The following is a 47,749-nucleotide window of genomic DNA, read 5'->3' as shown; positions in this document are numbered from 1 at the left end:
TTTCATAGGAGAAAGATCGGCTTTCTGTCAAAGAAATGAAAATTCAAAATTTTAAAAGAGCGATAGCTCAGTTATTTTATTGGAATCTGTCGTTACGGTCAATCCATGAGTTACGTCTCTCCCATTTCAAATCTTGCAACATTGCGGCCTTCACTGCAATGGTGATATTATAAGATTGTCGAGGACCAAATGGAATCCAGTTCGCAGTAAGTTGCCAACAGTGTAAGTCTCTTGTAATATCAAATGAAGTATAAGAGAAAGCACCTTCTTTAAAGTCATAACCCGAACGGAATGCAAATTTCCATTTTGGTGTTAGTGATACATCACCTGAGAAAGTAAACGTTTGTGTTACGGTCGGTTCTGCTTCACCTGTCTTATTATAATTTAGGTTATAGTTTAATGAAAGCGACCAAGGAATATCAAAATCTAGATAGAGATCAGGGTTTCTTTTCATCTGTTCCAGCATCTGACGTTCCATCTCATTTCTTGGCTGTAACTGATCCAACTTTTCTTCTTGTTTCTTCTTTGCTCCTCTTGGTGCTAATCGAGTACCCAATGAAACGGTAAGGTTACTTAAACTTGCCAACTGACCATCTGTATCCCAAAGAAGATGTTTTGATTTATATTGACTAGTTACTACTTCCTTCTTGAGTTCCTCGTCATAGGCTGTAGATACAATTTCGTATTTGTAAGGGTTCCAACGCGATTGTACTGAAACATCTACTTTCTTGAAAAGAGTGGTTCTAAAGCCAGCACTGATGTCAGACCAATTCAATGAATCTCGTTCGAAGTCGTAACCTGATGAAATTTGCAAGTTATTCAAGAGCATCGTTTTCTTTGCCTTTCCGGTTTCTTCGTCCTTTTTACCGGACTTCAATTCCAAGATGTTATTGATGGAGAAACTCAGGTTATTACTCCTACCCGACGAAGGTTTTCCGACTAAACCTCCTTCTGATCTAAACATTTCACGTCCGTTTGTATCCGTAGTAGAAGTTTGAACATTTTGGTAGTAATCAAATCGAGGATCACCAAAATCAGGTCTAAAACTCATCGAGACGTTAGGCTGAATAGTATGACGGATCACTGAACCACCTTTCATGTTATAAAACATAAACATGTTAGTGTTGAATCCTACTGCAGTACTGTACTCTTGATATCTTGTTAATTCGTTTGTTGTATCTACCAATACTGCATTTTCCTCTTCAATAAAAGTATAATCATACTTGAAAGGGTGCCAATATTCTTTGTAGCTGAAACTTGGTGAAAAAGTAAAATACTTTAGCACCTTCATTTGGGTAGAAACCGGTAAATCATGGGTAACACCCCATTTAAGATCATCGGAATAATCTCCAAAGTTGGTCAGTAAATCAGGGTATCTTCCCGATTCATCTGTACCATCTGAAATATCACCGTCATCACCAATCACATCAAAAGGCAATCTTCCTTGTCCTGGCTTGTTGGTTACCGAGCCAGACGCTCTCATATTATAAGTGAAACCAATCTCAGAAATAGCATTTGACTTCTTAAATAAAGATTTAAAAGGTCTTGTACGAGCTACGTTAAAACTTGCCTCTGGAGTGATAGAAGCCTCACCTGTCTGAACGTTTTGTTGATAACGTGTCTGTGCCGTTGTAGACATATTGACATTACCCACCGCAAAGTTATTACTATAACTAATAGATGAGTTCATTGAAGACTGTAAGAAGTCGTTCGGATTCAGAGAGTTATTTCTGTTATAATCTGAATTGGCAATATTAATGTTTGCAGAGAATCTTGAATTCTTTTTACTTTCTTGAGAGTGGGACCATTGAATTTGATAATCATTCCTTACCGTAATCGACCCATCATTTTCTTGGAAAAGGTTATTGACGAATGAGAACCTCGTGTTACCACTAAAGGCATACCTTTTACGATAGTTAGATGATACATTCAAACCCCAACCCCCTAAAGAGTAGGCTGTACCTAAAACAGTCAAGTTAAAGTAATCTGTCAGTGCCAAGAAAACACCACCTTCTCTTAGATAGAAACCTCTATCGGTAGATTCACCATAAGTAGGCATTACAAAACCTGAGGTATTATCTGAAGTAGCAGGGAAAAGTCCAAAGAAAAATCCCAATGGTAAAGGGGATTCATTCAATTCGACCAAGAAAGGCCCTGATACAATACTTTTTTCCGGTACTACTTTTAATTTTTTAGTTCTAAAACCAAAGTGAGGATGTTCCAAACGACATGTTGTGTATACGTTGTCTCCCATATACATCTCCGGTCCAGCAGTTTTTTTCACCACCTGCGAAGTAATGATACCATCACTTTCTTCTGTTACAATACCTTTAATGAGACCTTTTTCAGTTTCATAGTTATAGATCATTTCATTGGCATTGAATGTCTTCTCACCATCTTTAAAGATAGGTTTTTCAACGATCCTTCCAGTGGAATCTGGGATACCTTGTGCTCGAACAATATGGGTTACAAAGTTCATTTGTATATCTCCAGCATTCAGCTTTTGTTCACCAAATTCTACTTCGGCATTACCCACCATATACATGGTTTGGGTACGCATTACGAAATTTGAAGAGTCTGAGGTATAATCAACCGGTGATTCAAAAGCATCTTCCGTGGCGGCAATTGCATCATCTCCCTCCTTTTTCCACAGGTCTAGTGTTTCAATCATGTCCTCTTGAGGAAGATCATAATCACTATAGTTGAAAATCACTTCTTCAAGGTCGTCAAATACACCAGATGTCTTGGCTTCTTCCCAATCATCAGGGTCGGTCGATTTTAAGGCGGCGTCTAACTGATTGATTCGATCAACGATCTCCGGTTCTGCCAAATCTTCACGTACTTGTTGAAGTTCTCTATCTCCTCTAAATAGAACGGAATCCGCAAAAGCTTTCATTGCAATTGCATAATTGGATATAAGTTCATTTTTAGCACCAGCATTTAGCCTATTTAAAGTAACGGCTAATTGTCTAGCTGCCTGCCTACTTTTGGCAGTGTCATTATAAATTCTAAAATACGCTTCTTCTTCTTCCAAGTCGAAAGCATATTTGCTAGCCTTTGCTTCTGATGACATAAACATCATAAAAAATAAAGCTCCGGTTAGACCAAACAATAGGTTTTGCAAAAAATTAAGTATATCTATTTTTTTGAACAAAGTACGAATCATGTATCAGATGACATTATATGAAAGTCATATTTGACAAATTTAAGCTATTATTTCGAGTCTTCATTATCAAAAATGGAAAGAAATATAGAATAAATGATATTCTTTGATAAATTTGAGATGTCATAATTAAGCTGCAAGCTACATTAGAACAAATAAGATTTCAAATCAAATATTATAATTGTGTCCACAATCAAAGTTGAATTTTCACACGAAGTAAAAGTAGGTATTTTCGCAACTATCTCGGCCTTCGTGCTTTACTTCGGTTATAACTTCTTAAAAGGGATCGACATTTTTTCAAACCAAAATACTTTTTATGTCGAATACCCAAGTGCCGCAGACCTTCAAGTCTCTAATAATGTCACCATAAACGGCTACATAGTTGGAAGAGTCTCGAGCATGGAGCTATTACAAAACCAAAATAATATGGTAAGAGTGTCTTTAGATATCAATGAAGACATTAAAGTTTACAAAAATACTGTTGCCGTAATTGCTGACAAAGGTATGTTAGGTGACAAACAAATTATACTAAAAGGTAGTGGAGCTGGTGAACTCGCCACTCCTGAGAGTACAATTGCAGGTGATGTTGAAAATGGTATGGTGGCTTCTATTGTTGAAAAAATGGACCCACTTTTCGCCAACTTAGAGGCAACTCTTGATACAGCCAAGCAGATGATGTCTCAATTTAGAACAGCGGGCGTAACTGCTGATGCTACTTTAGCCTCTGCAAATTCTATTATGAAAAAAGTAGATAATGGAGGTTTGGACAAAACATTAGCCAACTTACAGGTCATGTCAAGCGAATTCGCATCTGCCTCTAAGCAATTAGAACCTATTTTAGTAAAAATGGATCACCTTGCTGATTCTTTAAATGATGCTCCTTTAGCTCAAACAGTAAAAGAGGCACAACAACTTTTAGCTTCAGCCAATAAAACCTTAGAAAACGTTAATAATCCAAACGGTACTGTAGGTGCTTTACTAACAGAAAGAGAACTTCATGATCAATTAGTCAAAACTATGGCTGATTTAGATTCTTTATTCATCGATTTCCAAGCACACCCAAAGAGATATGTACACTTCTCTGTTTTTGGAAAGAAAGACAAAGCACCTAAAGAAAAGAAAAAATAGATATACGTATTTTGTACTAACAAAAAATTAAACGACAATATATAAATGATTACAGGTAGTGAATTAATTACGCTCGTTAGAGACGCGGATTTCTTTAATGAAATGCAAGCACTTAAGAAAGACTTCTTAAAAGTGGACCCTGCATTTATGGACCTAAGTGATGATGATTTTATTTCGATCATCTTGATCACGCCATCCATTGGTATTGCATTAGCCAACGGCAGTGTAAGCCACTATGAGGAAATCACTTTAAGAAGAAAAGCTCGTAAGTTATCAAGAAGAAGTTTCTTCCAAAAGAACGATCCTCTTGCTCCTGCGTTGAAGTACCTTTCTTACAACTTCTCTGAGTGGGAAAATCGTTTCTACAAATTGATCAAAATCACAATGCACTCTTCTTTAAAAGAGAACAATGTTGTTTTGGAAACGCTTAAAAATCCAAGCTCATTAACAGGTGATCTTAAAAGAGATATTCTAAATGCTCCATTTATCTTTGTCAAGTTCATTTCTTTCTTATTTATGGAAGAAGATGATGACTTATTAAATGAGAGAGCAATCACAGAAGTAGAGCTAGAAAAAATCAAAGAAATTGGTACTGCATTAGAAATTGATAATGTGCCAATCTTTAATGCTTTCTGCGAATCATTCGTTGTTAGGTCAGGTTCTGTAATTGACTAAATTAAAGTTCTTGAACTAAAAAAACAGCCTTACTATCCTTCGAAAATGAAGAGTAGTAAGGCTTTTTTGTTATTTATATACATAAAATGAAAAAATTTCGAAATCTGAATATGTATTTCATACGCTATAAATTAATTTTGCAGTATGAGTACAGAAGCCATAGAAATATTAAACAACTACAAACTACGTAGAACAAACGGAAGGATAAGTATTATTGATATCTTCATGAACAGCAATGTTGCTTTGAGTGAAAATATCATTGAAGAGAAATTGATTGGCCTGTGCGATCGTGCGACTATTTACCGTACACTTAAAACATTTATTGATAAAGGAATTATACACCGAGTAATTGATGAGACTTCTATAGTAAAATATGCTATATGTAATACCGACCACTGCACAAGTACTGAACACAATCACGAGCACATACATTTTAAATGTCAAGTTTGTGGCGATACTGAATGCATGGATGACTTACCAATTGTTCCGGTAAAATTACCTGAAGGATATACTGCAAAGGAGACCAACTATTTGATTGTGGGTATTTGCAAAAATTGTAAAGAGTAATACTTAATTTGATTTTTACATTGATTTGCTCCTTTTCATCAACACTTACTTCATTTTTAATTTGTAATAAAATTTTAATCACTGCTTTAAAATAATTTGCTACTTTTTTAATTTCTCATGCAACCCTAGGTATCTTATGCTGTCTTTAAGGTAAACAAAGAAAAAATTATGACAGCGATAATAGAAAGATGCAAAGAGGGCGATAGAAAAGCTCAATTTGAACTCTATCAACAATATTCGAAAGCCATGTACAATATATGTGTTCGCATCATCAATAATCTTGAAGAGGCCGAAGACATACTACAAGAGGCATTTTTAAGTGCTTTTCGGAATCTTGATCAGTTCAAAGGTACTTCTTCATTTGGCTCATGGCTCAAAAGGATTGTAGTCAATCACTCCATTAATCACGTAAAAAAGAGACGTCTTGAACTTGTAGAAATGGAAGAAGGGCGCATTCCGGAGCAAATCGAAAATGATGGAGAACAGGATATTGATTTGATATTGAATATTGATAGAATTCGCGAGGCTATTCAACTCTTACCCGACGGTTATCGTATTGTTTTTTCTTTGTATTTGTTAGAAGGATATGACCATAAGGAAATATCACAAATCTTAAACATCAGTGAGTCTGCTTCCAAATCACAATACAGCAGAGCTAAAAAGAAACTGAAAGAAATTTTAAAAGTATCACTCTAAATTCTCTTAACGATGGATAAAATTGAAAAGTTCATCCTGGAAAACAGAGGAAAGTTAGATGTCTTAACACCCTCTGAAGGATGTGATCAAAGATTTAAAGAAATATTAAACGACAACCTTGAAAGAGAAGTTGTTCGTTCAAGATCCGATATAAAAGACTACCATGAACCTTCTGACGAAGTGTGGACAAGAATTGAAAAGGAGCTTTATGATGAACCTCTTCAAAAACACTTGATCGACGACGTCATTGAAAATTCATCCTTTGATAAGTTTGATGCTCCAAAAGGGCTTTGGGACAAAATTGAAAATGAATTGGATAAGGATGAGGAGGGCCAAAAAACTGCCACAAAGGAAGTAAAATTACAATTCAGTAAACAATGGCTTTCAATCGCTGCAATTTTGATCATTGGTGTCGGTATCGGATGGTTTGGCAACAGCAATTTTAATTCAGGTAAAAATACGATTAATGTTCAACCTCAAAACGAGGAATGGGAACAAGCTGAAGATTATTACATGACGCTTATTTCCAATAAAAAAACGCAAATCACTGCTTTAGATTTTGAAGACGTGAAGCTCTTGGATGATTTTAATGTACAATTAAAACATCTGCAAAAGAACTACAAAGCACTCAAAAAAGAAGCTTCTCAGAGTGCTGAACCAGCGATTGTCAGAAAACAAATGGTGATCAACCTTGAGCTTCAAATCGAGCTACTCAACAAACAAATGGAAATTATTATCAACTCTACTAAACCAAAGAGGAATCATGAAAACAAAAAGCAATATAATATATAGTACATTTTTTATTTTCTTCTTAACGATCTCATTAGGTTTTGCTCAGCACCCTAATTTAAAAGAGAAAATAACAACAGAGACCTTCAATAAAATAGACAAAACGTCTTTGATCAGTATCGAAAATAAGTTTGGAGATATTATTTTAGAAACTTCATCCAGTCAAAAAAATGTAGTGGTAGAAGCAAAAGTTCAAGCTTGGCATAGCTCTGAAAAAAAAGCAATTGAGCTGTTGGATGAGATTAGAATTGTCAACCAATCTTCTGGACATAATGTTAAATTTGAGACCATCGTCCCAAGTTCTACAAACATCAATAATAAGAAAGGGTTTAAAATCATCTATACCATCACTGCCCCTCAAGATATTAATATTGACTTCCACAACAAATATGGTTCAATTACTACTGAGTCTATTGACGGCACATCTGTTCTTGAAGTAGCGTATGGTTCATTGAAGACAAAAGACTTGAATGGCCCTTCAAATGAGATAAAAATCAGTTATGGTAGTGGCGATATTGATTTCATTGAAAAAGGCGAAATTAGATCTAGATACCTTGGCAAATTAAATATTGGACAAGCGAATAAATTAGAGATTGACGACAAATACGGAAATATCACTATCGGTACAGCAGGATCAATCGAAGGAGAAAGTGCTTATTCAAATTTTGAAGTCAATACACTAAGAAATTCTCTTAATTACGAATCTGATTATGGTAGCATAAAAGTCAATGAGGTGGCAAGTTCATTTAAAGAAATCAACGCAGATGCCGCTTATGGATCCATCAAAATTGGTTTTGACGAAGATACTCCTTTCCAATTCAATGCAGAGACTCGATATGGTAGTTTTAAAAACAATGCTGAAGGAGTTGAAATCTACAAATCCATAGAACACAATACTTCATCTGAATACGAAGGTTATAGGATTAGAAAAGATTCAGGCAAAAAAATCTATGTCAAATCGGCTTACGGAAGTATCAAATTCAACTAAAACACTAAAATCAAAAAATATTTTTTTCACAAAGACCTCCTTTTGCACAAAAAGGGGGTCTTTGTTTTAGCAATTACCTAATGCAAATTAAGTGTACTTTTAAAATCAAGAGTGCATTACCTCACTTTTTTCATGCACTTATTTTTGACTAGGTACTTATTCTGTTATTTTTACGCTAAATTTTTATTGGATACAAAAAAATATGAATTGTGCCAAAATTTTAATTCTCCCTAAATCAATAGATTACAAACTTTTTAGAGACAAAGCCATGCTTTCCTTTTTATTTAAGGGTACACAAATCTAGTTTTGCAGTTATGTTAAGAAAGAAGATCATACTAGCTTGTGCAATTTTAGGTACATTTTCCTTCTCTTGTTCTAAGTTTTCGAAAATATCAAAAAGTAGAGACATCAACGAAAAATATGATGCTGCTCTAAATTATTACGATAATAAAGACTTCTATAAAGCTTCTGTTTTATTTGAAGACATTATGGGTGCATTTGTTGGTGCAGCCGAATATGAGAAAATTCAATTTTACTATGCTTATAGTCAATATGAGCAAAAGCAATATTTGATTGCTTCTCATCACTTCAAAAGTTTCTATGAAACGTATAACCGAAGCCCGTTTGCGGAAGAGGCTTTATTCATGAACGGTTACTCTTTATACAAAGATACGCCGGACTACAATTTGGATCAGTCAGGTACTGAAACTGCTATTGAAGAGTTACAGAACTTTATCAACAGATACCCAACAAGTCAATATGCAACTCAATGTAATGACTTGATTGATGAATTAAGAGCAAGGTTAGAATTGAAGGCTTTTGAAATTTCAAAGCAATATTCTCACTTGCGTTATTATAAAGCTGCCGCAATTGCTTATGATAACTTCATGAAAGATTTCCCAGACTCAGATTTCAAACCTGAGGTGATGTATAAGAAAATGGAAGCTGAATACGAATTAGCTAAAATTTCTGTTTTCGACAAACAACAAGAACGTTTTGAAGAGTCATTGAAAACGTACAAGAAGTTTGGTGCTAGATACTCAAATGCAAGTTCTTACGCTGATGCTACTAAGCTTAAAGTAAGCGTAGATAAGGAACTGAAAAAGCACATGCAAAAGAAAGAAGCTTGGGAAAAAGAGAAAGCCAAAATTGAAGCAGAAGCTGCTGCTGGTAAAATTTCTCAAGCAGAAGCCAAGAAATTGGAAGAACAAGGACCGAAAGAGTCTAAGAGAGAAAAGCGAAAGAGATCTAAGAATTTAGAACAAACGCAAGAAGCAGAAAGAGGAGATAAATAAATCAAATCCTTACAGAGAAGCCACCTAAATCAATTGGGTGGCTTTTTTCGTTTGAATTTTTCAGAGAAAAGAGACATATTTAAGTTCATAAACAAACTTTCTCAAGTAGTAATACATTGAACACACAACCGGCGGTTTAAATCGTCCTTCACTTTCCTACTACTTTTGTTGGAATTTTTTTAATCAAGTTATGTTAAAATACACATTAAATTTTTTCTTATTAATTACAACTTCCCTATCATTTTTCAGTTGTGCAAATTCACCATTTGGGAAGAAATCAAACTTAACCAAAGAAGAAAAAATCATCAGCATTGATGGCGAAAATATATCAAAAGAAAACTTTGTCTATCTCTACGAGAAAAACTATATCAATGACAGTACCTATTATTCTCAAGAAAGCGTAGACAACTACCTTGATCTTTTCATCAAGTTCAAACTAAAAGTAGCAGAAGCTGTTGCTTTAGGCTATGATACACTTCCTGATTTCCAATCAGAATACAAGATGTATTTACATCAGCTCGAAGAACCGTACCTGACCGAATCTGTATTTAATGACAGTTTAGTAAAGCAAGCTTACGAAAGACAAAAAATTGAGGTCAATGCCTCCCACCTTTTAATAAAATTAGAAGAAGATGCGTCTCCAGAAGATACTTTGGCAGCTTACAACAAGATTTTATCCATCAAAAAAGAACTTCAAGAAGGAAAGGATTTTGAAGAGTTGGCTTTTCAATATTCTGAAGATCCTTCTGCAAAAAGAAATAAAGGCAACTTAGGTTATTTTACTTCTTTACAAATGGTCTACCCTTTTGAAGAGGCTGCTTTCAATACAGAAATTGATAGTGTTTCTGACCTAATCAAAACACGCTTTGGATACCATCTATTAAAAGTAAATGATAAGAGAGAACGTTTTGGAAATCTCCAAGTTCAACATATCATGATCAACAGTGGTCCAAGAGATACAAAGGAGAAACAGGAAATTGCAAAACAAAAAGTATTTAGCATTTATGACAGCCTACAAAATGGTGGAGATTGGAATGCATTGTGTGCCAATTTCTCAGACGACAAAAGGTCATCACAAAACAATGGTATTCTTCCTCCTGTAAATGAAGTACGCTTCCCTCCTCAGTTCTTAGAAGGTGTGAGTTCTTTGCAGAAAGTTGGAGAAATTGCTCAGCCAGTGAAAACTGATTTTGGATGGCATATTATCCGTTTATACAAAAAAGAACCTGTTGCCCCTTATGAAACAATGTACCCTGGCTTGGTGACAAAAGTAAAAAGAGATAGTAGATCACAAACCAGCAGAAAAGATTTTATTAAGAAACTGAAAAAAGACAATAGCTACACTGTTATTGACGAAAATAAAACACTTGCTTATTCTTTAGTAGACAGTAGTTATTTAACGAATGAGTGGAAAAAATCGGAAGAGATTGACATTAAAACCTTAAAGAAGAAAGTTTTCACACTTAAAGGAAAAGATATTACCGTCAATGATTTCTTAGATTACCTTGTTGAACATGAAAAGACTTCTAAAAATGATGATTTGGAAGAAGTTTTAGAGGATCACTTCAACAAATACTCTGAATTGGTATTGTTGGAAGTAGAAAAAGAAAATCTTCCTGAGAAATACCCAGAGTACAAGCATTTAGCACAAGAATACCAAGACGGTCTTTTATTGTTTAGAGTAATGGAAGATTGTGTATGGAACAAAGCGAGTCAAGATGCCGATGCTTTAGAGGCCTACTATGAGACTAACAAGGAAAACTACATGTGGGACACCAGAGCAGTGATGTCTATTTATAATACAGGAAGTAAGCAGTTAATGGCAGAAACCATTGAGATGTTAGATTCCAATTATTATCAAGTGTATCCTTCTGATGTTTCTACCATCACTTTCAAGAAAAACAGCTCGTACCTCTACAAAAGTAGACTTAGTGATATAAAGAAAAGTGCTGAAGCGTTGAAGCATGATAAATCTCTATTTGTACTCCTTAATGTAGAAGTGAATAAAGGGGAGTACAAATCAATGAAAAGTAAGCGCCTACAAAAAATCGTCAATCAATACGTTGCCAATGGCATTTCAGAAGACAGAATCAAATCTAACTTTGAAGAGGGTGCTGTTGGTGTAGTAGATGTGAAATACTACTCTACAAATACAGCTGATTTTGTACAACAAAAAAACAGCAACAACAACCTTTCAGTATCATTTAAAGAAGGTACTTTTGTCAAAGATGAAATTCCACACATGGATCACCTGAAATTGGAAAAAGGAAGATATACTTTTGAGGAGAACAATAGATTCTTCATTGTTGAAATTAAAGATATCTTAGCTCCAAGTGTAAAATCATTGGACGAGTGTAAAGGGAGCGTTATTGCCAATTATCAAGAATACCTTGAGAAAAACTGGGTAGAAGAGTTACATCACAAGCACAATGTCATGATTGATTCTATACAGTTAAATTCGCTCTATCAAAAAGAACAAAGCATATAATACTCATTCTTTGAATTTAATGTTAACAAACAGTAAATAGATTGCAAGTATATCCCTACGGATAACCTTATTTCTTTGAAGAATGAACTTTCCACTCTAAATTAGAGCTAAATTCAGATTATAAATTAACATCAATTTCAAATTAAAATGGCAGCAGATCTCGAAAGAAAAATTCTTGTGGTGGACGATGAGCCGGATATTGTAGAGATTTTAAGTTACAACTTACAAAAAGAAGGGTACAACGTGAAGACCGCTAACGACGGAAAGCAAGCGGTTGGTGTAGCCAAGGAGTTTCACCCTGAACTGATCATTTTAGATATTATGATGCCAGTGATGGATGGTGTGGAAGCGTGTAGACAGATCAAAGAGAATCCTGAATTAGCAGATGCTCATGTGATCTTCTTAACAGCACGTGCGGAGGAGTATTCAGAAGTAGCTGCATTTGATGTTGGTGCTGACGATTATATCGTGAAACCCGTAAAGCCAAGAGCTTTAATGAAGAGAATTGAGTCGATTTTCAAAAGAAAAAATAAATCTTCTTCTAAGAAAAAAGATGTCATCAATATTGATAAATTCTCTATCGACAAATCAAGCTATACATTATTCATCGACGGTGAAGCGAAAACTCTTCCTAAGAAAGAATTTGAATTGCTTTACTTCTTAGCAGAAAGCCCTAATAAAGTATTCAACAGAGATGACCTTTTGAGAAATATATGGGGTACTGATGTTTATGTATTAGCAAGGACTGTTGACGTTCACATCAGAAGAGTGAGAGAAAAAATTGGAGAAGGGTATATCAAGACTGTAAAAGGTGTTGGTTATAAATTTGAAATCTAGGAAAATCCATTTTCCGTATGATCCTACTCTAAATCAAACTTATAAATCAAAAAACCTCATTACCTTTCGTAGGTCATGAGGTTTTATTTTCCAACATCGTTTTATGTTTTTCAACGCCAGATCAGTTTCGTTATTACTAGCCCTTTGTATTGGAGGTATTACTGGTGCCTTTCTTTCCATTACAACAGGTATTGAACATACAGGTATTTTGGTGGGAATGCTCATTTCATTCTCCTCCTCTTTCCTACTGACCTATTTTGTATTGGAGTTCATCTTCTTTAAGGAGGTAGGCAATATCCATCGACAAATTCATGAGTTAAGAAACAAACAAATCTCTTCTTCTGACGCGTTTAATTTAATGCAGAAAGAAAAAAATCCTATTTCTGGCATTAAGTCACAGATTAAGAATTATGCTGAGATGAAGGAAGAGGAAATTGCTCAGTTGAAGCAAATGGAGGAATACAGAAAGGAATTCCTCGCTAACATTTCACACGAACTAAAAACACCAATTTTTGCTACCCAAGGTTTTATCCTAACCCTCTTAGATGGAGCAGTAGATGATAAAAAGGTAAGAGATCGTTTCCTTAAAAAAGCTGCAAAATCACTCAACTCATTAAACATTTTAGTAGAAGATCTTTTGACTGTTTCCAAGATAGAAGCTGGAGAGATTTCTATGGAATTTGAAGAGTTTGATCTGCAAGTGATGATCGTTGATGTATTAGAACAAGTAGAGCAAAAAGCAGAAAAGAAAAATATTCTTGTTACTTTAGAGGCTCCAAATGATGATCCTATCTATGTTGATGCTGATTACAACCGTCTAAAACAGGTGGTAATCAACTTAGTTGTTAACGGAATTAAGTATAATAACAAAAATGGATTTGTTAAAGTAATTTTGCAGGTCAATGAAGATACGGTTACTGTTCATGTAAAAGACAATGGTATTGGTATTCCAAAAGAAGACCAAAACAGACTCTTTGAAAGGTTCTACCGAGTTGAGAAAAGTAGAACGAAAAAACAAGGTGGATCTGGTTTGGGCTTAGCAATCTGCAAGCACATTTTGGAAAGACATGACACAGTTATCACATTGGAAAGTGAAGAAGAAAAAGGTTCAACTTTTTCATTCGATTTAAAGTTATCCAAAGAAGTAGACAATGAAGATTCCAAATTTTAAGAAGTGGATCATTTTTGAAAATGACAATTATATTTTAGTCAATAAACCTCCTTATATATCATCACTAGAAGATAGAGATAAAACGCTACCTACTGTTTACCAAGAAGCCAAAAAATATGGTGGAGACACTCAGTTGTGTCACCGTTTGGACAAAGAAACTTCAGGTGTAATGGCAATTGCTAAAAACCCTGAGGCTTATAGAAACCTTGCCATTCAGTTTGAAAAAAGAGAAGTAGAGAAAATCTATCACGCAGTGGTTGATGGTGTAGAAAACTTTGAAGGAAACATGATTGACAGAAATATTCTTGTTTCTGGTAGAGGGAATGTAAGAATTGATATTGAAGGCAAACCTTCTCAGACCATTGTTAAAACAGAGGAAATCTATAAATTTCATTCCTTAGTGGCTTGTAAACCACTAACAGGAAGAATGCACCAAATCCGTATACACCTAGCCTATATCGGATCTCCTATTATTTCAGATGAAGTATATGGCGGTGAAAAACCCTATTTATCTGTCATAAAAGGAAGAAAATTCAACTTAAAAAACAACACAGAAGAACAGCCTTTGATGTCTCGTGTAGCACTTCATGCTAGATCTTTAAAGTTTAAAGATGTGGATGGCACTGAAATTTCCATCGAGGCAGAATATCCAAAAGATATGAGAGCTGTTATTACTCAACTTAGAAAATATAAATAATATGATTTCTCCTTATTTTCAAGATCACATGGAAGGCAATGTTTGCTTTGGATGTGGGAAGAAAAATGATGATGGTTTACATATCAAAGGATACTGGGAAGGAGATGAAGCACATTGTATCTGGCAACCTGAAGAAAAATACCACGGATGGGCCAACCTTTTAAGTGGTGGTATTTTGTCGACCATCATAGATTGCCACTGTATGGGAACTGCCATGGCGTATGCTTATAAATCAGAAGGAAGAGCGTTAGATTCGAAACCTTGGTACAGATATGCGACAGGCACCATGAATATTAAATTCTTAAGGCCCACTCCTATTGCTGTTCCTGTAAAACTCATTGCAAGAGTAACGGAACAGAAAGGTAAAAAAGTGGTTATGAAGTGCGAAGCTTGGTCTGGCGACACCCTGACTGCTGAAGCAGATGTCATTGCAATTAGAGTTTACAACAGTGCAGATGCTCAAGGTGAAAATCCTTTTATTGATTAATCAATATCCCCTATTTTAATGCTAAACATCACTCACCCTGAGATTGATAAATATATTGAGGAGGTTTCTACGGATGAAAACCCTATTTTAAAGGAGTTAGATAGAGCCACTCATTTACAAGAAAATATGCCTCACATGGTATCAGGACATCCTCAAGGATTGTTCCTGACCATGTTAGCCAAAAGTATGAATGCCAAAAATGTACTTGAAATAGGCACATTTACAGGCTATGCAGCTATAGCATTGGCACAAGGGATGCCAAAAAATAGTCAACTACATACTATTGAAGTGGATGATGAAAAAGAAAATATCATCCGCGAATATATAGAAAAAGCCAATCTTGATCACATCATTCATCTACATATTGGAAAAGCACTCGAAATCATTCCTTCATTAGACGCCAACTTTGACATTGTGTTTATTGATGCTGATAAAATGAATAATGACGCTTATTACGAGCTTTGTCTCCCCCTAATTAGAGAAGGTGGTTTCTTGCTGATTGACAACGTATTATGGAAAGGAAAAGTCGTTGATGCATCTGCTAATGATAAAATGACAATGGCCATCAAGACTTTTAATGAAAAAGTTGCTTCTGATAAAAGGGTCCAAAGTTTCATTTTACCCCTTCGTGATGGTATTTTAATGGCTCAAAAATTGTAGATTTGTAAGAATATACTTATTTTTTAGTAAGAGTAATACAAAAAAATTATTTTTGCTCTAACGATTAAGTACTAGGATTAAAGAAAATGGGTGCATTAGATTGATTTTATCCTAATCAAAATAGTTTACAACCTACTACTACAAGGTATTCAAACCGAACTAAGGTAGATTAAAACTAATCTTTTCAATCCCTATGATGTTTATCTTATAACTTAAGGTGTAATTAATACCTCATTATGAAGAAAATATATACAGTTGGTTTCCTTTTGAGCGTGGGTGCAATGTTTAGCTCGTTTAATGGAATTACCTCTGAAATTAATACTAACGTTAACCCACAAAATGCCATTTATCAATCCCCGCTTCAGGAAGATAACCCTTATCCAATCATTACGAATGTTCATTCAAAAATAGTTAATGGTGAGGAAATTACTCTTGTTGACGCCAATGGCATCTCTGCTTTTATTGCTGGCAAAAATCAAAACTTGCTTTTAATTGCTACATCACTTAATGTAGATGTAAAAAAGATATACAAATACAATGACATGGACGCCTATGATGACTTGATGGAAGGCCATGTTTATTACCTTAAATCAAAAAAAGGCAAAGCAACTACTGCTACTCATACCACTATTGATGAGAAAAACTTATGGGAAGTTTCTCAAAAATATGGTATCAAGCTAAAAAGCTTAGCCAAGAAAAACAGAATGAAACCTGACGAACCTTTGGCAAGAGGTAGAGTTTTATTCTTACAAAAAACAAGACCTAAATCTGTACCTCCAAAGGTGATTGACATCCCTGAAGAAGTAAAAGAAGAGGTAACTGCAGATTCATCTTTGGTAGAAACAATAGCAGATCCTGCAACGGTCATCTCTATTGTAGCCAATGATAGCGTTCCTGCTTTAAACCCCAATTCTAAAACACATACAGTACAAGATGGTGAAAGTGTTTTCACAATTTCTAGAATGTACAATGTAACAATGTTAGACCTAAAAAATTGGAATAACATTGGTGACGACCTGTCTTTAGAAGAAGGGCAAGTATTGATTGTCGGGAAGGAAGAAGAAAAGGTAATCAAAGAAGAAGTAGTGGCAACTCCTGTAGAAACAAATGTAGCTACAGAACAACCTGCTATTGAAGAAAGTTCTTTTGAAATTATTCCTCCTGCTGATAACACAGCAGTAACAGTCACTCCGGCTGCAGCTGGCAATCAAGCCATCACAGTAGGAGAAGCGATTACTGTTGGTGCTGTAACTGTTGGAGCAGAGCAACCTGCTGTTGAACAGCCAGCTGTAGAACAACCCGCTTTTCAAGAGCCCGCTGCTAGTGAACAACCTACTGCTCCTGAAACCTATGTTGTGCAACAAGGAGAATTTTATTACGGAATTGCTCGTAAATTTGGTGTAACGCCTCAAAATCTTCAAGCTTGGAATAACAACAAAGCTTTAAAACCTGGTGATGAGATTTATGTTTCTAATCCATCAGCCGCTGGACCAGCAGCTTCTTCTGGTGTATATGCCGTAAGAGGTAATACTAATATTGATGCTGAAGGGCCTTATACAGGACAAATTATCGCTCACCCTACTCAAAGAGGTGAAACGGTCAAATCAATTGCTGCAACTTATGGATTGACAGAAAATGATATTTATACTCAGAACCGCGGACGTTTAAATCCTGGAGATCAACCAAAAAATGGTATGATGCTTCAAATTCCAATTGACAAAGCCAACGGTGCTCAAAGTAATTATAATCAAGTGGCAGCTGCGTCTACTCAACCTGCTGCAGAGAACTACAACGTTGCTGCCGCGGAAAAGCCATTGGAAGCTGCGAATGAGACTGTCATCAATACTACGGTAATTGCAGCTCAACCTACTACTACTGCTGCAACTACACCTGCTGTTACCGAAACAGTAGATACAAATGCTACAATGCATACAGTACAAAAAGGAGAAACGTTGTTTGCCATTTCAAGAAAATACAGTGTTTATCATAAAGACTTGATCAAGTGGAACAACTTACCTACAAGTGGGGCCATTAACGAAGGACAAACACTTCGCCTTACTGCTCCTGAAGAAAGCTTTGCTGAAGAGTCATTTACTGAAACGGCAAGCTCCCCAGGGATTGCAGAGTATCACGTAGTAGAAAAAGGTGATACACTGTTCTCTGTTTCTAGAAAATATGGTGTTACTGTTGGTTCAATCAAAGACTTGAACGGCATGACAACAAATGAAATAAAGATTGGTCAACGATTACAAGTAAAATAGAGTCATTAAACCTTTCATTGAATAGCCTTGGTAATGTTTTTTTACCAAGGCTATTTTTTTGTAACCTCTCCTACCCTAGTTCTCCACTTTTAGAATTGACGATAATGTGTAAATTCTTAATTTTTTTATACAAGTCATTCCTTCTTAAATCCAAGACCTTTGTAAGGTAATCAAATACATACGTTTCTATAATTTCAATCTAATTAAGAGATAACCGTTATGATGACCCTTTCAAAAAAACTTAGAAATCTATTTTTATTGCCTATTGTTAATTTGATAATGATAGGTTGTGAGCAACCTATCGATCCAGTGATTGATGATGTACAAAACACAAAATCAATACTGAATCAATATCAATGGTATTTAAACAATTTTGAAATCATTACGAAGAGCGATGATATTGCTCCGCCAATTTTATGGTCTGCACAAACTGATCTACTAAAACAAGGTAACTATGATTTAGAAGATATGGTTTACAACTCAGACGACATGAGATCTACAATCCATGAGTTTACTGTTGATAGAGATATTACAACTACAAATGCAGAATTAGATTTCCTTACAGATAGTATTGGTAGGTATTTTATCATTAATTCAAATAAAATTAGAATTACCAATTCTGCTATAAACCTTAACTATGAGTATAAATATGATGAGAATTTACAACATTTTACTTTGCATGTAAATGAAGAAATTGCTTCTTCTGTAATTCAAAGTGCTAACGACAAGTTACTAAAATATGCAGCGAACGGTACACCCGAAAAAATTGCAGGGTTAATTACCACATTACTTTATCACAATGAAACGATCCAAAGAATTATCAATGATGCCATTGTAGGTTGGATAGCAGGTAAAGGTGAGTTTATTGAGCACCTACCACCCGAAGAAACTGCCGATAAAATTGCAGATGAATTATTCAATTACCTTGAATCATTAGGGTTGGAAGAAAAACTTTCCGAGGCGATCCAAAAAGAGTTGGATAAAATCACAGATATTGATGCTGATGAAGTGACTCAAAAAATCAGTAATGAGATTGTAAGATTAGTTCATAATAGTTTAAGCAAAGAAAAAATCTATGACCTGATTTACCCTGAAATAGATCAGATCGTTGCTGCTCCTGAAGAGAGCTCTGAAAAAATCACTGGAGTTATTATGACACTCATTGGTAGCATCTTATCTGAAGACAATATCAATGCAATTTCAACTAAAATATGGACAGAGTTTACAACTTTGGATCAAGAAACAATTAATGATGTTTCCGATAAAATTACATCACTTTTAGAAGAGCAATGGATCAACGAAAACAGTTTCTACAGTTTATTATTTCCACTTGTTGAAAAAATTGAAGATACATCGATTTTAAAAATGGGAGACCTTGCCAAAGAGGCAACAGGAAAAATTGAGGATATCATTACGCTGATCAATACTACTTTTGATGGTATTGAAATAACTCCAGATTATGATGCAATGGAATCCACTTTGAAAACTGCTTTCATTGCCGCAAAACCAGTGATTTCATTGAATGGAGGTGCAGAAAAGACGACTCAAGAGGTCAGTGCATTGATCATCAATCAATTCTTAAATCATGATTTCATTCAAAATACCATTGCGAGTGGTATTACTTCACTTCAAGAAATTGATCATGAAAAAGCAGTTCCTGTTATCAATTCTTTAATAAGTAAAATTGGCGAGATTGCGTCTCCTGTGGTACATGATTTCATTGCCTCAAAACTGCTTCTCATCATCGAAGATACAGATGCAGAATATCTATCTTTCCAAATTGCAAAAGCTGTAAATGGAGCAATTACAGGAATAATAAGTGAAGAAAATGTTTATCAGTTCCTATATCCTGTTGTAGATGGGTTTGCTAACCTTAATACGAAATTAATTTCTGATAATATTGCCAATATGATCTTTGAATTAGATCTTATCAAAGACAATATTAATCATGAAAAGGTCAGTGGTTTGATCCAAGGTGTATTAGTAGAAATCCAAGAGACGGGGGTTGAAAACATCGTACAAGCATTAATCACACAAATTGCTCAAGGTGACTTATTTAAGGAGGTTATTACCGAAGATAGAGTTTCTCTTATTATTTCGCTTTACCTATACAATTCAGCCTACAAAGACATGAAGGTTGCGAATAATTTCACTTCAGCAACCATCACATTGGAACATAAATAAAGAAAAATAATATTAATAGTTTTTTAGTTTAAGCACACACAGCTTTAGCCTCGGTGGACTCCATCGGGGCTTTTTTTCATATAAAAAATGTTTGAAGTTGACCAGAATATATAAATCAATAAAGATTTCATGTAACTGAAACGATACTCAAACACTGATATTTGTAACATAATCAATCAAGGATAATCCTTTATAATTCATCCTAAGTATTTCAAATATTGCTAATCAAATGAAAAAATTTAATTACAAAATAAGAACAAAATTAAGGTTAATTTTTAGTGTAATCATGTTTGCATTGTTCGTAAGTGTAACCGTTTTTGCACAAGAAAAACAAAATGATGAGGATATCGCTAAGAAATTAGCAAACCCAGTAGCTAGCTTAATTAGTGCTCCATTCCAAAATAATATGGACTTTGGTATTGGAGAACATGATGGTGCGAGACATACCATGAACGTTCAGCCTGTGGTACCAATTAAATTAAGTGATGATATTAACCTTATCACACGTATGGTATTGCCAGTAGTACACCAAGACAATGTTACAGGATATGGAAATTCAGAATCTGGACTTGGTGATATGGTATTGAGTGGATTCTTCAGCCCAGCCAAAACAAAGAACGGATTGATATGGGGTATTGGTCCAGCCTTTTTAGTACCTTCAGCAACAAATAAAATGTTAGGTACTGGTAAATTTGGTTTAGGTCCAACATTCGTTGCTTTGAAACAACAAAATGCATTTACCTATGGTTTCCTTGTGAATCAGATATGGAGTGTAGCCGGTGATGTAGCTAGAGCTGACGTGAATGAGTTCTACTTCCAACCTTTTGCTACTTACAACTGGAAATCAGGTGCAGGTGCTTCTGCAATGATGGAATTAACTCAAAATTGGATGGACAATTCTACCACAATTTGGATCACTCCAAGTATTAGTGGAGTAGCATCATTAGGTAAACAGAAAGTACAGTTATCAGCAGGTCCAAGATTTAATGTCGCTGCCCCTGCGGCTCAAAAAGCAAAATATGGCTTTAGAGCATCGATTACGTTTATCTTCCCAGAATAGTAAATATTTTAATAACATAGTTGCAATACACACATCAAGTACCCTCCTAACAAGAGGGTACTTTTTTTTATTTAACCTCAAACTATCTATTTTGATTTTGATCAGAATGTATAAATCATCAACAATTTTATGTAACTCATTCGGCTCATAAAGCGGGATATTTGTAATGTGATCAATAAGGGAATTATCCTAATTGATTTAATCCAAACATTATTCAATCATCTCTGCTACGAAACATGGAAAAGAAAATTTTACAATTTGGTTTTTTAGTTTTTACACTATTCATACTTTCAAATAATTCATACGGACAAGGTTCTGTATCCAATCTTGCTATTGATGACATCTATCAAAATTATACTGATAGTTTGAAAAGAACAGAATATCCTTGGCATTACCCGATCATGGGATCAAAGCTTAGAAAAATGGGTTTTGACTTACCATTCCCAAATGGTTTAATGATCAACTATGCCTATTCAAAACAGGATCTAATGGTAAGTAACCTTAATGTAGGTTTAAATGCCAACAAGCTATTAAATGTTGATGGTTTTGCACGATTCAATAATGTAACACCACACGTTCAAGCTGTATCAGCAAGATATGATTTCTGGCTACTACCTTTCCTAGACTTGTATGCTATTGGCGGTTATATTAAATCTGATACTGAGGTTGGTTTAGGATTACCTTTCAATGCCAATTTCACTGCAAAAAGTGAAGGTCCATCCGTAGGTTGGGGTACTGTAGTTGCCGGTGGTTTTGGTCCCATTGTACTTTCAGCAGACTTTACGCAGGTATACACTTGGACAGGAAGTACTGATAAAGCTACAAAAACAAATGTAATCAATGCTAGAGTGGGCCATATGTTCCGTTGGAGAAAAAAGCCTTACAGAAACCTTGTTGCCCTTGTGGGTGTTCAATACCTAGGACTTAATAAATCAAGTGGTGGATCTGTAAATATTGAAAAATTAGTGGGTATCACACCAGAAGGAAAACAAAGAGTAAGTCAGAATTTAGATACTTGGTATGGACAATTAAACCCTACAGAACAACAGATTTTAGAGCCTATTTACCAAGGTGCTAGTAATTTATTAAACAGTCCTGATCCTATGACATTATATTATACTTTTGACAAGGCCTTATATTACCCTTGGAGTATGTCATTAGGAATCAATTACCAGCATAACAAAAGATATCAGTTTACTGCATTATACTCATTCCTTGGCAGTAGAAACCAAATTGTTTTTGGATTAAATTATAGATTTGGTTTTAAAGGAAAAAATGTATTGAAAGGAGTTACATTCTAATTCTATACTACATTAAATCTCAACGGGAGGTACTCAAAAGGGTATCTCCTTTTTTATTTTTACACCTCATAATCAGGCTCCTGATTATTAATTAACATTCATTTTTGACATGATGTCAATTTGAAGTGTTTTATCTCTGTAAAAGTCCAAAAATTTCATGTTTGATGAATATATCCAATCGTAAATTTTTGTACCTTTGCCGGACTATAGAAATAGAAAAAATTTAGTAAAATAATATTATATAATTATGCCAGGAACGGAATATTTTGGTGCTGAGGAAAGAAAAGAAGTAAATGACGTATTAGAGTCAGGAATGCTTTTCAGATACAATCACGATGACCAACGTAACGGTCATTGGAAAGCTCGTGAATTTGAGCAATTATTTGAAGAATATACTGGTGCTAAACACGCTCAAGCGGTATCAAGTGGTTCTGCTGCTGTAGCTTGTATGATGGCAGCTGCTGGTATTGGTCACGGTGATGAAGTGATCTGTACTCCTTTTACTTTCATTGCTCCTATTGAAGCAGTATTATTTGCTGGTGGTATTCCTGTATTTGCAGAAGTAGATGAAACGCTAAACTTAAGTGCTGCATCTATTGAGGCTGCAATTACACCAAGAACTAAAGCTGTTTTACTAATTCACATGTGTGGTGCTGCAGCTGATATGGACGGAATTCAGGCTGTTTGTAAAAAGCATAATATCAAACTATTAGAAGATGCTGGACAAGCTTTAGGTGCGTTCTACAAAGGAAAGCACGTAGGTTTATTCGGTGAAGCAGGTGCTGTTTCTTTTGACTTCTTTAAAATCACTACTGCCGGTGAAGGTGGTGTTTGCTTTACAAACGATAAAGATAAATATGAAATCATGGCACAGTTCTCTGACCATGGTCACTCACACGTTGGCGACAACAGAGGTATGGAGCCTCACCCAATGTTAGGATTCAACTACAGATTAGGTGAATTGAATGCAGCAGTAGCTGTAGCTCAAATGCGTAAATTGGAGATGATCCGTGCTAACAACAAGAAAAACAAAGCGATCTTAAAGGAAAGATTAAAGAATGAAGTACCTTTCATTACTTTCCGTTGCCTACCTGACGAAGAAGGTGATTCAGCTACTTTCTTAAACTTCTTTATGGAAACTCCTGAGTTAGCGGAGAAAGCTTCTAAAGAGGTACAAGGTTTAGCGTACTGGTACACTAACATGTATCACTTCATCAATCAGTGGGATCACTTAAAAGACATAAAATCTCCATACAAATTAGCTATTCACGACTACGAACACCGTCAAGATTGGCACAACCTTGAGCTTCCAAAGTCACAAAACATCATTGGTAGATTATTATCAATTGGTATCCGTGCGACTTGGACTGAAGAAGAGATCCATGCATTTGCAGATCAATTAGTAGCTCAATTAAAAAGTGTTGTTGAAGTAGTAGAATAATATATCATGCATAAGAATTTTAAAAACATAGATAAAATTGTTTACGGTAAAGGTGCGTTCAATCAAATTGACGATATTCTTGCTGCTAAACGTGATGAGAACGATAAATTTATGGTTTTCATCGTTGATAAATATTTCGAAGGTAAAGAGCTTGCTGATCGTATTCCTGCTCACGCAGAAGATATGGTTTTCTTTGAAGACATCGATCAATACGAGCCAACTACAGATCAAGTAGATAACCTTCGTGATAAAATTCTTGCAGAGAAAGGTGTTCCTGCTGGTATCATTGGTATTGGTGGCGGTTCTATCATGGACATCGCTAAAGCTTTATCATTGATGGTAACCAACGAAGGCTCTTCTCAATTGTACCAAGGATTAAACTTGGTGAAGAAAGCAGGCGTTTACCACATGGGTGTTCCTACAGTAGCGGGTACAGGTGCTGAATGTTCTATGACAGCAGTATTGACTGGCCCTGTAAAGAAATTAGGTTTGAAATGTGATTGGACTGTATTCAATCAAGCTGTTTTAGACCCTGAGTTATTAAGCACTGTAGATACGAACCAATGGTTCTATACAGGTATGGATTGCTACATCCACTGTATCGAAGCAGAAAGCGGTCTTTACTTTAATGCTTACTCAAAAGCTTATGGTGACCAAGCATTAGCACTTTGCCGTGAGGTATACTTGGGCGATAACGCTGGTCAAAACTTAGAAAATGATGAAAAACTAATGATCGCTTCTTTATTCGGTGGTCTTAGCTTAACATACTCTGAGGTAGGTGCATGTCACGCATTGTCTTATGGTTTATCAAAAATCTTAGGTACTAGACATGGTTATGCTAACTGTTTAGCATTCTATCACTTAGAAGAATTCTATGGTGATGCTGTGAACGAATTCAAGTCAATGATTGAAAAGCACAATGTGGATCTTCCTCAAGGACTTTCGAAAGAATGGTCTGAAGAAACAATTGATGCAATGGCTGAAGTTGCTTACAACCTTCCTCATATGTGGAACCACGCTATCGGTCTTGATTGGAAAGAGAAGTGGACAAAAGAGGATATCAAGAAATTATATAGAAGATTATAATCATCCATAATCTTTCACTTTCAAGGTAAGTCTGTATTTTGTTATAGGCTTACCTTTTTTATTTGTAATTAGGATTTACTGCACTATAAACGTCCATCAATTACCTATAATTTCACTAGGGTAACCAAAATCACCAAAAAAGTCTTAATCTACTATCTATCAATATCATGTAAGTCTATTTTGTAATATTAAAATTTGAAATGCTATTATTTCATTAACTTTCAACTCATTTTTATATTATTTCTGACCTAGTTTTAATAAATTAGAGCTGTATATATGAGAATGCACACTTGTTAAGATGTGACTTTTTTGTTTTTATATCATGTAAGACATGAACTTACATTTTACTTTTCCATCTATATAAACTAAAATGAATAAATACAAACTAGTTTTACTTTTTATCTTATTAGCTCAATTAACGTCTACTTATGCCTCTACCCCCATTAATATTAGTGATAAAACGGAGGTCTATATAGATGAATTGCATCAATATGATATTAATACGATACAAAATAAAGAGTTTAAAAATTTAGGTGAAAAAGTTTTAAACTTCGGAAATAATAAAGCAACTATCTGGATTCGATTTAAGCTTCAAAATAATTTCCATGAGCCTATATTACATTTAAAGACTGCTTTAATTGAGGATGTAAATTTATACACACCTATAGATGAAGCTGTGTATGATTTACAAGAAGATGGGTATACCAAAAACTTTTTTGACAAAGAATATAAAATTCCTAATACCTATTTCAATATCAATAGTGATTTTAATCCAGACCGCTATTTTTATCTAAAAATAGACGCTAATTATCTTCAGTTTTGGTTGTATTATGGATCTTCCAAATCCTATTTACAATATGTATATGACACTAGTATAGCAGATGGTATTTATTATGGATTCATCCTCATCATGCTGATCTATAATCTGTTTGTTTACTTTAGTGTAAAAGACGACACCTACCTCTATTATGTTTTATATGTATTAGCCGTTGGGCTGATGGTTGCACACTTTCAAGGGCATGATGCACACTTATGGGGAAATATACATTTTATTGCGAAACGAGGACCGATGTGGCCTGCCATTGCAGGGTTAGCTTCTGTAGTTTTCGGCTATAAATTCCTTAAAATCAAACAGACCCTGCCAAAGCTTAGAGCTTTGTATTATACAGGGATGGGTGTATTTGGAATTGCTATACTTGCTGTTCTTTTTGGTTTTAATTTGGCTTGTTCCATTCTCAATCAGATCGGTGGGCTTTTTGGGGCCATCATCATGCTGTACTCTTCAATCACATTGATCAATAAAGGAAAAAAGGAAGCTCGTCTTTTCTTAATTGCCTTTAACTGTTATTTGTGTGCTGCTGTAGTATTTGTATTGGCTGGTGCTGATATCATTCCTTATAACAAACTCACGGACTATGCTTGGCAAATTGGCTCTACTTTCGAGATGTTCTTCTTAGCCCTAGCAATTGGTCAAAAAATTAATGAGTTGGAGATGGAGAAAAGTAACCTTATCATCAATCAAAATAAGATACTCGAAGAGAAAGTTACGGAAAGGACTGAGGAACTCAACGCTACAAATGAGGAATTAAGCGTTTTGGTAGAACAAGTTTATCAGCAAAATGAGATGATCAATAAGAAGAATTCTGATTTGGAATCTTCTATTAATTATGCTCAAAGAATTCAGAAATCTATACTACCAACTGACGAAGAACTTAAGGCTAATATTCAGTCCTTCTTCATCTATTACAAGCCTAAAGATGTTGTAAGCGGTGATATTTACTGGTATGAAAAAATGGGTGATCACCATTTCTTTGCAGCGGTAGATTGTACGGGGCATGGTGTACCGGGTGCGTTCGTCTCTATGATGGCAAGTAATTTACTGAGAGAGATTGTGGCAGCCTCAAAATCACCTTCACCTCATGAGATATTAGATCAGTTGGATGAACATGTAAAGAAAAACTTCAACCAAAAAAATAATAACAATAAGGAAGGGATGGATATTTCTCTTTGTATTTGGGATGATACAAAAGAGAATTTATACTACGCCGGAGCTAAAAACCCTCTTGTGATCTTGAGAGAGGACAACAAAATAGAAACAATAAAGGGGGATAAGAAATCTGTTGGAGGAAATATTCACCCACACTACGATGCCATGAGATTTACGTCTCATCATATTCCATTGACGGATGATATTAAAGGATTTTATATTTTCTCTGATGGTATACAAGATCAGTTTGGTGGAGAAAGAGGTAAAAAATTAATGAAAAAAGGCCTTCTTGATATCATACAAAAATACGGTGATCTCAACGTGGAAACACAAGGACAAAAAATTGAAGCTGACATTGAACAATGGAAAGGAAATCAAAAACAGATCGATGATATGTTGCTAATTGGTTTTCTTCCATAATAAATCTATTTTTAAAAGCATGTTCCAATTATTATTTCAAAATTGAGCATGCTTTTTAAATGACTAAACTTCCTTCTCTTAAATAATTATCAATGACAAAGCAAGATTTAAACTGTACTAACTGTGGTCATGAATTTTCACCAGGTGAACATTATTGCCCTTCATGTGGTCAAAGCAGGGCAGATTACAATACCAATTTTCTCACCATCATCAAGGACTATATCAATGAAGCTTTTGGTATTGACTCTAAATTAAAGCACACTTTTATCCCATTTTTTACCAAACCTCAATTTCTCACAGAAGAGTTTCTTAAAGGAAGACGACAAAGCTATGTACATCCCGTCCGATTGTATCTGATTTCAAGTTTATTCTTCCTCTTCATTTTCAACAATGTCATTATTGACAAGCATTCTTTCAGCTTGGACCTTGAAAAGCATTTACCAAAAGATAAAAACGAAAAATTTCTCTCCGTAGATATCGATGAAGGAAATGATAAACCAATTGAGGTAGAAGCCATAGTGGATTCGATAAAAAATGAATATCCAGATCATGAAGAAAACGATGAACTTATTTCTGAAGAGGATGATAAAAGGATTCGAGATATCATCTGGTTTATTCGTGAAACCGAAACTGTAGATGATCAAACCATAGAAGATTCATTGGGTATTACATCTTGGTATCAAGTGAAAATGATTAAGCAGGCTCAATATTTTTATAAAGAAAAAGGAGTTACTTTTTTTCAAACTGTTATAGAAAATATTCCTATTGCAATTATGCTATTAGTTCCTTTGTTTGGGTTGTACTTAAAGCTTTTATACATCCGAAATAAGGAAAACTTATATATCCAACACCTACTTCTATCCGTACATTTGCACGCCTTCTCTCTCTTTATTTTTGGAACCATTATCCTAAGTACATTAATTCCATGGGAAGTAAAGACTTGGATAGGCAATGGTCTATTTTTCTATTGGATGGCAATGGTATTATTAATGTTTAAAAAATTCTATAAGCAAAGTTGGACCAAAACCATTATTAAATTATTTGTTGCTTCTTCTTTTCATAGTATTATGATTTTTTGGGTCATTTTATTTGAAGTTCTAATTAGTTTATTGATTTTTTAGAATGAGAATAAAAACTCTAGAAACAGAATTGCATTGTAAAATACATTTTCGTTTATTTTCAAGCTTTCCTTTTTTCATAGATGAAAAATAAAGCGAATAAAAAAGCATGCTTGTTACTTTATTTAAATTACAAGCATGCTAAAATTGGATAGACGTCTTTATTTTTAGATTTTAGACACTTTCACTTCTTTCTCTAGGTATTTTTCAACCCATTGCTCCCCAACGGCATTCAGATTACCTGTCGTAAGGTCAATTCCTTTCCAACTATCATAAAGAACAAGACCGTTAACTCCCGCTTTAATCGCTGCCTCAATACGAATATCTTTATCTTTAAATTTCTTGTTCATATTGGTTTCTGAATCCCATACTTTCAAGCCTTTAGCCGACTTTAAGAATTTAGACCACTTGTTATGTTCAAACCCAAGGTTATGTGTTGTTGCTACAGAAATGTAATCTTTGATATCTGTTTTGTTTAAGATTTTCGTTCCTGAACCCACTCCCCAAGTACATGGACCTATTAATTGAGCTTCAATATTATTTTCAGCCAATCTTTGATATGTTTCATTAATTTGGCTTGCCGTCCAATATTGTCCTGGCTGCCCATCTTCATTAAAAGGACAAATCCAATCTACTGGATATTCTTTAGAGAACTTCAAGATACGCTCTACTAATAAATCTGTGGCTTGATCATCTCCTAATACTTTTTGACCAGTATTTTTACCCTTATTGATTCTGTTGACAATTCTACGAGCACCTTCCCAAAGTGCAGGATTAGCGAATATCTTAAACCCTCTCGCTTTTGCTTCATGGTATAAATAATCATACATCTTTGGATTAGGATTCACCTCTTCACCAAATATTGTGATACGGACACCATCTACTTGCATCTTTTCAAAACCGTCCAATAAATGATTGACCTGAGTCGTATCCTTTAATTTATTATGGATTTGTGCTTGCTTTACATCAGCAATTACAATTTCCAAATTGCCTTTGTACTTCTCATTCGATGGAGCTTGTACAATATTATTTGTCTTTTTTTTGTTGGCGTTTACACACCCCACCAACATTAGTGCAGACAAAAGTACCGCTGTTATTTGTTTGATCTTCATCTTTTTTAATGTTTGAAAGAAAATAGGCCGCCAAGTCATCTCGGCAACCTATTTTTACACACTTTTCACTAATTACTTGAAAATTACCTTCCTAATTAGGAATTGACTACCCACACCCACTTTGATGAGGTATAAGTTATTTTTATTGAATTGATATGGAATTGTTACTGAACCATTAGATGGAATTTGATGCTCTTCACTCAAGAGTACCTGCCCATCCAAATTATAAAGCACCAATCCTACAAACTGACTCCTTTGAGATTTATCTTTAATGTGAATACCATCATTGGTATAAGTCACCTCTAAATCTTGTGCTAATTCATCCTCAATACTCGTTACATCATCGTTTGTCACGGTGATTGTAACTGTACCTATATTACTTTCTGTTTTTCCATCATTGGCTACATAAGTGAAAGTCACTTCCCCTTCAAAGCCAGCTTCCGGGTAATATTCTACGCTACTTCCCAAAAGATCTAATCGACCTGAAGTCACATTTTTGATTATATGATAGCTCAAATCATCTCCATCTTGATCAGTACCTTTTAGTTCGATAAATGCAGCACTAGAATTTCTCACTTCTACTGTAATATCTTCTACAACAGGTGCGTTATTTTCCTCTTCTTCTTCTCCAGTATTTCTAACCAAAAATGTAATTGTTCCTGTTTCGCTATTTTCAAAACCGTCATTGGCTACAAAAGTCAAATGATCTTCTCCATGGAACCCTTCATTAGGTGTGTAGCTTAAGTTAGGTACATCACCAGTTACTGTTCCGTTAGTAGGTTGATTTACAATACTAAATGTTAGATCATTGCTATCATCATCCGAGCCTGTTAGTACAAAAGAGACGGTCTCCCCTTGATTGAATAAAAACTCTTGATCATTTACAACAGGTTTGTTATTGACAAACGGTGTTACTGTAATAGTAACTGTGGCAGTATTACTGTAATCTTTACCATCAAATGCTTTAAAAGTAAATGTATCAGTACCATCAAATCCGTCATTGGATTGATACGTTAAATTTGGTAGTTCACCCGTCAATGTTCCATTTGTTGGCTGATCAACAAGCTCATATGATAAATCATCTCCATCCTCATCCGTTGCCGTTAATGTTACTTGAAGTGAAGCTGTAGACATTACTTCCAGATTTTGTACAATAGCTACTGGAGCGTTATTTGGAATTGGGTTGACTGTAATGCTTACAGTGGCTACCTCACTATACACTTGCCCATCTGTTACTTTAAAAGTAAAGCTATCATTACCCTCAAATCCTGCATTAGAAACATAAACTAGATCAGGTAAATCTCCTGTCAAAGTCCCATTAGTAGGCTCATCAACCAACTCAAAAGTTAGTTCATCATCCTCAGCGTCAGTTGCTTCTAAAGTAATATTGATGGACTCATCAGAAGTCACTTCCACCTCTTGACTTTTAGCAACTGGAGCAGTATTTGGAATTGCTTCAACAGTGATACTTATAGTGGCTACATTACTATAAGCCACACCATCAAACGCTTTGAAAGTAAAGCTATCATCACCTACAAATCCTACCTCTGACACATAAGTTAGATTTGGTAACTCCCCTGTTAATGTACCGTTGGTCGGTTCGTCCACAATTTCATACGTAACAACATCTCCGTCTGCATCAGTAGCTTCTAATACAACAGATAAATTCTGTTCAGAAGTCACCGATACATCTTGATCAACTGCCACTGGAGCTGTATTAGGAAGGTCACTCACTGCAATATCAACAGTGGCAACATTACTATAATCTGTACCATCAAAAGCTCTAAATGTAAAGGTATCATCACCAACAAAACCTGCATCTGATACATAAGTTAGGTTTGGTAACTCCCCAGTTAATATACCGTTTGATGGCTCAGTCACCAACTCATACGTTAGTGGATCTTCATCAGCATCTGTTGCCTCTAAAGTGATTGCTACACTTTGAGCAGACATTACTTTCACGACTTGACCTTTTGCTTGTGGGGCCGTATTTGGAACAGGGTTTACAGTAATAGTCACTTTCACTGCCTCACTGTACGCAATTCCATCAAAAGCTCTAAATGTAAAACTCTCTTCACCCTCAAAGTCTGCATTAGATACATACTTTAAATCAGGTACATCACCAGTCAAAGTACCATTGGCTACGTCAGTTACAATTTCATACGTTAAGTCATCTCCATCAGCATCTGTTGCCTCTAAAGTGATACTCAACTCATTGCCTGAAATAATATCTAATGTTTGAGATACAGCAACAGGGGCACTATTGCCTTCGTTCATTACGGTGATAGCAATTGTACCTTCATCACTGTCTGTACGACCGTCATTTGCCACATAAGTGAAAGTTTCAATTCCTTGATAGTTTTGATTTGGTGTGTACTTGTAAGCATCACCTACCAATTCAAGTAGTCCATTTTGAGGTTGTGTTTTGATACTTAGTTTAATAATATCATTGTCAGCATCTGTACCTTCCAAACTGAATTGCACCGCCTCTCCTTTTGTAGTTGATAAAGTCACTTCCTGAACTACTGGAGCGACATTACTACGACTATTTGTATTATTTCTGAAATGCTCATTTAACGCTTCTACTTCCGTTTTCTTCGCCGTTAATTCAGCATTTGTTTTCGATTCATCAAAAGCAAAATCTACGGCAGATTGTAATGCCGATTTATAACGGTTTACTATTTCTTGAAGGTACTCTGTATCACCACTTCCAATTACAGCATTCACATATAAATCCTGACCTGTTAGAATTTCAGCGTATAAATCATAAGCATCTGTTGGGACTACAGTACCACGAATACTGACATGATCAAAAGTAAAATATTCTCTTAGTGATGAACCATCTGTTTTACCTGTCCTGTTCAAACCCACCATAAATGAGTAACTATCTTCAAAAACTAAGTTATCTTGGAAAAGTCCACTCATAAAGTCCATTTCATTGACTCCATTTCCATATTTTTCTACTCCTGATAAAACATCAAGCTGATAATAGTCGACTCTTGTTCCTCCCCCATCTCTTGCTTTATCATGATAAATAGAAGCTCTATATGCTCTTGATTTACTGTATTCTCCAGACCCTGCAAATATTAATTCATAATTATGAATCATCGCTTTGTAGCCTTCTGCAACAGTCATATCGTAAATAAAACCAACTTTATTAAAACCTAAGTTATTGTTATTTTTGGCCAATCGCATACTAAATGTTTTATCCTGCTTCCATTGTGACTCTCCTCCTTGTCTTGTCATCTCAGTTGCAGTAATATTTTGGTTGGTAGAAACTGCTGTCATGTCTTTATTATCTAAAGCGTAATCCAATTCAAAAGTTGGGATTGAAAGGCCTTCAACGTATTCTCCCTCAATGATTACTTTGTCAACGTACCAATTGAAAATATCATCCTCATAAACTCCTCCTCCATCTTCTTCAGGAATAGGGTTTCCTCCTACTCTCTCTCCTCGACCAGCCAAATAAACAGAAAGGTACTCTCCATTTTTAACATTGCTGTAATTCTCATGAGGAATGTACTCCGTTTCTTCTAACTCATCAGAAAACAATAGATTTCCTGACGATTGTTCAGGGTCACTATTCGAGATAGCGTTACCGTTCGTTTGAGTTCCAATTCTAAACATGTAAGTATTACCTGTGCCATCTTCTCCAATAGCATTAGGATCTCCAGCGTGATCTGATTTCTGGATCACTCTTACCTTGTTGATTTTAAACTTAGCTCCTTTATTGGTATGGATATCAAAACGGAAAAAAGTATTACTATAATTTGTAGCGTTGTTATTGGTGATTTGAGTTACAGCCATATTATCTGCAATCCCTTGATTTACTAATTTTGATCCACCTACAATTGCTCTTTGAGGATAAATCACATGATCCCCAATTCCAGCAGTAGAAGCACCAAAACCATTTTGAAAGTCGTAAGTAATTGTTACTGCTTCCTGGGCATATCCCCCCAGTGATAGTAGCAACAATACGCTAATAATAATAATTCGATTCATTGTCATACTGATTAATAGTGTTATAAAGGGAGCTTGGGACCTCATGATCATCATTGACCGATATTAGATCCCAAGCTTATGTTTCGTTAGTTGTAAACTAAATTTCCATCAATTTTCACTCAGCCTTTTTGTAAGATTTCAAAACATCTACTTCCAAACTTCCTTCTTCTTCGTTTTTGTCTTGAAACAAAAAGAAGCAAAAAATTCAAGGCTTAGAAGTCAAAAGCTAAATTCCATTTCACTCGCCTAAATGATTTTAAACTCGCTAAAGCTCAAACAACAAAATCATTTTTAACGGCTCACTTTATGAAATTCTTAACGCTTTTCCCTTCAAGGCCAGGGAAGTACTACCAAACGAATTAGGTAGAAAGTCCATTAGCACTAATGTTAAGCGAAAGCGGTATTTGTGTTCTACAAATCATCAGAAATATCCTGATCTCTAAAAATCACAAATAGCCGAAAACCTCGTTTACAATGTATTTAGTTCGATTTCAATAGTTTACCCACAAATACTTCGTCTGCATTTGTGATACTGATAATATATAACCCTTGATTGAGTTGAGAGAGATTTAAATCCAATGCAATTTTATTTTGAAGAGATTGTTGTGTGATCATTCTTCCCATGCTGTCATGAATAGTCAATGTTCCAGTCACAACTTTTGGTAAAGTGATATGAACATTAGTTTGGAAAGGATTAGGGGCAATCTTTAATGAAGACCTGTCAATTTCAACACTTGTTACATCATCTTGGTAGTTCTCATTTTTGTATAAACGAGCATTGGCAATACCTACGTTAAAGCCAAGACCTGAACTTGGAGAAGTTGTGATCTTTAAGGTCTCTACGTCTCTCACATCAATACTAATTTTTTCAATTGGTGTATTTGCTGTAATCGGTGCTGACTCATACAGTAATTCATCATCTCCGAACACTTTAAGGATAGCAGAACCGCCTAAGAAATTATCTTCCAAACCAATCTCTGCTTCAAAATCATCAAAGTAACGCTTCACATTGTACTCTACTTCAGTATAATAGCTTAATGTCACTGCATCATACTGCTCTGAGCCATTGATCATCAAAACAGAATCTTCAGAGAAACCTTGATTCACTTTTACTTCTCCTAAATTCACTCTTGGTTGGATTTCTGATAAATAAGTAAACTCTTCGGTATCGACTACTTCCCACTGATAAATGGCCACTGTATAAGGTGCTACTTTATCAAAAGTGAAAGCGGTAGGATTATCTATTACAACAGGACCTTCAAGACGTATATTATTAGGATTATCAGGTATATTGTCCACATTAATATCATCGGCAAGTGCTACCCATTTTTTCAAGACCACTTTATCATTCATCTCAAATGGTAGCGTTGTGAAATCAAATGTAGTGTTCAATTGTTTTCCGTCTGAAGTATTAGGGATTACCACTGTCGCTATGGTGTTCTCTTCATTGACCGATGCTGTAGGGTAACTATTCCATATCTCAGCATTTCGGTGTGTATATTTTTCACCCTCAAAATCTGCTTTTACAAATTGATCCTGATGTAAATGTGTAAAGATATGATGAGCAAAACCTTTCGCTTTCAAGAAACCTCCAAATCTAGTCTCCACCATCGTTGTACCATCATTCTTAAAGAAAGAGTGCGTTTGAATACCTAAAACTTCGTCTTTATAATTATTCATCATTTGATGCCATAATACAATGGCATGTGGAATAGCAGAGAAGTTTCTTGGCGTTCCGTACTCCGACAAGAATTGCTGTACATGAATATCTGTAAGACTGGTATTGTCATATTTCTCTAGGTATTCTTTGAACTCATCTACTTTTGAATTGTATTTCGCAATTTGTGATAACTCAAAGATATACTCTTGACCTGAAGAAGCTTCTCCCCCTGGATAATAGTGTTTTGCAACGGCATCATATGGTTCATTCTCATCGGCCATGTACTTAAAGAAGTTTTCATGTTCAAATGAACTTACCACTGTAATGGATGGATCTACTGCTTTCATAGCGGCATAATATTCACTAAAGCCTGCATGAGGACCTGAAGTATAATTGACCAATACATCTCCTAAACTTTCTGGAATAGCACCATTTACACCATCACCAAACTTAAAAGTACCGCCTGTTCCGCTTGTGACAACAAAATGCTTGTCTGTCGCTGATGAATTATCAAAGTTTAAAACCTCTGTCCAAACTTCACCATCAATGCTCACTTTGAATTCTTGACTTAAATCTATTGGAGGAAATTTCACTTTAAATTCCTGCTCTGGCGTACCGTCTAGAGTACATTCTTCTGCCACCCAAGTAGTTTGTTTTACTGCTCTTTGATTGGTGAAAGATTCTGTACCACCATAAACATAAAATCGAGCATCTCCAGAACGAATTGTCTCTCCACCACGAACGTCATCACCATTTAATGGATAATTTAAGACAGACAATTCCCAATCACCGTACAACTCGTTACCTACTTCCCAAACATTGATATTGTAAGGTTCGTATTGATCGTTTTTCGCTCTTTCTAAAGCCCAATCTTTTCCTCCGTTTGGATTTGCCCCTACTTCAGCATTCATATATTCCACAAAATCCGCAGCGTCTTGAGGAGTTCCATAGGCAAAAGGAACCACGATTGAACCCTTATTTAAGTAAGTTGTATTCAATAGCTTTCCAAATTCATCTGGCCCAAAATTGTTATTGAATGCTTTACCGTTGCTATGTGCATCAAGGTTATCCACTCTTTCACTCGTAGGACCAATTGCTCTTTTCCAATTATAAAGGTTGGCCATTGTTCCTCCTGGGAATCTGAAAAATGCCGAACCTGTATAATTGGCTAAATCAATGACTCTTGGATCTAAATCTTCTAATGTCGGATTCCATAAACCTTGTCCATCAGCGTTGTAAGTAGAGTTTGCTCCATGCCACTCTGCTTTTCTCTCCATCAACATTGAGCTCCAATCCACTGTTACAGTAACGTCAGTTGGAATAATGATAACTTGGGATTTAAAGTGATCCAAAGCGTCATCCATTTCTGTTGCTGCAGCGTCTAATTCCTCTTGCGAAAGGCTACAATCATCCATTTTTGATTTTACAGTAGCAATATCTGCCTTCAATTGATCGATCGCCTCTTGAGAGTACTGACCTGAACCCTCTTTAATTGCTAAAAAGTTTTCTGCCTCTAAAATACTTTGACTGATTAAATCTTTGTTGAGCTGAGGACCTTCCACCGTTTTGAAGTAGTCAAAAAATGTGATTACACCATTGTTCTTAGAACCTTGAGAATACATTTTGATTGTCGTAATTGGAGAGTCACGTACCACTTCAGGCAATGGTAACTGATCAAATTTCAAGACACCATTTAAATAAATCGCAACTTGGTGATTGGCATTAAATACCATTCTTATATCATACCATGTATCAACAGCATAATCTGCATCTAACAATGAATGCTCTTCTGGGAAATTACTACCACCCGGTACACCTCCATTTTCCAAAATATCCCATCTGATGTCTCTTCTACCATAATCAGGGTATTTTAGACCAATCCAACATTTGTTGTTGGCATCCAAAAAGTCCATTTTGAAAGTATATCCACCACTATTATTGGACTTTACTCTAAAAGAAATTTCAAATTCATTTTGAGAGAATGCCTCATAATTAATGTTGGCTTTTGCATGTCCACCACCTGCAGGTGTTTCCATATGCAACATTCCTTCTTTGAAATAAATATCACCACCATTGACATTTCCAGAAGTATTGATACTGATATAAGAAGGTAGATTATCCATATCTGTTTCTACTTCAAAATCATCATCAATCAATGTTTTACATTCTTGTCCGTATACTTGCGTAAAAGTCAGCAGAAAGAATAGAAAATAAAAAGTAATGTTTTTCATTTGTAGTTGTTATTTAAAAAATTCATTTCATAAATCAGCGATGATTATGAGAGCAATATTAATCTTTAATGTCGCAAGTGTTAAGCCGTAAGGTTCACTTGTGGTTTACATTTGGGGAAATCTCCCGACTTCGAAAGAAATGGTTATTATTCCTTTTGTATTTCGAAGTCAGGAGACTTCGCCAATTATGTGTTCCAAGTGACGCTATCGCTTAACACTTGAAACATGGTCTCTAACTAAACATCGCTGTCTTTTTATAATTAAGTACCTGTTCAAAATTATCTATAGCTTAAATGCATTTGAATTAAACTCAGGTTTCGTTAAAATTTTTCGTCTTAGCTACGGCTAGGACGAAAAATTTTGCCTTACCTGAGATCAATTCATTCTACATTTATAAACTATATTTAATTATGATCAGCTACTTAAAGCTGAGATTTTTCTTCTTTTGATTTTGGAGAGATGTAGAATTGGAAATGATAAGGTTGTGACGGAACTCTATATTCCACCGATGGTCTACCTACCTCATTCCAAGAGTTGTTTCCACCCACTCCCATTTGAATGTGATCTATATTAACAGTCAGGTTGTCCGACTTTTTCAAGTCAATTGTGTGTTTTGCCTCTTCAATATTTTGATCTGAATAAGGATAAACACTAAACTCAAATGGTTGAGCACTTGAGAACTTCACACCACTATTTTCTTTGTTTGTCAAAACAAAATTTCTAGTGGCTGTTCTATTGGCATAAGCTTGAGGCAATGCATAATCTTGTGCAAACTCATTCAATGCCATTGCATAAACGCCCATCATTGCACCCACATTTCTATCAATATAATTTTCCTCAGGTCCTTTACCATACCATTCTATGTTTGATAAAGTGTTGGGCACTTCCATTTGCATTCCAACTTTCACCATATTAGGTAGTGGCGCATGAGGAACATAAGCTGCTTCTACATGTACATTTCCGTCTTTACCCAATGTATAAGTCGTGGTCCAAGAAGCCTTATCTTCAGGCAATTGATATTCTATATTGATGCATAAACCTGCATTAGAATCTTCGATATTCATTGCACTGACTTTTAAATTCTTAGAAGCAGTTTTCCAGTACTTTTTCTTCTTATGTACATTGGATGCTCTCACGTCATTGTCAGTAGCTGGTCTCCAGAAATTTGGAGTTGGCATTTTGCTAATCAGCTCATTATTTTGATAAACAATTTTTTCGATAGTTTGACCTTTTTCATCTAAAACCACTTCAAAATCGTTGTATGAAATCTTGTTGCCCTTCTTACTCCATTCTCCCTGATTTTGAGCAAATGCAGGAGTGAACAATCCTCCTTGTGGAACTAAGTATTGATCTTGTGCTACAACATGACCTTTCTCTGCATATTTACGCTCTTCCTTTAAGGTTGCTTTTAGAGTAACAAAATACTCCTTAGAAAGTTCAAATTTAGAAATTGAGATAGGAAGTTTAACTTTTTGAGATTTTCCTGCTTCAATAATCGGACAATCAAAAGTCCCTTTTTCTACCGATAAACCATTCGCTAAAACTTCATATTCAAAATCATAAATCGATGTATTTTCAAAGAAGTGACGGTTTGAGACAGTCACCTTGAAAGCCTTGAAATCAGCTACTTCAAAATGAATAGGTTGAAAAGCATGCTTGATCTCATACATCGCCGCTTTCGGTTGACCATCAGATGTAATCACACCATTTAAGCAGAAGTTGCTTGCATGGATATCTTCTCCAAAATCACCGCCATAAGCGAAATATTTTTCTCCATTTTCAGCAGTCACCTCAATTCCTTGATCTCTCCAATCCCAAATATATCCTCCTACAAGACGGTCCACACGACGAATTAATGTCCAGTAATCTTCAAAGTTACCCGTACTGTTCCCCATGGAGTGAGCATATTCCGTCAAGATAATAGGACGGTTTGTTGGATCTTTTTCCGCTAATTCTTCTAAACTTTCAAGTAACGGATAGAATCTCCCCAACATATCTAAGTACGAAGGGTCTGTACCATTTGAAACAATTTTGTTTTGATTTAATTTATCCTTGAATTCTTTTGAAGTATAATCCAAATATTCTGGATGTGTTGGATCCCCTTGTCCACCTTCATAATGGATCAAACGTGTAGGGTCAAAATCCTTCGTCCAACTTGCCATTGCAGCATGATTGAAACCTGTACCTGATTCATTACCTAAAGACCAGAATATGATTGACGGATGGTTCTTATCTCTCTCTACCATTCTCACCATACGATCTAAAAAGGCACCCGACCACAAACTATTATTTGTTAAGTCACCTGTAATACCATGAGTTTCTAAATTTGCTTCATCCATTACGTATATACCATACTCGTCACATAAGTCGTAAAACTTAGGATCATTAGGATAATGTGAAGTTCTTACAGAATTGAAATTAAATTGCTTTAATAATTTGATTTCGTGACGCATATCCTCCTCTGTCACCACTTTGCCAGTCAAATGATGGTGATCATGACGGTTCACACCATAGATCAATACAGGTTTTCCATTGACAAGGAAACGGCCTTTCTCATCTGATTCAATTGTTCTGAAACCCACTTTTGAGGTACGAACTTCCACCACCTCATTTTTAGTATTGACCAATTCAATATATAGATCATAAAGATGAGGTTGTTCAGCTGACCATGTTTTTACATTTTCAATGCTTTGGCGTATATGTGCAAACGGCAAGTCGTCTCTTTGAGGTCTCTTCTTTATCACTTTTTTCACGCTTACCTCTGAAGAATTCACCTTCACACCGTTGTCTTTTAACGTTGTTCTGATCTTGTAATCCTTCCACTCCTGTTGAGCGTAAGGGCTGGTCACTTCAAAATGGATTTGTAAATCGCCATTTGTATATTGATCCGTTAAGCCTGCTCTTACAAAGAAATCATTGATCCTCATCTTGTTTTCTTTGATCAATTTCACTTCTCTATGAATACCAGACAATCTCCAGTGGTCTTGATCTTCAAGATAAGCACCATCAGAATATCGATACACTTTTAATGCTACAGTATTTTTTCCCTTTTTGATATAAGGTGTAATATCAAATTCCGAAGGCAAACGATCATCTTGACTGTAGCCCACCATTGTTCCATTAATATTAAGTTCAAAAGCCGAAGTCACACCTCCGAAATGTAGAATTACTTTCTCTTTTGTCCAGTCGTTGCTTAATGTAAATTCCTTTTGATATAGCCCCACTTCTTGTTTGTTGTGAGGAATAAAAGGAGGATTTACCTTACCCCAAGGGTATTTGGTATTGGTATAAATACGCTTCCCATAATCCAACATTTCCCAGTTAGAAGGGACTTCTATTTTATCCCACCCTTTTACGTTTAGATTAGAAATATCAATTTCTTCCGTAAAAGTGCCTACGTATTTAAAGTTCCATTTTCCATTTAAAGAAATAACATTGGATTGGTTGTCTTTAGTTGCTTCTTGAATGTTGTTGTAAGGAATGGATGTCGCTCTACCTTGCAATTTATTATATTGATAAAAAGTAGGGTCTTCCCATTTCAGGTGTTGTGCTGATAGATTAGAAGTCAGTATCACACATACAGCTATCAGTATATTTTTTATAGTTCTCTTCATCGTTAAAAGTTATATTCTTTCATCATACTTTTGACTTTACAATTTTAATCCTAATTGAAAGAAATGAGAGTTGACAAAATATGATAAAGGGGGGTAAGATTTCGTAAAACGCTGTTTTAGACCTATTAAATACAGTTTTAGCTGAATTATGGTCAACTTTCAATCAAACTTTCAACCAGTTTTTATAAGGTCTACTTTCAAGGTTTCTTCTTCTTCATTTTTCCATTGATAAAAAACGAAGCAAAAAATCTAGGCTTTGAAGTCAAAAGCTAAATTCCATTCCTCTCGCCTAATGAAAGGCTAACTCGATCAAAACTTCATCGTTTTGAGATGCTCAAACAGCAAAATCATTTTTAACGGCTCAATACATGAAATTCTTAACGCTTTTCCCTTCAAGGCTGAAGAAAGCACTACCAAACGAATTGGGTAGAAAGTCAACTAGCGCGAATGTTTAGCGTTAGCGACATTCGTGTCTTACAGATCAGCAGAAGTCTCCCGACTTCTTTTATATCACAAGTGTTAAGGCGATAGGTTCCACTTGCGATGATATTTAGCGAAATCTGCTTCACTTTTCGAATTTTTCAACCCCTAAATATGATTACGTACCCCTTTTTAAATTACAAAAACAACCTAATTGTAATTGTTACACTTACTACCAATTTTTGAAATGAAACAAATTATTTTAATCTCTTTCTTTGTTCAACTGCTATTTTGCTCTTGCACAAAAAACCTTATTGATGAGAACAAAAACATCCAACAGGTAAGTAATCAAAGAACTACTTCCTTCACTCATTCCTATACTCAATACAGAGGTAATCTGGTTTGGGTGCTTGCGGATGTCAAACAGGCACAAATCAAAAACAAACTTACTTCGGAAAGTCAAATCGACAATTTGTTAGACGGCTTTGAAAAGATGGGAGTAAATGGCATCCGTATTACCATTTTCGCCGACAATGTAAACCCAAATACTGCTATGTTTGACTACCTCTATACTGAGGCTGTTAAAAGAAACCTTAAAGTATTTGCCAACCCTGCCCTTTGGGAAGGTGCACGCCGTATTGCCAATGGTGTTCTTTATGACGAAAACGGTGGTACAGGTCCGAGTGTTTTAGGAAAAACATGGGCTAAAAATGCGTTAGTGGATCGTATCAAACGTTTTTCTAACCAATACCCTTGTGATTGGATTTCACCCTTTAATGAAGACGGTGCTCCTGGTAAATATTGGTATGCCAATCAAATGGATAATATCTACAGTGAGTTGTATGGAAATGTAAATGGGGCTGAATTGATTGGTCCTTGTACATGGGGTGTCCCTGCCGGTACGGACATTCTAAATCAGACGAATATTAAGCAGTATATCAGTATTGCTACGACGCATAACCTTGGTTTTGATCACAACGCATGGGATGGATTTATTCAAGCTTCTGGCAATTTGCCTACTTGGGATTCGGAAACAAACCTCAACAAAAAGTATGATAACAAAGCTATCCGAATTGATGCTGCTATTGATGCAGGAGTCAATGGATTGGTGTTGTATGATAGTTGGAAAGGTGTGGATTTGTCCAACGGTGAGCTGAACAGTACAGGAGAGTTATTCAGAGAAAAAGTAGTCCCATTTTATTATATCCAAAATTATGGCACCTCTCAAAGACTTAGACCACTAAACGATCAAAATGGAGCCACAATGGTGGTGGATAGTAACACCGCTTCAGATTATTACTGTCAATGGTCTATTGAAAAAGGAAACGAAGGGTATTTCCGATTCAAAAATAGAGCGACAGGAATGTATTTCCGTCCAATAGATAATGATGATTTTTCAGATTTAATTCAGAGGTCTACTTTCAGCGGTGTAGCTCATCATATCGAATGGGAAATTGAGATCGATGCAGATACTCACCTTCTGACAAATCATGGCTCAGGGAAACGCTTCAGAGCCAAAAACAAAGGGAAGGATTATAGTAATTCTTCTTCCATTGACGACATCAAAGTCGAGCAAGCTCCAAAAGCATGGACCGGTGACCAAACAAAATGGACGCTCAATCCCATTAATTAAGAAGCAATTTCTGGTGTTCCATTAGTGAAACACCTTATTATTTAAATCAAGTGTAACGAATGGAGAACTTTCTAAAAAGGGAGTTCTCTTTTTTTTTTAAGGTGGGAACAAAAGCTAATAAATAGGCTATTACTTACCATCATCAACCCACGATTTTAAATCATGGATTAATAATGGAAAGGGATTTACTCTTCAAGTTTTGAGATTCTCTCCAATAATTGTTGAATTAGTTTCTCTTGACTTTCCACTTTATCCAAAGATCTAGTAAGATCTTCAATCTTTTTCTCTTGCTCAATAGTATACAAAGTCAATTCCTCAATTTTCCTTAACAACATCGCTTCCGTCTCCCCAACATTTACTCCATTTTCTTCTACTTCTTTAGCTGAAGGAACATCGGGTAAATGTTTATGTTCTTTTATATGTGCTTCTACTTCTGATAAGGATTTTAATTCGTAATCTTCTTCGAATACGTAGTCGGCCCAGCCAGTGTAGACTTTTACTTCTTCGGCTCTGATTTTTCCTTTTACAGATAATTTAAAATCAGATGTATTAGTTGTACCTATACCTACGTTCCCATTTCCTGAAATCCTCATTCTTTCACTATATGGTTGAGTACCCTCGTAATCTCTTGTATAGAAAAGCATATCCACTCTATTACTCCATGAACTAGTAGATTGGGCAAAAATTCCTACTGATTTTTGATTTGGAGAATGCACATTTCCAGAATGATCTAAAGTTAAAGATAGACCTACCATTCTATTATCATTAGTTTGAGGACTATTGCCTCCTCTAATAACCATAATATTTGCTTTTTCGGCTGTTTGAGCAACTGTACCTGTATAAACATCTAACTTAGACTGTGGTGTCACACCAATTCCGATTGACCCTTTATGACTAATAAGATTACCATTTTTGTAAAACGAAAAACTACTAGATCCATCGAATTGAATACCTAATCTTGAATTATCTGCTCCTCCTGCATTATTTAGATATGTATTTCCATCACTACTAGCAAACAACGAAATTGAATTTCCGATTGAAGTATTTTTTAAGCTAAAAGACCCCTTAACTGTTAAAGTTGAAGTTGGGTTATCAATACCAATTCCTACTCTTCCACTTTTGTAAATAAAATCATTCTTGCCTCCAATCTCTGTCATGATTTTTTCTTGACTATATAAGTTTAAGGAACAAAATATTGATATCACAAATAATATTTTTCTCATCTTTCAATTATGTTTATTAATTCTTTAAAATAATCATTATTTTTCATTGACAAGTTTTTTTATTAATTCAATTTCTTTGTGAAGTTTTTCAAACTTATTTATCTTTTCATTTTGTTTGTCAATTAGTTTTTGTTGCTCAATGATATACAAAGTCAACTCCTCAATTTTCCTCAACAACATCGCTTCCGTCTCCCCAACATTCACTCCATTTTCTTCTACTTCTTTGGCAGACGGAACATCAGGTAAATGTTTATGCTCTTTGATATGAGCTTCTACTTCTGAAAGAGATTTCAAATGATAATCTTCTTCGAAGACGTAATCCGCCCAACCGGTATATACTTTTACTTCCGTTGCTCTTATCTTGCCGTCAACGGATAATTTAAAATCAGAAAGGTTTGTTGTTCCAATACCTACATGTCCTCTGTTATCTAATCTCATTGCCTCTGTTCCATTTAAAATAAATGCTAATGGATTATTTGTGCCTGATGTGGAAATTACCTGTCTTCCTGAAGCACCTTCTCCATAAATATTAATAGTCCTTGTAGCTCTATCTTGTATTGACAACCCTGATGTACTTTTTTCAGATGACTGTTTAAGGAATAATCTTGAAGTTGGTGAAACAGTACCTATTCCAACATTCCCACCTCTAGCATTTAATGATATGTTTGAAGCTGTAGTACCATGATCAACAGATTGAAAGTAACTTACCCTATTTTCTGTATCCACACCAATTTGTAAATCTTGATCATCTCCCCATATCTGTATAGGATGTTCGTAGCTCCATTCAGGACCAGAAGAATCTCCTTCCTTAAGTATATGTAATTTAGCTCTTGGTGTTGAAGTTCCAATCCCCACATTTCCATCACTTGTTCCTGCCATTACATTCGATTGGCCTTTATTACTTGTAAAATTGAAGGTTAGTCTATCACGGGAGTAATTAGCATCTTCAACATAAAATCGGGTGCCTGATCCTGTTGCTTTATTGACGAAACTCCAAATCGTATTTTCATGAGTTCCATTAAAAATGACATCCGAATTTGAACCATTCACTTTAAAGAGTTCCCTCGCATGGCTTTCATCTCCTACACTTAAAGTTCCCTGAAAAGAGGAAGCTTGGCCATTACCTCTGAATGTGGTGGTACCTCCTAAATTAAAGTAGCCATATTTACCACTTTCATTATTTGCTAAGTGTAGTCTAATTACCTGCTCGTTATTTTCCTGAGTTATGATTAATGCTTTATCGTTACTTGTATTTTGATGAATATTCACACTATTAGCATCTACTTCTACTTCTTGAGCAAACAATAGAAAGTTAAGCTGACATAAGAAGATTGTTGTAAAAAAGAGTTTTTTCATTATTATAGTTATCTAAATTATTAATTTTTAAGTTACATATCACCAATCCCATTAAACCCAATTCTGAACACCCATGGGCTGTTTTGGAGGGGATTATCTTCTGTTTCATAGACAAAAGAATAGAGCAGTTGGAAGTTGATGCCAAAGAAATCACCGAACTGAAAGGTGTACCCTGTTCCTGCTCGGAGGGAAGGATACCAATGCCTTTTGTATTCGGGTTGTGTGGGATCGGAGGCGTTCATGCTTTCTACTTCACCATCTATATGTGGATAACCTTTGAAAGGGGTGTATTGGGTAGATAGTCGACCTCCGTAGACCCAAAGGTCTTTGTCTTCTACTCTAGCGTAACGAACAACGGGTGACAAACCGATATTTGTTTTCTTTTTGGCTCCTACAGTTTTATAAAACTTTGGAGCAGCCTCTACACTTGGGTTTTCTCCAGCGGTGACATTGATGCCCCCTCCTACTTTGAGGAATTTGCCAACATCAACAGTCGCTTCAGGAATTTCCAATTGGTCTGTTTCTGGATCTGCAAATGGGATATCTTTTTTGGTGGATAATTGGAATTGCCATGGGTTGCCCTCAACGGGGTCTACCCAACCGGTTTTTCGCATGGCGGAAGCTTCGATGGTGAAGAATTTCCCTACTTGCAGAGAGTATCCTGCTCCTACTAAAATATCACTTTTCCATCTAGGAACTGTTGTCTCTTGAACGCCATCTTGAGAAATATAAATAGAGTCTGCTTCATATAAACCTGAATATTCCACTTGAAAATACGGTAGGTATTTATGAGGCTGAACTCTTGTAAATATTCTTCCTCCAAAAGACCAATTGGTATGCAGGGAATCATACAGCATTGAGATATTGGGACCAATGCCAACACTCCATGCTTCGCTAAGAGGCAGTTGCAATGACGGGGAGTAAGTGACTTTGAGTGGGTCTTGTTGTGAAATGGTAATTGTATTTCCAAAATTCAAAGCTTTTGTCAACAAATTAAAACCTTCACTGAAAGACATATTTTGCATATCTTTGAATTTCTCCAGTATTTTGAGGTTGGGACTTTGGATTTCTCGGTTGGGATCAAAACCATTGAGATTGCTTTTGACCACCTGATCCAAGCCTTTTTTGCCGAAACCTACAGAAATGCCTGCCAATACGCCCCAGTCGTTATGCTGATAGTGGTAGTTGATATCTGAATACAGCGTAATGATTTTATCCTTTTTATTTTTCCAAGCATAACCACCGCCTACACTGATATAATTGGTGTTCGGTTGCCATCCGTGACCTGCATTGAGCATGCCTTTTCTTTGTTCGCCTAGTCTGTATTTTACTTTCCCTTCGGCCAACCAACGGTCTGAAATCCCTAACGATAAGGAATCGGTATTGAGCATCACATTCAATCCCATTGTTGCTTCTGCTTCCCAACGTAAATAGCGATAGCTGACACCTGCGGTGAGATAAGGGGCAATGTTTGGAGCTATTGTTTCCCCCCGATTGAAATCGTGGGCTTTTGATACACCGATTCTACCTCCTACAAAAGGGACCAACTGTGGCATCTTTCCCATCTGCAACAAACTATCTTCCAACTGCTGTTGTTGGAAAAGCTGTTTCTGTTGCTTCAGCTCAGAAAGAGAAGGATAGGTTTGTGCATGTAAAACCCCTAATGTGAAAAATAATAATAGGAAGAGCGTGTACCTCATTTTTTGATGTTTGCTTTATTTAAAGTTGATAGTTGTTTGTCTTGAAGTCAAAAGATAATTTTAATCAAAGGCTAGTGCTTTACTAGTTTCTCCACTTCTGCGATGGATAAACCAGTTCCTTCTGCTACTTCCTCCACACTCAAACCCATTGATAAAAACTTTTTAGCTGTTTCAATTGCTTTAAGATTTGCTCCAATCTCAATCCCTTCTTTTCTACCTTTCTCCTTGCTTGTCTCCAATGTATTGACATAATCACGGAAGCGTTTCAAATCTTCATCATAAAGTTCTTGGTCGGCTTT

Annotated in this window: 30 protein-coding genes and 1 pseudogene; 22 read left to right on the top strand and 9 right to left on the bottom strand. The window is 35.6% G+C overall.

Features of this window, described 5'->3' with window-relative positions; genetic code table 11:
- Nucleotides 1-76 precede the first annotated feature (76 nt).
- Nucleotides 77-3,124 (bottom strand): putative LPS assembly protein LptD, encoded by a 3,048-nt coding sequence (locus IC221_RS24685; protein ID WP_223241479.1) that lies wholly within the window; start codon nt 3,122-3,124, stop codon nt 77-79.
- Nucleotides 3,125-3,346: 222 nt separating this feature from the next.
- Here IC221_RS24685 and IC221_RS24680 point away from each other — a divergent pair, with 222 nt between their 5' ends.
- The 21 genes from IC221_RS24680 to IC221_RS24580 all read left to right on the top strand — a co-directional run bounded on the left by IC221_RS24680 (nt 3,347) and on the right by IC221_RS24580 (nt 28,502).
- Nucleotides 3,347-4,291: an MlaD family protein gene (locus tag IC221_RS24680; RefSeq protein WP_188171506.1), complete on the top strand. Its 945-nt coding sequence runs from the start codon at nt 3,347-3,349 to the stop codon at nt 4,289-4,291.
- A gap of 45 nt (nt 4,292-4,336) precedes the next feature.
- Nucleotides 4,337-4,966 carry a hypothetical protein gene (locus tag IC221_RS24675; protein WP_188171505.1) on the top strand — a complete coding sequence of 210 codons (630 nt, stop codon included), beginning with the start codon at nt 4,337-4,339 and terminating at the stop codon, nt 4,964-4,966.
- Between the two features lie 144 nt (nt 4,967-5,110).
- Nucleotides 5,111-5,533: a Fur family transcriptional regulator gene (locus IC221_RS24670; RefSeq protein ID WP_188171504.1), complete on the top strand. Its 423-nt coding sequence runs from the start codon at nt 5,111-5,113 to the stop codon at nt 5,531-5,533.
- 168 nt (nt 5,534-5,701) lie between these two features.
- Entirely contained in the window at nt 5,702-6,229 is a 528-nt protein-coding gene (locus IC221_RS24665; RefSeq protein WP_044209314.1) for an RNA polymerase sigma factor, read from the top strand.
- A gap of 12 nt (nt 6,230-6,241) precedes the next feature.
- A complete protein-coding gene (locus IC221_RS24660; RefSeq protein WP_188171503.1) occupies nt 6,242-7,021 on the top strand; it encodes a hypothetical protein in 780 nt (259 codons plus the stop codon).
- Nucleotides 6,993-8,006, top strand: a complete 1,014-nt coding sequence (locus IC221_RS24655) for a DUF4097 family beta strand repeat-containing protein (protein ID WP_188171502.1) — start codon at nt 6,993-6,995, stop codon at nt 8,004-8,006. The genes IC221_RS24660 and IC221_RS24655 overlap by 29 nt, the downstream gene beginning before the upstream one ends.
- Nucleotides 8,007-8,320: 314 nt before the next feature.
- Nucleotides 8,321-9,301 (top strand): outer membrane protein assembly factor BamD, encoded by a 981-nt coding sequence (locus tag IC221_RS24650; RefSeq protein WP_188171501.1) that lies wholly within the window; start codon nt 8,321-8,323, stop codon nt 9,299-9,301.
- 190 nt (nt 9,302-9,491) lie between these two features.
- Nucleotides 9,492-11,789 carry a peptidylprolyl isomerase gene (locus IC221_RS24645; protein ID WP_188171500.1) on the top strand — a complete coding sequence of 766 codons (2,298 nt, stop codon included), beginning with the start codon at nt 9,492-9,494 and terminating at the stop codon, nt 11,787-11,789.
- A 147-nt stretch (nt 11,790-11,936) separates the two neighbouring features.
- Nucleotides 11,937-12,626, top strand: coding sequence for a response regulator transcription factor (locus tag IC221_RS24640; protein ID WP_188171499.1), 690 nt, complete (start codon nt 11,937-11,939; stop codon nt 12,624-12,626).
- A gap of 103 nt (nt 12,627-12,729) precedes the next feature.
- Complete coding sequence (locus tag IC221_RS24635) at nt 12,730-13,797, top strand: cell wall metabolism sensor histidine kinase WalK (RefSeq protein WP_188171498.1); 1,068 nt, start codon at nt 12,730-12,732, stop codon at nt 13,795-13,797.
- Complete coding sequence (locus IC221_RS24630; protein ID WP_044209328.1) at nt 13,778-14,494, top strand: RluA family pseudouridine synthase; 717 nt, start codon at nt 13,778-13,780, stop codon at nt 14,492-14,494. Before IC221_RS24635 ends, IC221_RS24630 begins: the two co-directional genes overlap by 20 nt.
- A 1-nt stretch (nt 14,495) precedes the next feature.
- Entirely contained in the window at nt 14,496-14,981 is a 486-nt protein-coding gene (locus tag IC221_RS24625; RefSeq protein WP_188171497.1) for a PaaI family thioesterase, read from the top strand.
- An 18-nt stretch (nt 14,982-14,999) separates the two neighbouring features.
- Complete coding sequence (locus IC221_RS24620; RefSeq protein WP_188171496.1) at nt 15,000-15,641, top strand: O-methyltransferase; 642 nt, start codon at nt 15,000-15,002, stop codon at nt 15,639-15,641.
- A gap of 236 nt (nt 15,642-15,877) precedes the next feature.
- Nucleotides 15,878-17,902 carry a LysM peptidoglycan-binding domain-containing protein gene (locus IC221_RS24615; protein WP_188171495.1) on the top strand — a complete coding sequence of 675 codons (2,025 nt, stop codon included), beginning with the start codon at nt 15,878-15,880 and terminating at the stop codon, nt 17,900-17,902.
- Nucleotides 17,903-18,121: 219 nt separating this feature from the next.
- The gene (locus tag IC221_RS24610) at nt 18,122-20,086 is read left to right on the top strand and encodes a hypothetical protein (protein ID WP_188171494.1); all 1,965 of its coding nucleotides are present in this window, start codon (nt 18,122-18,124) and stop codon (nt 20,084-20,086) included.
- Nucleotides 20,087-20,315: 229 nt separating this feature from the next.
- Complete coding sequence (locus IC221_RS24605) at nt 20,316-21,146, top strand: hypothetical protein (RefSeq protein WP_188171493.1); 831 nt, start codon at nt 20,316-20,318, stop codon at nt 21,144-21,146.
- Nucleotides 21,147-21,382: 236 nt separating this feature from the next.
- On the top strand, nt 21,383-22,447 hold the full coding sequence (locus IC221_RS24600) for a hypothetical protein (protein ID WP_188171492.1): 1,065 nt from the start codon (nt 21,383-21,385) through the stop codon (nt 22,445-22,447).
- A 247-nt stretch (nt 22,448-22,694) separates the two neighbouring features.
- Entirely contained in the window at nt 22,695-23,888 is a 1,194-nt protein-coding gene (locus IC221_RS24595) for a DegT/DnrJ/EryC1/StrS aminotransferase family protein (protein ID WP_188171491.1), read from the top strand.
- 6 nt (nt 23,889-23,894) lie between these two features.
- The gene (locus IC221_RS24590) at nt 23,895-24,974 is read left to right on the top strand and encodes an iron-containing alcohol dehydrogenase family protein (protein WP_188171490.1); all 1,080 of its coding nucleotides are present in this window, start codon (nt 23,895-23,897) and stop codon (nt 24,972-24,974) included.
- A 370-nt stretch (nt 24,975-25,344) separates the two neighbouring features.
- Nucleotides 25,345-27,381 carry a 7TM diverse intracellular signaling domain-containing protein gene (locus IC221_RS24585; RefSeq protein WP_188171489.1) on the top strand — a complete coding sequence of 679 codons (2,037 nt, stop codon included), beginning with the start codon at nt 25,345-25,347 and terminating at the stop codon, nt 27,379-27,381.
- 92 nt (nt 27,382-27,473) lie between these two features.
- Nucleotides 27,474-28,502 carry a DUF3667 domain-containing protein gene (locus tag IC221_RS24580; RefSeq protein WP_188171488.1) on the top strand — a complete coding sequence of 343 codons (1,029 nt, stop codon included), beginning with the start codon at nt 27,474-27,476 and terminating at the stop codon, nt 28,500-28,502.
- Nucleotides 28,503-28,666: 164 nt separating this feature from the next.
- Here IC221_RS24580 and IC221_RS24575 read toward each other — a convergent pair whose 3' ends face one another.
- From IC221_RS24575 to IC221_RS24560, 4 genes are all read right to left on the bottom strand, one after another.
- Nucleotides 28,667-29,611: a hypothetical protein gene (locus IC221_RS24575; protein ID WP_188171487.1), complete on the bottom strand. Its 945-nt coding sequence runs from the start codon at nt 29,609-29,611 to the stop codon at nt 28,667-28,669.
- Between the two features lie 72 nt (nt 29,612-29,683).
- Nucleotides 29,684-33,613: an Ig-like domain-containing protein gene (locus tag IC221_RS24570; protein WP_188171486.1), complete on the bottom strand. Its 3,930-nt coding sequence runs from the start codon at nt 33,611-33,613 to the stop codon at nt 29,684-29,686.
- Between the two features lie 480 nt (nt 33,614-34,093).
- Nucleotides 34,094-37,504, bottom strand: a complete 3,411-nt coding sequence (locus IC221_RS24565) for an NPCBM/NEW2 domain-containing protein (protein ID WP_188171485.1) — start codon at nt 37,502-37,504, stop codon at nt 34,094-34,096.
- A 422-nt stretch (nt 37,505-37,926) separates the two neighbouring features.
- Nucleotides 37,927-41,118 carry a glycoside hydrolase family 2 TIM barrel-domain containing protein gene (locus IC221_RS24560; RefSeq protein ID WP_188171484.1) on the bottom strand — a complete coding sequence of 1,064 codons (3,192 nt, stop codon included), beginning with the start codon at nt 41,116-41,118 and terminating at the stop codon, nt 37,927-37,929.
- 667 nt (nt 41,119-41,785) lie between these two features.
- Between IC221_RS24560 and IC221_RS24555 the strand changes: the two genes are divergently transcribed.
- Nucleotides 41,786-43,171, top strand: coding sequence for an RICIN domain-containing protein (locus IC221_RS24555; protein ID WP_188171483.1), 1,386 nt, complete (start codon nt 41,786-41,788; stop codon nt 43,169-43,171).
- A 185-nt stretch (nt 43,172-43,356) separates the two neighbouring features.
- Here IC221_RS24555 and IC221_RS24550 read toward each other — a convergent pair whose 3' ends face one another.
- The 4 genes and pseudogenes from IC221_RS24550 to IC221_RS24535 all read right to left on the bottom strand — a co-directional run.
- Entirely contained in the window at nt 43,357-44,328 is a 972-nt protein-coding gene (locus tag IC221_RS24550) for a tail fiber protein (protein WP_188171482.1), read from the bottom strand.
- 102 nt (nt 44,329-44,430) lie between these two features.
- Nucleotides 44,431-45,750, bottom strand: coding sequence for a hypothetical protein (locus tag IC221_RS24545; protein ID WP_188171481.1), 1,320 nt, complete (start codon nt 45,748-45,750; stop codon nt 44,431-44,433).
- Between the two features lie 32 nt (nt 45,751-45,782).
- The gene (locus IC221_RS24540; protein ID WP_188171480.1) at nt 45,783-47,450 is read right to left on the bottom strand and encodes a hypothetical protein; all 1,668 of its coding nucleotides are present in this window, start codon (nt 47,448-47,450) and stop codon (nt 45,783-45,785) included.
- Between the two features lie 71 nt (nt 47,451-47,521).
- A pseudogene (locus IC221_RS24535) lies at nt 47,522-47,749 on the bottom strand (hypothetical protein); the annotation flags it as partial.

The sequence above is a fragment of the Flammeovirga sp. EKP202 genome (assembly GCF_014534745.1).
Classification (GTDB): Bacteria; Bacteroidota; Bacteroidia; order Cytophagales; family Flammeovirgaceae; genus Flammeovirga.
The sequence above is the reverse complement of the archived record's forward strand: the minus strand, read 5'-3'. Positions and strand labels throughout refer to the sequence as shown.

Excerpts from the sequence above, each read along its gene's own strand:
- IC221_RS24620 (WP_188171496.1), top strand. The coding sequence starts at position 15,000 with ATGCTAAACATCACTCACCCTGAGATTGATAAATATATTGAGGAGGTT.
- IC221_RS24590 (WP_188171490.1), top strand. The coding sequence starts at position 23,895 with ATGCATAAGAATTTTAAAAACATAGATAAAATTGTTTACGGTAAAGGT.
- IC221_RS24670 (WP_188171504.1), top strand. The coding sequence starts at position 5,111 with ATGAGTACAGAAGCCATAGAAATATTAAACAACTACAAACTACGTAGA.
- IC221_RS24610 (WP_188171494.1), top strand. The coding sequence starts at position 18,122 with ATGATGACCCTTTCAAAAAAACTTAGAAATCTATTTTTATTGCCTATT.
- IC221_RS24550 (WP_188171482.1), bottom strand. The coding sequence starts at position 44,328 with ATGACAGAGATTGGAGGCAAGAATGATTTTATTTACAAAAGTGGAAGA.
- IC221_RS24555 (WP_188171483.1), top strand. The coding sequence starts at position 41,786 with ATGAAACAAATTATTTTAATCTCTTTCTTTGTTCAACTGCTATTTTGC.
- IC221_RS24575 (WP_188171487.1), bottom strand. The coding sequence starts at position 29,611 with ATGAAGATCAAACAAATAACAGCGGTACTTTTGTCTGCACTAATGTTG.
- IC221_RS24540 (WP_188171480.1), bottom strand. The coding sequence starts at position 47,450 with ATGAGGTACACGCTCTTCCTATTATTATTTTTCACATTAGGGGTTTTA.
- IC221_RS24615 (WP_188171495.1), top strand. The coding sequence starts at position 15,878 with ATGAAGAAAATATATACAGTTGGTTTCCTTTTGAGCGTGGGTGCAATG.
- IC221_RS24630 (WP_044209328.1), top strand. The coding sequence starts at position 13,778 with ATGAAGATTCCAAATTTTAAGAAGTGGATCATTTTTGAAAATGACAAT.
- IC221_RS24600 (WP_188171492.1), top strand. The coding sequence starts at position 21,383 with ATGGAAAAGAAAATTTTACAATTTGGTTTTTTAGTTTTTACACTATTC.
- IC221_RS24605 (WP_188171493.1), top strand. The coding sequence starts at position 20,316 with ATGAAAAAATTTAATTACAAAATAAGAACAAAATTAAGGTTAATTTTT.
- IC221_RS24650 (WP_188171501.1), top strand. The coding sequence starts at position 8,321 with ATGTTAAGAAAGAAGATCATACTAGCTTGTGCAATTTTAGGTACATTT.
- IC221_RS24625 (WP_188171497.1), top strand. The coding sequence starts at position 14,496 with ATGATTTCTCCTTATTTTCAAGATCACATGGAAGGCAATGTTTGCTTT.
- IC221_RS24560 (WP_188171484.1), bottom strand. The coding sequence starts at position 41,118 with ATGAAGAGAACTATAAAAAATATACTGATAGCTGTATGTGTGATACTG.
- IC221_RS24645 (WP_188171500.1), top strand. The coding sequence starts at position 9,492 with ATGTTAAAATACACATTAAATTTTTTCTTATTAATTACAACTTCCCTA.
- IC221_RS24585 (WP_188171489.1), top strand. The coding sequence starts at position 25,345 with ATGAATAAATACAAACTAGTTTTACTTTTTATCTTATTAGCTCAATTA.
- IC221_RS24565 (WP_188171485.1), bottom strand. The coding sequence starts at position 37,504 with ATGAAAAACATTACTTTTTATTTTCTATTCTTTCTGCTGACTTTTACG.
- IC221_RS24640 (WP_188171499.1), top strand. The coding sequence starts at position 11,937 with ATGGCAGCAGATCTCGAAAGAAAAATTCTTGTGGTGGACGATGAGCCG.
- IC221_RS24635 (WP_188171498.1), top strand. The coding sequence starts at position 12,730 with ATGTTTTTCAACGCCAGATCAGTTTCGTTATTACTAGCCCTTTGTATT.
- IC221_RS24545 (WP_188171481.1), bottom strand. The coding sequence starts at position 45,750 with ATGAAAAAACTCTTTTTTACAACAATCTTCTTATGTCAGCTTAACTTT.
- IC221_RS24675 (WP_188171505.1), top strand. The coding sequence starts at position 4,337 with ATGATTACAGGTAGTGAATTAATTACGCTCGTTAGAGACGCGGATTTC.
- IC221_RS24570 (WP_188171486.1), bottom strand. The coding sequence starts at position 33,613 with ATGAATCGAATTATTATTATTAGCGTATTGTTGCTACTATCACTGGGG.
- IC221_RS24665 (WP_044209314.1), top strand. The coding sequence starts at position 5,702 with ATGACAGCGATAATAGAAAGATGCAAAGAGGGCGATAGAAAAGCTCAA.
- IC221_RS24655 (WP_188171502.1), top strand. The coding sequence starts at position 6,993 with ATGAAAACAAAAAGCAATATAATATATAGTACATTTTTTATTTTCTTC.
- IC221_RS24580 (WP_188171488.1), top strand. The coding sequence starts at position 27,474 with ATGACAAAGCAAGATTTAAACTGTACTAACTGTGGTCATGAATTTTCA.
- IC221_RS24595 (WP_188171491.1), top strand. The coding sequence starts at position 22,695 with ATGCCAGGAACGGAATATTTTGGTGCTGAGGAAAGAAAAGAAGTAAAT.
- IC221_RS24660 (WP_188171503.1), top strand. The coding sequence starts at position 6,242 with ATGGATAAAATTGAAAAGTTCATCCTGGAAAACAGAGGAAAGTTAGAT.